This window comes from Rhizobium sp. WYCCWR 11146 (assembly GCF_013591995.1).
GTDB classification, from domain to species: domain Bacteria; phylum Pseudomonadota; class Alphaproteobacteria; order Rhizobiales; family Rhizobiaceae; genus Rhizobium; species Rhizobium indicum.
Map to the genome: position 1 here is coordinate 89652 of NZ_JACCEY010000038.1, position 56119 is coordinate 145770.

The following is a 56119-nucleotide window of genomic DNA, read 5'->3' on the forward strand; positions in this document are numbered from 1 at the left end:
CCGAAAGGGTTTCGACCATGAACTGGGTGAAGGACAGATCCGGCGCGCCGAACAGCAGGAAGATGATGGCGACGGCGAAACCCTGGATGCCGAGCGAGACGATCGCTGTCAGCCGATCGCGGGCGACGAGCACGGCGGCAAGGCCGAAGGCGGCGATCAGGAAGACCGCCCATTCATAGAGCCTGACATCGGCCGGCCAGGCCGGAAGACGCGGCAGTTCGCCATAGACGACGAGCGGGACGATGAGGATGGCGGCGACGCAGAGGAAGGTGCAGGTGACATAGATCTCCAGCCTCCCCGGCTGGAGCACACGCATGAGGCGGCCGGAAAAGCGGACAAGGCCGGATATAGCAACATCAAAACCATGGTCCGGCCCAGGTCCGGCCGCGCGCAGGAAAACGGCCATCAGGAAACGGGCGCGGGCGAGCTGCCAGTAGACGCCGATGCCGAGCAGCACGGTCAGGGCAGAGAGCGCCAAGGGCAGGCCGACATGCGGCGTCAGCGAAATGTCGATTTCGACGGGTGTCTGGCGGATGGCGGATGCGATCGGCGAGGATAGGACGATATGGGTGAAGGTCGAAAAGATCGCCGCGAGCAGGCCGAGGAGGGCGAGAACGGCCGGGCCGAGCCAAAGCAGGACGGGCGCTTCGTGCGGCGGTTTCGGCGTCTCCACCGGTTGGCCGATGAAGGGTTTCAGCGCCACGGCGAAGGCGACGGCAAACATCAGCGCATTGCCGAAGACGGTTATGGCGGTAAAGGTGAGTGCGCGGACATCGCCACTGACGAGCGCCGTATAGATCTCCTCCTTGGCGAGGAAGCCGAAGAAGGGCGGCAGGCCGGCCATCGAGAAGGCCGCCGCAAGGGCGATCATCCAGGTGACCGGCATCGCCCGCATCAGGCCACTGAGCCTGGTAATATCGCGCGTGCCGGTCTCGTGATCGATGATGCCGGCGACCATGAAGAGCGCGCCTTTGAAGAGGGAATGCGCCACCAGATAGAGCGCCGCCGCCTCCACCGCATGGTCCGAGCCGAAGCCGATCAGCATGACGAGCAGGCCGAGCGAGGAGACGGTGGTATAGGCGAGCTGGAGCTTCAGGTCGGTCTGGCGGATGGCAAGCGCTGTGCCGACCACCAGCGTCAGCCCGCCGAAGAAGGGCAGTAGGATCTCCCAGGCAGGGGTCGCCCCCATGACGGGATTGAGCCGCATCAGCAGATAGACGCCTGCCTTCACCATGGTGGCTGAATGCAGATAGGCGGAAACCGGCGTCGGCGCCTCCATGGCATTCGGCAGCCAGAAATGGAAGGGAAATTGCGCCGACTTGGTGAAGGCGCCGCCCAGGACCAGAAGGAGGGCAGCCAGATAGAACGGGCTTTCGCGCACGATATCGCCTGCGCCGATGAGCTGTGACATCTCCGTGACGCCTGAGATGTTCCAGAGCAGCAGCAGACCGGCCAACAGGCAGAGCCCTCCCCCGCCGGTCACAACAAGCGCCTGCAGGGCGGCGCGGCGAGCCGCCTCACGCTCGTGATCGAAACCGATCAGCAGGAAGGAGGTGATCGACGTCAGTTCCCAGAAGACGAAGAGCATCAGGAAACTGTCGGAAACGACGACGCCGAGCATCGCGCCCATGAAGAGGAAGATGAAAGAGAAGAAGCGGCCCTGATCCTTGTGTCCTTTGAGATAGCCGCCGGCATAAAGCACGATCAAGGTGCCGATGCCGGTGATCAGCAGCGCGAAAGCCAGCGACAGGCCATCGAGGAACCAGGAGAAAGAGAGATGATAGCTCGGCACCCAGGAATAGCCGCCGGTAACGACCTCGCCGCGCGCGATCTTGGGAATGAAACGCAGGAAATGCAGGAAGGCGAGCAAGGGAGCGATCGCCAGGAGCCAGGCACCGTTTGCGCCGAAGATGCGGATGACGAAGGGGGCGGCAAGAGCGCCGACGAGCGGCAGACACAGGGCCAGAAATGTCAGAGCCGTGACATCGGCCATGTCCCCTCCTCTACTGCATAATTCAAAATGTTACAGTCCTTTGCACGTCCGACAAGGCGCGCGGCGCTGTAAAGGCAACAGACGAAAACCCGGAGAAAACCGGCCTGTCCTCTGGCTTAGGCGAAACGGGGGAGCGTCTCAAGTGATTTCGGCCGCGAGCCGCACTGCATGGTGATGTTCAAAGCCGATCAGGCCGTCGATCTCGAAAGACGCGTCAGCAGCCGAGCGATGCAACCGTGGAGGATGAAGACCACAAGCGTCAGCGGCCAGAGCAGACAGGCGACGAGCCCGGCGAGACGATGAAGCGTCACGCCGTCATGGTTGGCCCAGCCTTCCAACAGTGTGACCGCCATGGCTGCCACGGCCACGAGGCCGTAGAGCAGGACGATTGCTGTTTCAAACACCAGTGATTCTCCAATGCACGCAACATTAACCCTAACAGAAAACCCCTAACGGATGTAAAAGCAAGCCTCTTCCCCTAATTGGGTATGCGGCCAATCTCATGGCGCGCCAGCGGGAGACTTGATGAACTGAACGCGGCGCACCACATTTCTCGCGAAACGGAACCCGCCCCTCGGCGAAAGGAGCACCTCATGTCCGAAACTGCGACCACCGCCAAGATCCACAAGACCGACGCCGAATGGAAAGAGCAGCTCACTCCCGAGCAGTACCGCATCACGCGCCAGCACGGCACCGAACGCGCCTTCACCGGCCCCTACTGGGATTCCTTCGAGACAGGGCTTTACCGCTGCGTCGGCTGCAACGCGCCGCTTTTCCGCTCCGATACGAAATTCGATGCCGGCTGCGGCTGGCCGAGCTATTTCGAAGCGGTGTCACCCGAAGCGGTGATCGAGCATCGCGACACGACCCACGGCATGGTGCGCACCGAAATCCGCTGCGGCAGCTGCGACGCCCATCTCGGCCACGTCTTTCCCGACGGCCCACCGCCGACCGGCCTGCGCTACTGCATCAACGGCCACTCCATGGTGTTCGAGCCCGGGAAATAAGCGACCGGCCCCGTAATCGATGCGGCTCATCCGGTGCGATGGGTCGCTGACTTTCCCTGTCGTTCACACTATCGATGGATCGATGATCCCGAGAGAAGGCCGATGGCGCGCGATATCCTGACGACGGACCGGCTGACGCTGCGGGAGATCACCCCTGCCGACCTGCCGTTTCTTCACCGCATTTTCGGCGATGCCGAGTCCATGCGTTATTACCCCGGGATAAAGAGCTTCGACGAAACCGCGCGCTGGTTTCAAAGGCTCGCCTTCGACAGTTATGCCAGTCACGGCTTCGGCCTCTGGGCGGTGACGGACCGGCAGAGCGGCGCTTTGCTCGGCGATTGCGGCATCACGCTGCAGGAAACGTCCGCCGGGCTGGAACCAGAGATCGGCTACCATCTTTGGCGCGACCATTGGGGCAAGGGCTATGCGGCCGAGGCGGCGGCCGCCTGCCGGGATCACGCGCTTCACACCCTTGGCCTGGCGCGCATCGTCTCCATCGTCAGGCCAGACAACATTCCTTCGCAGCGCGTTGCGGAGCGGGTGCATCGGCGGCGGGAAACATTCGCCAAGGCCGGCAACCCTGATGGCGGCATGATCGAATTCTACCTCTACATCACGGACCGGACATAGAGCGGCTCAGACCCGCCTGATCACTCGTGCTCGGCGGGACAGGGCCAGGTTGTCGGTGCGGAGAGGCCGGCCGGCAGCTTGGTCGAGGCATCGCCGCAGGCAAGGTCGATCTGCGCCTGTTCGAGCCCGGTTGCGGCCGAGAGGTCAAGGCCTTCGATGCGGGTCAGGAACATGAAGGCGCGGTCGAACATCGGCGTTGTTTCGAAAGTGGCGCCGGAGAGGTCGGCACGGGAGAGATTGGCGAAAGAGAATTTCGCCGCCGTCAGCACCGCCTTGTCGAAATCGGCGCGGCCGAGCTCGGCCTTTTCGAAGCTTGCGCCGGCAAGTCGGGCACCGGCAAAATTGGCGCGCTGCAGCTCGGCGCCGGCAAAGGATGCACCATCGGCGGCGATACTGGCGAAGCTGGAGCGATAGGCCTCGATCTTGGCGAAGTTGGCGCCTTCAGCGTGTGCGCCCTCCAATGAGGCACGCACCAGTGTCGCCTTCTCCAGATTGGCGGATTTGACGTTGGCACCGGCAAGATCGGTCAACGAGAAATCGGTGCCGACGAGATTGGCGCCTTCGAGATCACTGCCTTGCAACATCAGGTTCTTCTTGGTGCAATCCTGCCAGTCGAGCTTCGGCGAGGCCAGGCTGCCGCAATCGGCGGCTCGTGCGGCAACCGGCGGAAATGCCAAAAGGACGAGGGCAAGGAGACCGAGCGACGATCCGTGCATTGCCATTGAACTATTCACCCCCATGACGCTTACATGACGCTTTCAGGCCGCCTTTCGCGAAGCAGCCTTCCATTTTCTTACACAGCTCAGACTACAATAAAAAGATGGCGCGCGCCGTTCACAATGGATTGCGGTCCGGCTTCTCCTGGAAGGCGGTATCTACCTTGCCGGGCAGGCGGATAGTCCGCCTTGCCGGGCACGTGGATCAATCCGCCTTGCCTGGCAGGCGAAGCTCCATGCAGGTGAGGTCCAGCCAGCGGCCAAACTTGGTGCCGACTTCGGAAAATCTGCCGGCGATGCGGAAGCCGAGCTTTTCGTGCAGCCTGATCGAGGCGGTGTTCTCCGCCTCGATGCCAGCAATCATCACATGGATATTGCCGGCCGCAGCACGCGCGATCAGTTCCCGCATCAGCCGCTCGCCGATGCCGCCACCGCGGCAATCCTTGTCGACATAGACGGAATGCTCGACCGTGTGGCGGTAGCCGTCGAAAGGCCGCCAGTCGCCATAGGAGGCGTAGCCTGCGACCTTGCCCGACATTTCGGCGACGATGACGGGAAAGCCCCGCGCCCTGCGCGCCCTGAACCATTCCAGCCGGTTTTCGAGATCGACCAGCGTGTCGTTCCAGATCGCCGTCGTATGCTCGACAGCGTGATTGTAGATATCGCGAATGGCGGAAAGATCGGCTTCGGTGGCGTCGCGGAGGAGGACAGTGTCTGTCATGGTGCTCGGGTTCATATTGTTTGCGAAGGCGGGCATACGCCCCGCCTGCAAAGATGTAAACGGCGGATGCGCACTAGGAACGGCTTCGGGCACATCAGTCGTTCAGAGGCCCGGCGCCGACAGGCTGAAACAGGTGAAGACGGCCGAATAATGCACCGCCGCGGCGGTGACGACGAAGCCGTGCCAGATGGCGTTCTGGAAGCGCAGCTTCTCCCAGACATGGAAGATGACGCCGAGCGAATAGATGACACCGCCGATGACGATCAGCAGCATCGAGGCGGCGGGAATGCGCGAGGCGACGGGCTCGGCCACGAGCACGCCGCTCCAGCCCATGGCGAGATAAAGCAGGATGGCAAGACGGTCGAAACGCCCGGGAAAGGCGCATTTCAGGACAATGCCGACGGCGGCAAACAGCCAGATCGCGACCAGCATGAACAAGAGCAGCGGATCGTCGGCGCCACGTTCGAGGAAGGGCGTATAAGTGGCGGCGATCAAGAGGAAGATCGCCGAATGATCGAAGCGGCGCAGATACCACTTCGTGCGCGAGACCGGCCAGGCGTTGTAGGAAAAGGAAATGGCAAGCGTCAGCACCAGCCCGACGCCATAGATCCAGGCGGCGGCGAGCGCGCCATAGGAACTCCAGACCGTGGCGTAGAAGATCAGCACGGTGGCCCCGATCAGCGCCAGCACGAGACCGACGCCATGGACGATACCGTCGGCGATCAATTCGTATCTATCATAAGCCCAGCGAATGCCGTTGAACTCGCCCATGCACGCCAATCCGTTTCATACCCGATTGCAATCGTCGCATCGAACGGACGGGCGCGCAACTGCGGCAAAGCGCACGGGCGGTAAATCTTCGTGACAGGCAGCAGGGTGAAAAGTCAAACCTTCTGACGGTCAACCAGCACCGAGCATTTGGCATGGCGCACGACCCGATCGGCGGTGGCGCCGATGAAGTAGTTGGAAAAGTCGGGAACGTGCGAGGCGACGATAATCAGGTCGGCGCCGTGGCTTTCGGCGGCCGAGATGATCGCTTTGGCAGGCGGGCCGTTGCCGATCTCGACAGTTGCCGCAACACCGGCTGCGGCAAGCAGTGCTTGCAGCTGCTCGCGGCTGTCCTTCATGACGTCCTCGACCATATTGGCCGGCAACTCGATCGCGACATAACTCGGCACATCTTCGATGACGTTGAGCGCGATGATCTCACCGCCGTCATCGAGCAAGGACGCGGCCTTGCGGAGGATCTTTTCTCCCTTTTCGATGCCGCCAAGCGCGATCGCTACGATGATCTTTCTGTACATGGCTTCCCTCCATGACTGCGATGCATAAGCTTCCTCTAAAGAAGATATGAACGCATTGATCGCAATCAAGTGGGCGCAAGTCATCGTCAACATCTGCTCAACGCTTCATCCTCAAAAACGGGTCTTCTGTGAACAATCGGAATGCGCCATATAGGGATCAAGTACGGCAACCGAGGGGAGATCAGAGGCTAATGAACCGGCGAAACTTCCTCGGGCTTGCCACGGGCGGCATGTTTGCCGCCACCGCCGGTACGCCTTCTATCCTACGGGCCAATTCAGAGGCAGGAGAACAAGCCATGACGACCGAAACTTCCTATGCGCTGACGCGGCCCGCCTATATCGACCAATCGCACCTGGTCGTGACCGACCTCGGTCTGGTTTCCGGCTTCTACCAATCGATGCTCGGCCTGAAGGTGATCGAGAAAACGGCGAGCGGCGAAGTGCTGGGTGTCGGCGACCTGCCTTTGCTGACGCTGACCACCGCAAAGAATGCGACCATCGCGCCGCGCAATGCCGCCGGCCTTTTCCACACCGCCTTCCTGATGCCGGACCGGACGGAGCTCGCGCGCTGGCTGCGCCATGCGGCACAGAATAACGTCGCGCTCGACGGCGCCTCGGACCATCTCGTCAGCGAGGCGATCTATCTTTCCGACCCCGAAGGCAACGGCATCGAGATCTATGCCGACCGGCCGCACGAACAATGGAAATTCCATGAGGACGGCATGGTGGAGATGGCGACGCTGCGCCTCGACCTGCAGGCGCTTTACAACAGCGCGCCTGATGAGCGCTGGGACGGCATGGCTGCGGGGACGGCGATCGGCCACCTGCATCTGCAGGTCGGCGACATCCCGCAGGCAGACGCCTTTTACCGCGACGTCCTCGGCCTCAAGCTGATGGCGCGTTATCCGGGCGCGAGCTTCTTTGCGAGCGGCGGCTACCACCACCATCTCGGCGCCAATATCTGGAACAGCCGTGGCGCCATGGCACGCGCCGGCAATATGACCGGGCTTTCGGACTACAAGGTCCGTTTCAATGACAAGGCGACGCTGGATGCGGCGGTCGCCAAGCTCGACGCGCTGGAGATCAACAGCGAGAAGCGCGACGGCGGCGTGTTCCTGAAAGATCCCTGGGGTATCGGCCTGACGCTTTCGGCGTAACTCCTGCAACAACGGATCAGCCCTATCGGTTGAAGGAATAAGGGCGGAAGTCGGCCTGCTTCGGTTGCACGCCAGACGGCAACGGGCGCCAATGCCGTCCGCCTTCACATGCACCGCGCCACATTGTCACACCCTTGAGGAACCGGAACCGCATCGGCGCGTTTCCGTGAGGAAGCAATGGGGCTTCGGGGACCTCACCGCATGGGCATCGCCAATGGCATCCGCAAACAAGCAAAGAAGATCGCGATCGGCGAACGTCACACCAGCGCCTGGGCACAGTCGCTGAAGGAGGCGGCCGAAGAGTTGCCGCCGCCACCGCTGCACCGGCTGGAAAAGGACGGGCTCGATGTCACCATGGCCTGGGCGATCATCGGCATCTTCGGCATTCTCTTCCTTGCCGCCGTCTATTTCATGTCGCTCATCCTCATCCCGATCACGCTGGCCGTCGTCGTCGGCATGATCCTCGGCATGGCGGCAGAAAAGCTGAGCAAGATGGGCGTGCCGCGGCTTGCCAACGCCTTCATCCTGTCGAGCAGCGTGGCGCTGGTGATCTTCTTGGTGATCAACTCGCTCGCCGACCCGCTAATGACGCTTGCCAATGAGGGCCCGGCCTTCGCCGAGCGAACCATAGACCGCATCATGCCTTATCTGGAGCGCATCAGATGGCTGCATATCACGCCGGCGACATTCGAAAGCGGGTCGATGTCGATTGGTGCGCTGCTCGAAAACACCGGCAACGTGCTGCACGTGGTGACGACTAGCCTGACACCGGCGCTGGTGCAGGGGATGATCTTCTTCGCGGCGCTGCTGTTCTTCCTCGCTGGTCGGGTCAACCTGCGCAAGACGATCATCATGACCTTCCGCACGCGCACGCAGCGCCTGGCGGCAATCCGTGTCATCAATGCCGTCGAGCAGGTGCTCGGCTTCTATTTCGCCACGGCATCGCTGATCTATGTCGGGCTTGGCGTGGTCATGACTGTCATCGCCTATGCCGGCGGGCTGTCGGCCCCGGTGCTCTGGGGCTTTTTCGCCTTCCTGTCGAGCTTCATCCCCTATCTCGGCATCACGCTGATGACGCTTGCCGTCGCGATTGCCGGCATCCTGACCCATGATGGTCTTCTCATCGGCCTGATGCCGGCCGCAGCCTTCTTCACAGTGCATCTCCTCATGGAGAACCTGATCTTCCCGGCGGTGATGGGACGGCGGCTTGAGATCAACCCCTTCGTCGTCTTCCTCGCCATCCTGTTCTGGACATGGATGTGGGGCGCCGTCGGCGCCATGCTGGCGCTGCCGCTTTCGCTGATCGTCATGACTATTATCGACGAACTGCTGATCGAGGAAAAGCAGCAGCCGCAGTTGCCGAAATGATCAACCGGGGAGACGTCAGTGGCATCTGATCTCGATCTTGCCGAATCCGATCACGACCAGATGGTCAGCGGCCGTTCTCTCTGGGGTAAGAGCGGCATACGGCCGGAATGGCGGCCGACCGAGCAGAGCTTTTCCACCGACGTCGCCGTGATCGGCGGCGGCATCACCGGCGCCTTGGTTGCCGAACATCTGACGGCGCGCGGTTTTTCCGTGGCGCTCATCGACCGGGAGGAGCCCGGTTTCGGCAGTACCGCGGCGAGCACGGCGATGCTGCAATGGGAAATCGACAGCACGCTCACCGAACTCGAGGACTATTACGGCTTCGAGCGCGCGGCCGGCATCTACCGCCGCAGCGGTGCCGCGGTCGCCGGCCTTTCCAAGCTGATCGCCGCCAACGGCATCGCCTGCAGCTTCCGGCCGCGCAACACGCTCTATCTGGCCGACGGCCGCGAAGGCGCGCGCGACCTCTTGGAGGAGCGCCAGCTTCGCCGCCGGGCCGGCCTGCCCGGCGTCTATCTCGAACATCCCGATCTCTTCACACAATTCGAGCTCGACCGGGATGGCGCGATCTATTCGCCGGGTTCGGCGGAGTGCGATCCGCTACTTCTGACCTGGGCCCTGATCGAGATGGCAGTGCGGCGCGGCGCACGGCTGGTCAACGCTTCCGTGACCGTGCTTCACAGCGAAGGGGATCACGTCACGGCAGAGACCGATGGAGGCCATGTCATCGAGGCGCGGCATGTCGTGCTTGCGACTGGCTATTCGATGCCGGGTCTCGACATGCCGAAGCTGCACCGCTCGAGTTCAAGCTGGGCGCTCGCCACCGTGCCGCAGGACCCGGCAAATTTCTGGCGCGACAGGGCGCTGATCTGGGAAGACAGCCACCCCTATCTCTACATGCGGACGACGGCGGACAATCGCATCGTCGCCGGCGGCGAGGATGACGAGACGATCGATGCGAAGGCGCGCGACCGCAAGCTGCCGGCAAAGATCATAGCGATCCAGGAGAAGATGAAGCGGCTGTGGCCGAAAGCCGATACGCGGGTGGAACACGCCTGGTGCGGCACTTTCGGCGAGACGGTCGACGGTCTGCCGCTGATCGGCCCGGTGCCTGAGACGCCGCACGTGTTCGCAGCTTATGGCTACGGCGGCAACGGCATCACCTTTTCCTATCTCGCTGCGCAGATGATCGGCGCCATGCTGGCCGGCATGCAACGGGATTGGTTCGATGATTTTGCGCTCGACAGGGATGGGCCGGGTTTGCGCCGTTTTGGAGACGATGTGGGGCAGGCCCGGAAGGAGCTGAGGTAAACCTTAGATTGACTGTCGTGGCGTGCCCCCTCACGGCACGCCTTCAATCACTCGGTCGTCTTGTCGTCGCCGGTATCCTCGACATCCTGGAGACGGACGAATTGCGTTCCCTTGGCCTTGAGATCGACCAGCGCCTTCGCCACCCCCTCGCCGGCGGCATGGGTCGGCTGGTTGACGTGGGAAATGACAACATCGCCGTCCTTGGCCGAGGCGATGCGCTTTTCGGTGATAACAGCACCCAGCAGCGAACCGCCGTCGCCGTTCACCGAATAACCGGCAATGCGATAGCCCATGGCGCGAATCTCACCGATGGCGGAAAGATCATATTTGGCGGTCGAGCCGCGGAACCAGTGCGGCGCCGGGATGCCGGCAGCGACCATCGCAGCAGCGCCGCCTTCGACTTCCTGCCGCACCGCCTGCGGCGAGCCGGCAGACGCGATGCCATAGATCAGCGTCGGTGTGTCGACGGCCGGAATATGGTTCTGGCCGTGGTTTTCGAGTTCGAAGAGATCGGGGTTTTGCAAGAACACGGCGAGTGCTGCCGGATTGCGCTTCAGCCAGCGGGCGGTGACGAAGATCGTTGCCGGGATGCGTTCACGCACCAGCGTCGAAAGGATGCGCTCGTCCGCCTGGCCCATGCAGGCATCGAAGGTGAGCGCAATGCGAGCGTGGTCGGCGACGTTGGAACGGGCGATATGCAGATGCGGCTCGACGAGTTTTGGCGCCGGCGCCTTCGGGGTCGGACTGACTGCCGGAGCGGGCAGCGTTGACGGAATTCCGTCCGCGAATGCAGCGGAGATGCTGACCAGAAGAAACGCCGAAGCGAGTAGGATGCGGTTCATACGATGGATTTCTATGATTCGAGCTGCCGATTTTAGCGGCGGCTCTCCCCCGGCGCCATGCGGCCGGATGTCACCGCAGCCGCTTGGACGAACAGGGCAGCATCAATCATAGAGATAATACTTGTTCCACTTCTCGCGCGGCACCTTCTCTCCGATTTCGTAGTTGAGTTCGCGCACGTTGATATGCTGCGGACCGGTGATGCAATTGTAGGAGAGATGGTACCAGTCGCCCTTGCTGCGGAAGACAGCACCCGGCGCGTCCAGCGAATTGTCGCCGGGGATCGGGTCCTTGAAGGTGTAAGCAATCACCTTGTCGGGCTTGAAGCCGGTGCTGTCCTTGTTGATGCGGCTCATCGCCTCGGTGTCGCAGCTCTGTTCCAGGCGGGTCGAGGGGTCGAGTTTTTCCAGCTGCTTCTTGATGGCGGGATCGACGGCAAAGGCGGGGGCAGCAAGGCTTGCGAGGGATACAAACAGGAGCAGACGTTTCGGCATCGTGGAGAAAATCCCTTACTGTTGTCCATTCTTCACCCTGCCACAGGCGGCTTGCCGGCGGCTTGGCGCGTGCAAATTTCGCGCGACGAGAGCGGACTTTCTTAAATATTGTGGTGACATCAAGGCAGTGCCTGGAAAGCGTCCTCCTTGTCTGTGGAAGGGCACCTCTACCCTTGGCGCAGCCTTGCCGCTTGATCCGGGACCAGTGCGCCTCTATCTCTTGCCAACCCGACATTCCCACCGGAGCCATTCCTTGTCCGTTTTCAAAAGCCTGCCGACACCGCCTGCCGCACCGAAGAAGCCGATCTCCGATACGCGCCACGGCATCACCCGCACGGACGACTATGCCTGGCTGCGCGCCGATAACTGGCAGGCGATGTTCAAGGATCCGTCGATCCTCGACCCTGAGATCCGCCGCTATCTCGAAGCCGAAAACGCCTATATGAACGCGGCGATGGAGGACACCAAGCCGCTGCAGAAGGCGCTGTTTGCCGAAATGCGCGGCCGCATCAAGGAAGACGACAGCTCGGTGCCGATGAAGGATGGCGCCTATGCCTACGGCACCTTCTATGTGACAGGCGGCGAACAGCCGCGTTATTTCCGCATCGCCCGCGATGGCAATGTCGCCGACGAAACGATCCGCGCGGTGCTGCTCGACGGCGACAAGGAGGCTGCCGGCAAGGCCTATTTCCGCCTCGCCGGCCTCGACCATACGAGCGACCACAGCCGCGGCATCTGGGGCTATGACGACAAGGGCTCGGAATTCTTCACGCTGCAGGTGCGCGACCTCCAGTCCGGGCAAGACCTGGCCGACCGGATCGAAAATACCGGCGGCGGCGGTGTCTGGGCGCCTGACGGCAAGAGCTTCTTCTATTCGGCGCTCGACGAGAACCACCGGCCGTCAAAGGTATTCCACCATATTCTCGGTCAGCCGCAGTCGGAAGACCGGCTGGTCTATGAGGAAGCCGATGCCGGCTTCTTCATGGGCGTCGGCGGCTCGCTGCTCGACGACTTCATCTATATCGACATCCACGACCACGAGACCAGCGAATACCGGCTGCTGTCCACCAAGGACCTGACAGCCGAGCCGAAGCTGGTGGCGGCGCGCGAGGAAGGCATCGAATATTCGCTGACCGAGGGCGGCGAGGTCTTCTACATTCTCACCAATGACGACGGCGCCAAGGATTTCAAGATCATGGAAGCGCCGGTCGACAATCCGGTGAAAGAAAACTGGCGCGAAGTGGTCGCCCACAAGCCCGGCACGCTTGTTATCAGCCATATGGCCTATGCCCGCCACCTTCTGTGGCTGGAACGCAAGGACGGGCTGCCGCAGATCATGATCCGCGACCGGGCGACCGGCGAGGAACATGCGATCGCCTTTGCCGAGGAAGCCTATTCGCTGGGGCTGCAGGGTGCAGCGGAATACGACACGGATATCATCCGCTTCTCCTATTCGTCGATGACGACACCGTCGCAGCTCTACGACTACAACATGGTGACGCGCGAGCGCACGCTGTTGAAGACTCAGGAGGTGCCGTCCGGCCACAATCCCGACGACTACGTCACGCGCCGCGTCTTTGCCCCGGCATGGGACGGCGAGAAGGTGCCGGTCACCCTGCTCTATCGCAAGGATACCCCACTCGACGGCAGCGCGCCATGCCTGCTCTACGGCTATGGCGCCTACGGCATCACCATTCCAGCCGGCTTCAACACCAACTGCCTGTCGCTCGCCGACCGCGGCTTCGTCTATGCGATTGCCCATATCCGCGGCGGCAAGGACAAGGGATTTTCCTGGTACGAAGACGGCAAGATGGACAAGAAGACGAATACCTTCAAGGACTTCGTCGCCGCGGCCGACTATCTGAATCAAGAGAAGTTCACGTCTTACGCGAAGATCATCGCCGAGGGCGGATCGGCCGGCGGCATGCTGATGGGCGCGGTTGCCAACATGGCGCCGGAGAAGTTCGCCGGTCTCATTGCCGCCGTTCCCTTCGTCGACGTGCTCAACACCATGCTCGACGACACTTTGCCGCTCACCCCGCCGGAATGGCCGGAATGGGGCAACCCGATCGACAGCAAGGAAGAATACGAGCAGATCGCATCCTACTCGCCCTATGACAATGTCGACGCAAAAGCCTACCCGCCGATCCTGGCGCTCGGCGGCCTGACCGACCCGCGCGTCACCTATTGGGAGCCGGCCAAGTGGGTGGCGAAGCTGCGCGACAAGACGACGGGGAACGCGCCGATCCTGCTCAAGACCAACATGGACGCCGGCCATGGCGGCGCTTCGGGCCGCTTCCAGCGGCTGGAAGAGATCGCCTTTGAGTATGCGTTTGCGATCAAGGTGGCGGAGAAGATGTAAGGGATTCGGAGGAACCGATGACGGTCTTTGTTGCATTGCTTCGCGCCGTCAATGTCGGCGGCACCAGCTCTTTGCCGATGGCCGAGCTGAAGGCGATCTGCGAAGGCCTCGGCTTTTCCGATGTGAAGACCTACATCCAGAGCGGCAACGTGCTTTTCCGTTCTGACGAAGCGGAAAAGACGGTGGAAGAGCGGCTCGACGAGGCGCTCGGCAAGAAGATGGGCAAGCGGCCAGGCGTGATGGTGCGCAGCCGCAAGGAACTCGATGGCATCGTCGACGACGCACCCTTTCCCAAGGCCAAGCCAAACTTCCTGCTCGTCTATTTCCTGCCCGAAAAGGCGCCCGGTGATACGCTGGAAAAGATGGTGGCCCCCGACGGCGAGGAGGCGAAACTCGCCGGCCGGGAAATCTATGTGCATTATCCCAATGGATCCGGCCGCTCGAAGCTGAAGCTGCCGGGGCTGAAGCCTGGAACATCGCGCAACCTCAACACCGTGCGCAAGCTCGCCGAAATGGCGGCGGCGTTGGAGGACCGGAACTGAGGACGTTAGTGCAATTCCGGACGCAAAACCGCTTCGCACTTTTGCTGGAATTGCTTTAGGCCCTCGGCATCTCCGCCACCGGCAGGAAGAGCATCTTCACGAAGGTGCGGAGCATCAGCACCTGTTCGGCCAGCGTGTTCGGTTCCTTCAGCGTCTTCGACAAAACGATCCCGCCTTCCAGTACGGAGGACACCATGTCGGCGAGTTGGTCGACGTCGACGGGTTCGCGCGGCGGATAGACCTCCACGATCTCCCGGAGCATGCGGCCGAAACGCCGCCGCCAGGCAAGCACCGCATTCCGGTTGGTCTCCTGTATCTCCCGGTCGAACAGCCGCTCGTAATAGCAGACCGTCGCCACGAGGCAGCCGGGATGGCCGTTCGGCAGGTCGGAGAGCAGTTCGGACAGCAGCTTCAGGCCGAGCAGGAAGGATTGCAGCGGATCGCCGGTCAGCTCGCGCGCGCGGCTGAAGATCTCATCGTAAATGCGCTCGTCATTTTCGATGTAGCGGTTGAGCAGTGCCTTGGCGAGCTCGTTCTTGTCCCTGAAATGATAGAAGAAGCCGCTCTTGGTGATACCGGTCTCGGTGATCAGTTCCTCGATGGAGGTGCCGCCAAAACCCTTCTGCAAGACTGCCGCTTCGGCCACATCAAGGATGCGGGTCCGCGTTTCCTCGCCCTTTCGCATGTCCCCTCCTGTACCGGCGGTACAGTTTTCAGTGTTGCACGGTCGGACCTGCCGTCGCCCCGGGCAGGATCGGTTGAAGCAAGCGATTGATATCAATCCGCAAAAACCAAAACCGCCTGGAGTATACCGCAAGTCGCCTAGTTTGGCAGCCGATTAAGCGCCAGAACATCATTCATCGACGGCAGCCAATCGGGTGCCGCGACGGAGAGGCTTCAACAATGGCAAAGTACAGAAGCGGTTTGCCGCAGCTCAAAGGCGGCACCTTCATTACCGATGGCGGCATGGAAACGACGATGATCTTCCAGGAAGGGATCGAGCTTCCGCATTTCGCCGCCTTCATATTGCTGTCTTCCGAAGAGGGGCGGCAGCGCATGCGGAATTACTATCGCCGTTATCTCGATATCGCACGGCGGCACGGCACGGGCTTCGTGCTCGACACCGCCACATGGCGGGCCAATCCGGACTGGGGGCAGAAGCTCGGCTATACCAGCGAAGCCCTGAAGGCGGTCAACGAGGAGGCCGTCGACCTGCTCGTCGGCTTGCGCAGCGCCTATGAGCGGCCGGAGCAGCCGATCGTCATCAGCGGCGCGATCGGCCCGCGCGGCGACGGCTACAAGGCAGGCTTCATGGATGCGGCCGAGGCGGAAGATTACCACGCCTTCCAGATCGGGGCTTTCGCCGGCACGGAAGCCGACATGGTGAGCGCCTTCACGCTGACCAATATCGACGAGGCGATCGGCGTGGCGCGGGCGGCACAGTCGCTCGGCATGCCCTCGGCCATCTCCTTCACGCTGGAGACGGATGGCCGGCTGGTGACGGGCCGGAGCATTCAGGACGCCATCGAGACGACGGATGCGGCGACCGGTGGAGCGCCGGCCTATTACATGATCAACTGTGCCCATCCGACGCATTTCGAAACAGCACTCGATCCTGGAAGCGCCTGGGTGAAGCGCATTTCCGGCCTCCGCGCCAATGCTTCGACCATGAGCCATGAGCAGTTGGACAATAGCGAAACGCTGGATGCGGGCGATCCCGAAGATCTCGGCCGCCGCTACCGCAAGCTCATCGACCGGATGCCTGCGGTGCGCGTGCTTGGCGGCTGCTGCGGCACCGACCACCGCCATGTCGCGGCGATATGCGAGGCATGCCTGCCGCAGGCGGCATGACGACCTAGAGGGAGGAAAAGACATTGTCGATGATGGGGACGATGATGCGTGAGCACGGCTGGTACGATCTGTGGCTTGCGGTCACAGGACGGCAGAGGCGCACTGAGCCTGAGGCGGCCGTGGAGGTGGCGCTACGGGATAGCGATCTTGCCTTCGGGGGCTTGCCCGGCCCGATGACCTACGGGCTCGAGGCGGACCGGCGCGAGGGCCGGCCCTTGCGACGCAGGCGGCTACGGGAGCCGGTCGGCTTCTGACGAAGGGAAAGGCGGCGTCAGCCTTCGGCGACGGCGCCTTTCGTCTCGTACCCGGCCGGCTAGGGCGTGCCGTGTGTGCCCCCCTCTGCCCTGCCGGGCATCTCCCCCACAGGTGGGGAGATTGGCTGGGGGCATCGGCTTCCCCAAACAATCGGCGTCCAGCACGGCGAAACGGTAGAGGGGCACGAAGTTCAAGCTACTTGTGATCTCCCCACCTGTGGGGGAGATGCCCGGCAGGGCAGAGGGGCGCTGGCACGGCGCAACAGAAATGGCGGCGGCGATGGACGGGCAACGTCAACCTTCGGCGGCGGCGCCTTTCCTCTGTTTCGCCTTGTAGCCAGTGATCTCCTCGCCGGCGGTCGGCGAGAAGCGCAGGTTCCAGAAGGTGGCGGTGATCGAGATGATCGTGACGACGATGAAGGCGGCCGAGAAATCGCCAAGGGCCGGCGTTTCGGCACCTGACAAGGCCATGGAGCCGTGCAGAGCCAAAGCGCCGATGCAGATGCCGAGCGACAGCATCAGCTGCTGGAAGGTGGTGTAGAAGCTGGTGGCAGAGCTCATCCGCTCCTTGCTGATCTCGTCATAGGCAATGGTGTTATAGGCGGTGAACTGGAACGACAGGAAGAAGGCGCTGAGCACCAGGACGACGAAGATCAGCGGCATCGGCCAGTCCGGCCGGAAGGCGGCACAGAGGCCATAGCCGATCGTACCGAGGATGCCGTTGAGGATGAGGCTTCTGCGGAAGCCCAGCCGGCGGAAGACAAACTTTGCCATCGGCTTCATGGCGAGAGCGCCAAGCGCGGTCGCGATGATGATCTGGCCGGCCGCGGCGGCAGACAGGCCGAAGCCGATCTGGAAGAGCAGCGGCAGGAGGAAGGGCTGCGCCCCTTGCGTGATGCGGGTCAGCGAACCGGCGATGACCGACGTGCCGAAGCTCGGCACCTTCATCAGCGAGAAATCCATGATCGGCGACGGATGCTTGCGGGCATGCTTGAGATAGGCGATGCCGAAGAGCAGGCCGAGTGCGATCAGGAAGATCGAGAAGGCGCCCTCGCCTTCATGGCTCGACATTTCGAAGCCGAAGAGCAGTGAGCCGAGCGAGATCCCCGAGAGGATGAAGCCGATCGTATCGAAGGGACCGCTTGCCTTGCCCTTGACCTCGTCGATGTAGATCGAGACGAAGATCATGCCGATGATGCCGATCGGCACGTTGATATAAAAGATCCAGCGCCAGTCGAGATAGGTGACGATGAAGCCGCCGAGCGGCGGGCCGACGATCGGGCCGATCAGCGCCGGCACGAGCAGCCAGGACATGGCGCTGACCATATCCTTGCGGTCGACGCTGCGCATCAGCACCAGGCGCCCGACCGGCATCATCATCGCGCCGCCGATGCCCTGCAGCAGCCGCGCCAGCACCAGGAAGGACAGTGTCGGCGCGAGCGCACAGAGGATGGAGCCGACGACGAAGACGGCGATGGCCGAGCGGAAAACGGTGCGGGAGCCGAAACTGTCGGCCATCCGGCCGCTTGCCGGAATGAAGATCGCAAGGCTCAGGAGATAGGAGGTCAGGGCGATCGACATGGCCGGGGCGCCGACGCCGAAATCGCGCGCCATGGTGGGCAGCGCGGTCGCAAGCACGGTCGCATCGATGTTTTCCATCAGCATCGCACTCGCGACAATCATCGCGATCACCCGGAAATTGGGCGTGGCGCGCCGAACCATCGGCGCCTGGTAGATCTGATCCGACATCGTCCGGGATCACTCGCGGTGGCGCGGCGGAGCACACAAGGCAGCAAGGCCGCGGGGGATGACATGGCGCAAAGCCAAGGGGAGACGATTTGCTATACGCCCGCGATCATGGCGGCGCTATGTCGTTTATGGCAAAGCTGCTTTGACGAGAGGTAAAGGCAGGTCACGATTCCTTGCATCGGCTCGATCTTCGTGAAGGTCCGGCTTGCGCCTGGGGCACCCCGGCCCTACCTATGAACCATGACCTCCGCCCTGCAGAAAAACCGGCCCGGTGCGGCCTTTCCGTTCGACAACAGCTATGTCGGTTTGCCACCGCACTTCTTTGCGGCGCAAGCGCCGACCGCGGTGGCGGAGCCCTGGCTGATCAAGCTCAACGAGCCGCTCGCCGCCGAACTCGGGCTCGACGTCGAGGCTTTGCGCCGCGATGGCGCGGCGATCTTTTCCGGCAATCTCGTTCCCGAAGGGGCCGAGCCGCTGGCGATGGCCTATGCCGGTCACCAGTTCGGCGGCTTCTCGCCGCAGCTCGGTGACGGGCGGGCGATCCTGCTCGGCGAAGTGGTCGACCGCAGCGGCAAGCGCTACGACATCCAGCTGAAGGGCGCCGGACCAACGCCTTTTTCGCGCCGCGGCGATGGGCGGGCGGCAATCGGGCCGGTCTTGCGCGAATATATCATCAGCGAGGCGATGTTTGCGCTCGGCATTCCGGCCACGCGGGCGCTGGCGGCGGTGACGACAGGCGAGCCGGTCTACCGCGAAGAGGTGCTGCCGGGTGCGGTCTTCACCCGCGTCGCGGCCAGCCATATCCGCGTCGGCACCTTCCAGTATTTCGCGGCCAGGGGCGACACCGACGGCGTGCGGGCACTGGCCGATTATGTGATCGACCGGCATTATCCCGCGCTGAAAGAGGCCGAGAACCCGTATCTCGCACTGTTCGAAGCGGTCTGCGAACCCCAGGCGGCGCTGATTGCCCGCTGGCTGCATGTCGGCTTCATCCATGGCGTGATGAACACGGACAATATGACCGTCTCCGGCGAGACGATCGACTTCGGCCCCTGCGCCTTCATGGATACCTATGATCCGGCGACCGTCTTTTCGTCGATCGACCAGCACGGCCGTTACGCCTATGCCAACCAGCCCGGCATCGGCCAATGGAACCTCGCAAGGCTCGGCGAAACGCTGCTGCCGCTGATCGACGCCGAACCCGACAGCGCGGTCGACAAGGCCAATGTCGTTATAAAGAGTTACGGCGAACGGTTTCAGGCGCATTGGCTGGCCGGCATGCTCGAAAAGATCGGCCTTGCCGGCGAAGAGGACGGCGATCTCGATCTGGTGCAGGCGCTGCTGTCGCTGATGCAGGCGCAGGGTGCCGATTTCACCCTGACCTTCCGGCGGCTGTCGGATCTTGCCGGCGATGGCGCCGCAGAGCCTGAATTTGCGGCGAGTTTCCGCGAGCCGGAAGCCTGCGGCGCGTGGCTTACGCAGTGGCGCGAGCGGCTCTCACGCGATCCGCAGACGGCCAGTGAGCGCGCCATTGCCATGCGCCGCGTCAATCCGGCCTTCATTCCGCGCAATCACCGCGTCGAACAGGCGATCGAGGCCGCCGTCGAGAATGGCGATTTCTCGCTGTTCGAGGCGCTGCTGAGCGTGCTTTCGAAACCCTATGACGACCAGCCGGGCTTTGCCGCCTATAGGGAACCGCCGAAGCCCAGCGAACGGGTGCTTGCGACCTTCTGCGGAACGTGACAGGCGCTTTGAGCGTTTTCGCTGCGGCAGTTGCGCCACAGCGATCCGCTTCCATCCGCCCTGCGGCGAATAGGGCTGTCCTTGCAGGATCGCCGCCGCTACAGCGTTCTTGACGAGGAGCGGCGCCTCCTTCTGCATTTCCCGTGGGGCCGTCCATGCTGCTCAGATTCTTTCGCTACTACACTCCCTACAAGCAATTGTTCTTTCTCGATTTCGGCTGCGCGGTCGTTGCCGGGCTGCTCGAGCTCGGCTTTCCCATCGCCGTCAAGCTCTTCGTCGACACCCTGCTGCCGCAGAGGGACTGGTGGCTGATTGCGGCGACGGCCGGGCTGCTGCTGGTCATCTACCTGTTCAACACGGCGCTGATGGCGGTGGTCAATTATTGGGGCCATGCGCTCGGAATCGGCATCGAGACCGATATGCGCCGGCAAGCATTCGACCATATCCAGAAGCTGTCCTTCCGCTATTTCGACAACAACAAGACCGGCCACCTGATCACCCATGTGACCAAGGATCTCGAAGAAGTCGGCGAAGTCGCCCATCACGGTCCCGAAGACCTTTTCATCGCGATCATGACCTTCATCGGCGCCTTCATCCTGATGTTTACCGTGCACTGGAAGCTGGCGCTGCTGACAACGGCCATCGTGCCGTTCATGACCTGGCTGGTCAGCCGCTATGGCGCCAAGATGACGCTCAACTGGCGAGACCTGTTCCGGCAGGTCGGCGAGTTCAATACACGCGTGCATGAGAGCGTCGGCGGCATCCGCGTCGTCAAGGCTTTCGCCAACGAGGATCATGAGCGGGATCTGTTCGCCCGCAACAACGAGGGCTACAGGGCGACCAAACTCAACGCCTATGCCTATATGACCGCCAGCATCACGCTCAGCTATTTCAGCACGCGCTTCGTGCAGCTGGTGGTGATGATATCGGGAACCTGGTTCGTGATATCGGGCGAACTCAGCTATGGCGGCTTCGTCGGCTTCCTGCTGCTCGTCAACGTGTTCTTCCGGCCGATCGACAAGATCACCTCGGTGCTGGAGAGTTATCCGAAGGGCATCGCCGGCTTCAAGCGTTTCACGCAGCTGATCGACACCGCTCCTGATATCGCCGACCGGCCGAATGCGATCAGCGTCGATCACCTCGCCGGCAACATCGTCTACAGGAATGTGAGCTTCGGCTATACCGGCGACGGCAAGGTGCTCGACGGGCTCGATCTTTCGATCGCGGCCGGCGAGACGATCGCCTTCGTCGGCCCGTCCGGCGCCGGCAAGACGACGATCTGCTCGCTGCTGCCGCGCTTTTACGAGGTGGATTCCGGCTCGATCCTGATCGACGGCATCGACATCCGCGACATGACGCAAAAGTCGCTGCGTTCGCAGATCGGCATCGTCGCTCAGGACGTATTCCTGTTCGGCGGCACCATCCGCGACAATATCGCCTATGGCCGGCTCGGCGCCGACGACGAGGCGATTATCGACGCATTGCGGCGCGCCGCCCTCGATGAATACGTGCTGTCCCTGCCGAACGGGCTCGACACCGTCGTCGGCGAACGCGGCGTCAAGCTTTCCGGCGGGCAGAAGCAGCGCCTGGCGATCGCCCGCATCTTCCTGAAAAACCCGCCGATTCTCATCCTCGACGAAGCCACGTCGGCGCTTGATTCGGCGACCGAATATGCCATCCAGCAGTCGCTGTCGGCACTGTCCAAGGGACGCACCACGCTGGTCGTCGCCCATCGGCTCGCCACCATCCGCAATGCCGACCGCATCGTCGTGGTGGGAACATCGGGCATCGTCGAACAGGGCACGCACAGCCAGCTGCTGGCGCGCGAAGGCGGCTATGCCAGGCTACATCAAGCCCAGTTCGGTGCATCCTGACCGACTGCATAATTCCCTAAATCGGAATCGATTTAAGGATGAAATTATGCAGCATTCAAAGTGTTACAGCGTCCTTTGCGCGTCTGAAAAGACGCGCGGCGCTGTAACCCCTGCGGCAATTGTGGCCGTTGAAAGGCATCTCCTTCGCGCTATCTGGCTGATCGGCGGGGCTTTTCCGCCGATCCTTCACCCCGGCTAACCTCAGCGGGAGACAGCCTTATGGCGATCATCGTCACCTCCATCTTCTTCATCATCGTCGGGTTCACACTCGGCGGCGGCGGGCTCTGGCTCGTTACGCTCGGCGGCAGCGTCTTCTATCTGTTCGCCGGGCTGATGTTCCTGATTACCGCCGGGCTGCTGCTGATGCGCAAGGCGGTGGCGCTCTGGGTCTATGCGGTGCTGGTCGTCGCAGCACTTGCCTGGGCGATCTGGGAGGTCGGCTTCGACTGGTGGCAGCTCGGCCCGCGCGGCGGCATGATCATCCTGCTCGGGCTCTGGCTGCTGACGCCATGGATCCGCCGGCCGCTCGGCCTGCGCAGCCCGACGGGCATCACCTACGCCGCGAACCCCTGGCCGCTCGCCGTGCCTGTCATCCTCGCCATCCTCGTCGCCCTTTATTCGATGACGACTGACCCGCATGATCTTGCCGGCGAGCTGCCTAAGGATGCGGTCGCCGCCAATCCCGCCTTTGGCGGCAGCGTGCCGAATGGCGAATGGCATCAGTATGGCCGCACGCCCTTCGGCCAGCGCTATTCGCCACTCGACCAGATCACCGCCGAGAACGTCTCCACCCTCAAGGAAGCGTGGCGATACCAGACCGGCGACGTCAAGCGGCCGGACGATGTCGGCGAGACGACCTATCAGGTGACGCCGCTCAAGGTGAAGGACACGCTCTATCTCTGCACGCCGCATAACTGGGCGATCGCGCTCGACGCCAAGACCGGCAAGGAGAAATGGAAATACGACGCCAACTCCGGCATGAACCCCGACCGGCAGCATCAGACCTGCCGCGGCGTCACCTATTATGCCGATCCTGCCGTTGCCGCCGGCCAGCCCTGCGCCGAGCGCGTCTACCTGCCGACCTCCGACGCCCGGCTGATCGCGCTCGATGCTGCGGACGGGAAGGTCTGCACCAGCTTTGCCGACCAGGGCGTGCTGCATCTCGAAGCCGGCATGCGCTATAATCCGGCCGGCTATTATTATTCCACTTCGCCGCCGGTCGCGGTGGCGGGCAAGATCATCGTCGGCGGGGCGGTGAACGACAATTATTCGACTGAGGAACAATCCGGCGTCATCCGCGCCTTCGACATCAACACCGGCGCGCTGGTCTGGAACTGGGATTCCGGCAATCCCGACGTGACGACGCCGATCTCCGAGGGCCAGACCTATACGACCAACTCGCCGAACAGCTGGTCGGTCTTCAGCGTCGACGAGGCGCTCGGCATGGTCTACATCCCGCTGGGCAATCAGGTGCCCGACCAGCTCGGCATCGGCCGCAGCGACAATGTCGAGAAATTCTCCTCTTCGATCGTCGCGCTCGATATCGCCACCGGCCAGCTGCGCTGGGTGCGCCAGACGGTGCATCACGATCTCTGGGACATGGACGTGCCGGCCCAGCCGGCGCTGATCGACCTGACGAAGCAGGACGGCAGCGTGGTTCCGGCCCTGGTCGGCCCGACCAAGCAGGGCGATATCTATGTGCTCGACCGGCGCAGCGGCGAGCCGATCATACCGGTCAAGGAAATCCCGGCGCCGGGTGGAGCAGTCTCCGGCGATCATACTTCGCCGACGCAGCCGATCTCGGACCTCACCTTCTCGCCCGAGCCTCTCCAGGAAAAGGACATGTGGGGCGTGTCGCTGTTCGATCAGATGGCCTGCCGCATCGATTTCCACCGCTACCACTATGAGGGCCGCTATACGCCGCCTTCGCTCAAAGGGACGATCGTCTATCCCGGCAATTTCGGCACCTTCAACTGGGGCTCGGTGGCGGTGGATCCGGAGCGGCAGATCATGTTCGGCATGCCGACCTATCTCGCCTTCACCTCGCGTCTGGTGCCGGCCGCCGATATTCCGCCGAGAGGCCAGGACGAGAAGGGCAGCGAACAGGGGCTGAACCGCAATGACGGCGCGCCCTACGGTGTCTTCATGGGTCCCTTCCTCGGGCTGCTCCAAATCCCCTGCCAGGCGCCGCCATGGGGTTATGTCGCCGGCGTCGACCTGCGCACCGGCAAGATCGCCTATATGCACAAGAACGGCACCGTGCGCGACATGACGCCGTTGCCCCTGTCCTTCAAGGTGGGCGTACCCGGCATCGGCGGGCCGATGCTGACCAAGGGCGGCGTTGCCTTCCTGGGGGCCGCGGTCGACAACTACCTGCGCGCCTATGACGTGACGAACGGCCGAGAGCTCTGGCAGGCGCGGCTTCCCGCCGGCGGCCAGGCGACGCCGATGACCTATATGGCTGACGACAACAAGCAATATGTCGTCATGGTCGCCGGCGGCCACGGCTCGGTCGGCACCAAGCCCGGTGATTATGTGATCGCCTATACGTTGCCGTGACGCGAAGCTTCCCGCAAGCTCTGCGCAGGTTTATCGCTTCATTCTCTCCCCGGTTTTCGGGGAGAGTTTTTATGGAAATCTCTAGCAATATTCGCAACTATTACGGCATCGGCGGCCTTTTCGATCAGCCGGCCAAATCCAAGAATCAGCAGACGGCGGACTTCACCAAAACGGCGCCCGGTGCCGCGCCCGGTCTCGAACCCAGCAGCACGCCGCCTTCGATCGCCAATACGATCTGGGCTCTTCAAAGCACCGAAGGCCCTTATATCAACCCGCCCTCCGACGAAGAAGCGGCGGCAAGTGCTGCGCATGACTCCCTAGTCGACGAATTCTCCAAATGGGGCAATATGACGCCGGCGGAATATATCCGGGCCCGCTACCTCGAGCAGCACGATCTGACCGAGGCCGATCTGGCCGCCATGCCGGCCGACCAACGCGCCGCGATCGAGAAGGAAATCGCCGAGCAGATCAAGCGCGAGATGGCCGGCATCGAGGATGACGGCACCAAGACGGCGGACGATATCACCGCCGCCTGAGCCACCGGAAGATCGACAGCGTGCGGCGGAAGAGCCTTCTCCGCCGCATTTTTCGTGGTTCACACCATCTCGACGATCATGCGGCCGACTTCGGCAAAGACCGGGTTGAGCTCCTTTACCGGCACGGTCGTCTCGCTGATATAGACGGCGGCAACGATCGGGCCGCGATCCGGCGGCCAGATCACCGCGATATCACCGAGAGAGCCATTCGGGCCGGTGCCGGTCTTGTCGCCGACCTTCCAATCCGCCGGCAGGCCGGCCCTGAGCCGCTCCTTGCCTGTCGTGCTTGCCACCAGCCAGGCGATCAGCCTGTCTGAGGACGCCTCGGCCAGGACCGAGCCGAGCGTCAGGTTGCCGAGCGTGTCGAGCATCGCATCCGGTGTCGTCGTATCGCGCGGATCGCCCTTCCTGCCCTCGTTCAACGTCGGCTCGGTGCGGTCGAGACGCGTCGTGCCGTCGCCGATCGAGCGCAGCCAATCGGTCAGCCCCGCCGGACCGCCGAAACTTTCGAGCAGCAGGTTGCCGGCGGTGTTGTCGCTGACGGTCACCGCCGCCTCGCAGAGTTCGGCAACGGTCATGCCATCGGTTCCGGCGTGTTTTTCACTGATCGGCGAATAATCGACGAGCTTGTCCTTGCCGTAGCTCACCCGCCGGTCGAGGTTCTCCTCGCCCTTGTCGGTCCGGGCAAGCACGAAAGCGGCGGCCAGCGCCTTGAAAGTGCTGCACATCGGAAAGGCCTCGCTGCCGCGATAGCCAAAGGAGATGCTCGTCTCGGTGTCGAGCACCGAGACGCCGAGGCGGCCGCCGGTGCGTTTTTCCAAAGCGGCAAGGCGATGTTCGATATTGTCCTCGCCCTCGCCAACACTCTCCTTGGCACTCTCCTCGGTCCCCTCCTCAGCATTGGCTCGAAACGTCAGCACGGGTAGGCACAATGCCGTGCCTATCAGCATGCGGCGGGTCAGACTGAGATCCATGAAATCCTCCGGCGAATCAGGAGGACAGAGCTAAGCAGCGATTGCGGCGACTTATCGTCCCCACGGCAATGTCAATCGTCCGTCGAGCGATCTTGTCGTCCGCCGAGCGTCTCCGCCCACCCCGATCATGCGGCGCGGGTGACCTCGACCGTCACATGCGACAGTTCTTCCAGCGCCGAAAGCCTGCCCTTGTAGAAAGCCGGGTCGCGCGGCTGCGAGGTGAGGACGGCGACGATCGCGGCATGATGGCCGGGGCCGACCTGCCAGACATGCAGATCGGTGATCCGGTCGTCCTCCGTCTCGATGGCGCCGCGGATTTCGGCCGGCAGCGTCTCGCCTTCGGGGACGACATCGAGAAGGACGCCGCCCGAAGATTTCATCAGGCTCCAGGACCAGTTGGCGATGACCAACCCGCCGACGATGCCCATGAGGGGATCAAGCCAGAGCCAGCCGTAAAGACTGCCGAGCGTCAGCGCCGCGATGGCAAGCACGGAGGTCAGGGCATCGGCGATGACATGCAGATAGGCGGCGCGGATATTGTTGTCGCCGGTCTTTGCGTGATGGGCATGGTCGCCATGTCCATGATGCGCATGACCGTGATGGGCGTGGGCATGATTGCCATGCCCGTGATGATGATGGCCATGGTGATGGTGCGCATGATCGCCATGCGCGACATGGCCGCCGCCGGCAAGCAGCCAGGCGCTCACCAGATTGACGGCAAGGCCGATGACCGCCACGGCGATCGCCTGGGTAAAGCCGATCGGCACTGGATTGGAAAGGCGCAGCAGGCTTTCCCAGGCCATCAGCAGGGCGATCAGCGCGAGGACGATGGCGCTGGCGAAACCGGCGAGATCGCCGAGCTTGCCGGTGCCGAAGGTGAAACGCGGATTGCGCGCCTGCCGGCGGGCAAAGAGATAGGCGAGTGCGGAAATCAGCAGAGCGCTGGCATGAGTCGACATGTGCCAGCCATCGGCGACGAGCGCCATCGAGCCATAGACGGTGCCGGCGGCGATTTCCGCCACCATCATCACTGCCGTTAGCGCGATCACCAGCCAGATGCGCCGCTCGTTGCGCGCATGGTCAGTGCCGAGGAAGATATGGTCGTGTTCCAGGGCATCCATTCCAGGCTTGTCGATTTCGGCCTTGTCGATTCCGGCACGCATTACAGGCTCCTTCGTCACGCCACTCAGCGAATATAGGTTCTCAGCACTTCCGATATTTCCTCGACCGCTTCTGCCCTCGCGGCGTCGTCATCGGCATTCAGCACATGTTCGCGGAGATGATCGTCCAGCACCTCACCGGTCAGCCCGGTCAGGGCGCCGCGGACGGAGGCGAGCAGTTGCAGGATTTCGCCGCAGGGCCGCTCGGCCTCGAGCGCCCGCTCGACCGCCTCCATCTGCCCCTTCAAACGGCTGACGCGGGCGATGAGCTTCTTTTTCTGCAAGGTGGTATGGGACATGGTGGGCTTTTATATAACATAGGGGGGTATAGTATCAAGGGAGTGAAAACTGGGCTCAAAAGATGGCCGAAGCCAGCCCCTGCATGTTCAATTCGCGCTGATTGTTGGATGATCGGTGCGCACTCCGGCGGATGGCCATCCGCTGGAGTGCGGACGGCCGGGACCGCAGGCCCCTTGGCTTGAACCGGGGATGAGATTGGTCCGGCCGTCCTCGCGTTTGTCCTGAACAGATGATGGGGAGCAAGTCCCGCATGCAAGGCAAGGTTTCGTTCCAAGAAGACGCGATGCCGGTAGTTCATGCCGGTCTGGACGTGAGTAAAGTGTGGCTCGATGCTCATCTGCATCCGCGGGGCGAAAGCCGGCGGTTTAGCAATGAGAAGGCCGGCATCCGCCAGCTGAAACGGCTGCTGGCCAAGCATCGGCCCAAAAGCATCGGGATGGAGGCAACCGGCAAGCTCCATCGCCCCGCCCATCGCTCGCTTTGGCTCGATGGCTTTGCCGTCGCCGTGGTCGATCCGCTGCGCGCCCGCATGTTTGCCCGCGCCTGCGGCTATCTCGATAGTTATCCTTTCAAGGATCGGACTTCGGTGATTGATCGGCGGGAGAAATGCAGCATTTTTCGTAAATCGGCCGGTGCCGGTCACTCGTAGTTTTTTTCGCGTCCGCTACAACCCTATCCAAGAATCGAAGCATGACCATACAGTCCGAGTATTTTCCGTCCCTGCCCGAGATAGGAATCTGTAACTCTTTGCCCCCGTCAGTCAAGATGACTACTTCAACGCTATCTTGTCCCTCTAAAATGGACACCAACTTTACCTCGGAGTAGAGGAATGACTTTCCCTCTCCACCGTCTCCCCACAATATGCCGTTATCCAATATAATTATTTTAGCGCTACTGGGACCTGGATTAGAATACATCCCTATCAAGAAGCCAAATTCCTCTCTTTGATGCCACATCGGCGATGGCATCGCTTCATATCGCCTCAGATCCTTTAATATTCTTCTTGCCCGAATTCTCGCGTTCATTGGCGTGTCACCTTAGAGGTACCGTAAATGAGTCCGTCCCTTTGCCAACCTCCGCCGCCAGGCCCCATCTCATTGAATCGCGCCCGAATATTCAGGACGGGGATACGATTGGTATCAGCGAGACGCACAAAATCCCAGTGACAATCGAGCGCTCTTTCTTCTATCCCTCTCAGGTCTATAGCCTCCGCTTCAATAAGTTCGAAGCTCCTTATGAATCACACTCGCACCCCTCCCGGCCACAACGAAACGCAAAGCTGAAGCGATTGCCCTGGATACACGCGCGATCCACCATTGACAAATCCGGCATTTCCGACGATTGATGCGGCATGATCAAAAACGCGCACCAGAGCCGCTCGTATTTTTGGCTGTACCTGTAAAGGGCGGCCGGACAAGATCATATTGTCAACAAGCCGCCGTCAGGCGGCTTTGTTGTATCGGCAGCGTCCTGACGGCAGACTATCAAAGGACGCGAAGACCATGACCGAAATCGAAGACAGCGAAATTTCACTGATGCGCCCATCGGTGGTGACGATCCGCGCCGCCAAGCCGCGCGACCTGCCCGAACTCGGCGAGATGATCGCCCTGCTTGCCGCCCATCACGGCGATGCGGCTGCCACAACGCCGGAGCAGCTGGAGCGCGACCTCTTCGGGGCCCTGCCCTGGATCAATGCGCTCGTCGCCGAGACCAGCGAAGGGCTGATCGGCTACGCCATTCTCGTGCCGCTCTACAGGGCGCAGGAAGGCAAGCGCGGCATGGACCTGCACCACCTCTTCGTGCGTGACGGCCATCGCGGCCACGGCACCGGCCAGCTGCTCGTCGACCGGGCGCGCGAGACCGCCCGCAATGCCGGCTGCGGCTACCTCTCCGTCAGCGCCGCCACCGGAAACGTGCTGGCGCACCGCTTCTACGAACAGCTGGATTTCACCCCGCGTCCGGTGACCGGCATGCGCTACATGCAGTCGATCGGTTAGGGTGGCCGGCTCGAAGGTTCGGCTTTCGCAAGAGCCGAAGCCTCGACGCATCAAAACGGCTGCACAGGTTTGCGCGACATGCTTTATCGAATTGCATAAGGAGCTTTCATGCCTGATTTCAAACTCCATTGTTTTGCTCTCTCGGGGAATTCTTACAAGGTCGCGCTGTTCTTTGCGCTTGCCGGCATCGAGTGGGAAAGCATTTTCGTTGATTATCTAGGCGGCGAAACGCGAACCGAACAATGGCGAAAAACCATAAACGAACAAGGCGAGGCGCCTGTGCTCGAACATGGGCAAACGAAGATCAGCCAATCGGGGATCATCCTGGACTACTTGTCAGAGATGACAGGCCACTTTGGGGCGCAGACAGCCGAAGAACGGCGTGACATCATGCGTTGGATTCTTTTCGACAACCATAAATTCACGAGCTACTACGCGACGCTGAGGTTCATGTATGGCCTCCAGAAGAGCGGCGAGACGCCCGTCGTCGAGTTTTTGAGACTGAGGGCCAAAGCTGCCTATGCCATTGTTGACGAACATCTGGCGCGCCGGGTCTTCGTGGTCGGCGACCGGCTGACGATCGCAGACCTCTCTCTGGCGGGCTACGTCTTCATGCCGGAGGAAACCGGGATAGATCACAGCGCCTTCCCGGCTATCGCAGCCTGGAAAGATCGTATCAGCAAGATGCCCGGCTGGCGCCATCCCTATGATCTGATGCCGGGTCCCACCTCCCTATAAGCAGCCGAGGGACCTTGCGAAGGCGCCAAGCACAACCGCACGTTAAAGCGCGTCGCATCAAACTTGATTCATGCGACGCGCTTCGGATGTTTGTTTTTACGCATGTCGTTGCTCGCAACATGCTTTAGCGTCCCGGCACGGCCTTCAGATAGGCGGCGATCGCCTCGCGGTCGGAGGCCGGCAGATGGGCGATGTTCTGCTGCACATCAACCATCGAGCCGCCGACGGAATCGAAATCGGGGGTGAATCCAGTTTCCAGGTAGCTGGCGATATCGGCCTCGCTCCAGCCGCCGATGCTCTCCGAGGCCGGGGTGATATTGGGTATGCGGCCCTTGCCTTCGGGATTGGGCGCGCCGGCAAGCCACTGATCTGCCTTGAAGCCGCCGAGTGCATCACGCGGCGTATGGCATTCACCGCAATGGCCGGGGCCTTCGACGAGATATTGCCCGCGTTTGATCTTGTCGTCGCTCTTTGCCAGGGCGACGCGCGGCTGGTCGTTGAGATAGAGGAATTTCCAGCCGCCGAGCGCCAGCCGGATGTTGAAGGGGAACGGCAGTTCATGCGGCGGCGCGACGTTTGCACTCTTCGGCAGGGTTTTCAGAAAGGCATAGAGATCGTTGACGTCCTTGTCGCTCATGCGGGAATAAGAGCCATAGGGAAAGGACGGATAGAGATGCTGCCCGCCCGGGCCGACGCCGCGCTTCATCGCGTTGCCGAACTCAGCAAGTGTCCAGCCGCCGATGCCGGCCTTTTCATCGGGTGAGATGTTCGGCACGTGAAAGGTCCCGAAAGGGCTCTTCAGCGCCAGGCCGCCTGCAAGCGTCAGCTTTGCATCGCCTTCGGAACCGGGTGCGGCATGACAGCTGACGCAGCCGCCTGCCCAGAAAACCATCTGACCATTTGCCGGATCCGCAGCACCGAGACCCGCCCAATGGCTCTCCGGCAGAGGATCGGGCGCGGTGACGAGATAGAAGGCGCCCCCGCCGAGGACGGCGATGCCGATCAGACAGAGCAGTAACCGGATGAACCTGCGGACCATGCGCCGCCTCCCCTGTTGTCAACATTTCCTTGCGATGGATCCCGCGACCGGTCCGCGCAGGCGGAGAATAAGGCGATCCGCGCCGGCGGCAAGGCCGGCGCGGATCCAGTACTCTCTTTTGCTTTACGCAATTCCGGACGCAAAACCGCTGCACACTTTGCTGGAATTGCTCCAGACGAAATGGCCTATCGCTCACTTGCTGAGGCGATAGGCCTTGTGACAGCCGGCGCAATTGGCGCCGAGCGTGTTCATCGTGGCACCGACGGCCGCAGGATCGGCCGGAAGTTGGGCCAGCGCGGTTTCGGCGTCAGTGGAGAGCTTGGCGGCGCGGGCTTTGAAGTCGTCCATGTTTTCCCAGATCTTCGGGCTCGCGCCCTCGTCGCCCGTCTCCGTGCCCGGCTTGAACTGGTCGGGGAAGACCTTGGCCGTTGTGGCGATCGTCGTCAGCGCCGCCTTCACCGCTTCGGCGTCATAGGGTTTGGTGCCCTTGGCGATGGCTGCCAAGGCCCCGGCCGAACCGCCGACCTGCTTCATCAACGCAACGCGCGAATCATGGGTGCCGTCGGCGGCGGTCACCGAGCCGAAGGCTATGCCGGCCATGGCAACGGCCGCAGCTGCTGCTTTCCAATTCATATTGCTCTCCCTTTTTCCTCGGCCAAGATGGCCGATCGCCAATCTGCACCGGCAGCATGACAAAATCCATGCATCGGGTCAGTCACGTTTTGCCGGATCATCATAAAAACAATGTGATAGGCAGTTCTCTGCTTTTATGCATGTCGTTATCCCGGAACCGCCGCGCACTTCCGGGCGACATGCAGTGGCGCTCAAGCGCTTTTCCACCCCTGCCAAAGGCTGAAGGCGGAGACCGCAACCAGCAACACTCCGGCGAAGCGGCCGACAAAGGCCGTAACATCAGGGTTGGCAACGAGCAGGTCGCGGCTGCGGCCGGCCGTCATCGCCAGCGTGCCGTAAATGGCGAACTGGGTGACGACGGTCATGGCGCCCATGATCAGCCCCTGCATCCAGATCGGACCATATTCCGGTCTCAGAAACTGCGGGTAGACGGCAAACATGAAGATATAGGCCTTCGGGTTGACGAGACAGGTGACGGCGCCCTGGCGGAAGGCGCGCCAGCCGGAGCGCGCCGTTCCCGGCCCGACCGCCTCGACGGTAATCGAACTGCGGATTAGCGAAATGCCGATCCAGATCATGTAGGCAACGCCGGCAAAGAGCAGCACGTTGAAAAGCTGCGGCAGCATGGTGACGAGCACGCCGACGCCGGCCGCGCCATAGGCCGAATGCACGGCGCCCCCAGCCATGATGCCGCCGGTCGCCGCCAGCCCACGCTTGACGCCGCCGGTCAGCGAATTGGCGAGCACGAAGAGCATGTCCATGCCCGGCACGATGATGATGCCGAAGAGAAGGGTGAAGAAGAGCCAGAGGTTTTCGTTGTAGTTCATGTCAGTTACCGCCTTGGGTTCTGCGGGCCGTTTTCAAAGACCCTGTTTGATTTCAATCTGATAGGCAGCTCTATACGGGAACCCAACTGACAGTGTATTGTCAGGAGCGTGGCGGATGGGAGAGGTTAAATGCGCAAGGCCTCGCGGCTTTTCGAGATCATTCAGATCCTCAGGCTGGCAAGAAAGCCGATGACGGCAGCGACGATGGCCGAGACGCTCGAGGTGACGGTACGCTCGATCTATCGCGACATCGCGGCACTTCAGGCGATGCGGGTGCCGATCGAAGGCGGGCGCGGCATCGGCTACATCATGCGGCCGGGCTTCGACCTGCCGCCGCTGATGTTCTCGATCGAGGAGATGGAGGCAATCGTACTGTCGCTGGCGCTGCTCGAACGCACCGCAGACGAGGAGCTGAAACAGGCCGCGCGCCGGGTCAACCGGAAGATATCAGGCGCCGTGCCGGCGCCGCTGCGCCAGGCGATGGACAACAAGGCGCTTTACGCCTGGGGCTCGATTGCGCAGCCGGCCGGCTTCGACCTGGCGATCGTGCGCCGCGCGATCCGCGACGAACGCAAGCTGATGCTCGGCTACCGCGACGAGCTTGGCCGCGCCAGCGAACGGACGATCCGGCCGGTCGCGCTGATCTATTATTCGCAGACCGCCAATATCGTCGCCTGGTGCGAGCTGCGCCAGGCAATCCGCAATTTCCGCAGCGACCGGGTGGAGCGGTGTGCGACGAGCGAAGATTTCTTCAAGGGCGACGGCGATAGGCTGCGGGAATTGTGGACCAGTGGGTGGACGGAGAAGGCTGTGCCCGCCTAGTGCGTGGCGTTTGAGGTACGAGCAGGGCGTCAATGTCACCTAACATTCCGGCCATGAGGTTGGCGAGACCAGCCCCTCATCCGCCTGCCGGCACCTTCTCCCCGCAGGCGGGGCGAAGGGGATATGCCGCAAACCTCTCGGTTCCCCGCTCACCTCTCGCTGGGCACGTCCCCTCTCCCCGTTTTTTACGGGGAGAGGGTTAGGGTGAGGGGCAGTCATTCGCGCGAACCCAACAGTAGTGGGACAAGCCCCGATCATCACGAAAGAATAGTTGGCTGGCGAGCAGCCTATCGCAACCTAATAAGGCAACGTGCGGCTCACCTCGCGACCGAAGCCGCGGATTTCGATGCGGTCGGGATGGACCTCGACGATGGCGAAAGCGTTTTCCGTCTCGGTGTCGACCACGCCCCTGAAATTGACGAAGTGGCAGGCGCCGGCCATGCCGTAATTGCCGACGTGGTCGTGGCCGTTGAGATAGGCGACGACATTGCGCTCAGAGGCGAGCAGCGCGACGATGCGGTCGCTGTCCCACATGCCGTGCTCACTGGGCGGATGCACCGGATAGTGATTCATGACGATCACCTTCTCGCCGGCCTCGTCGGCTTTTGCGATTTCATCGCCAAGCCAGGCGAATTGTTCGTCGCTCAACGCGGCATTCCAGCGGTGGGCATTCCTCGCGCCCTTGGCCTGCAGCTCGGCCAGCATCTCAGCGGCAAGCGCGCGATGATGATGGCCTTCTGGCGGCGCGAAGATGCTGACCTCGTTGCCGTCGAGCACGATAAAGCGCCAGCCGTGGCGGACGAAGCTGTAATAGGGCGACGGCATGCCGAGACGCGCGGCGACTTCGGACAGGTGTCCTGCAGAAACCGAGAAATCGTGGTTGCCGAGCAGGAAGAGCGCCTCGTGCCGGAGCTTCTGATAGACCGGCAGGATATCGTCGAAGCTTGAAAAACTGCGGTCGATAACATCGCCGAGCGTCATGACGAAGCTCAGCTCCTCGCCGTTGAAGACCTCGATCGCCTCGGCGACCTTGGCGAGGCTGTTGGCGTAATAACGATCCATGGCCACATGCGGCGCGATCGCCGCATATTGCGGGTCGGCGATGATGCCGAAGCGGAACAGGGGAGAAGCAGAAGAAGACATGGGGCGTGATTAGGAGCGGCCGATGACAGGCATGTGACGGCCTCGTGTGAAAATGAAACACCCGGCGTTTTGGGCGCCGGGTGCTGAATCTAAGAGGCTGAGGCACATCGCCGCCATGGCGGCGAGCCTGGTAGCGCTTACTTCGTGGCTTCTTCGTAGCGTTCCAGGACGTAGTCCCAGTTGATCAGGCTATCGACGAAGGCCTCGAGATATTTCGGGCGGGCGTTGCGATAGTCGATGTAATAGGAGTGTTCCCAGACGTCGACGCCGAGGATCGGGGTGGCGCCGTGAACCAGCGGGTTTTCGCCGTTCGGGGTCTTGGAGATTTCGAGCTTGCCGTTCTTGACGGAAACCCAGGCCCAGCCGGAGCCGAACTGGGTGGCGCCGGCATTGGCGAAATCGGCCTTGAACTTGTCGTAGCCGCCGAGATCGGAGGTAAAGGCCGCTTCGAGCTTGCCCGGCAGCTTGTTGCCGCCGCCGCCCTTCTTCATCCACTTCCAGAAATGGATGTGGTTGTAGTGCTGGGCCGCGTTATTGAAGAGGCCGGCATTGGTGCCGAAGGACTTCTTGACGACGTCTTCGAGCGAGAGGTCCGAAAGACCGGCTTCGGCGGCGAGCTTGTTGCCGTTGTCGACATAGGCCTTGTGGTGCTTGTCGTGGTGGAACTCCAGCGTTTCCTTCGACATGAAGGGAGCAAGCGCTTCGTAGTCATAGGGAAGTTCAGGCAATTCGAAAGCCATGTCAGATCTCCTCTTGGCAATAGATTGCGTCTCGGCAGGTGAGGCGGAACATAGGAGGGGAAAGGGGGAGAGGCAACCGGCGAATTATCAAAAAACGACCGGCCGGAGGAAAATTTGCCTCAGTTGCAGGGTTGGAGTCGCGCGTAGAAATCGCTTGGGCAAATCAATGGGAATACTCGCCCCGAAAACCACTTTGCCCGTTATGGAGATGAACGGAGACCCGATATGAACAGGAATATAATCCAGCCTCTCGCTGCCGCCGCACTGCTTTCGCTCTCAGCTGCGGCGCATGCCTCCTCCGATGACGCCTGGAAGCAGCTCGCCTTCGACGTCGCGGCCAAATGCAAGAAGGCGGCGGTCACGATCGAGAAGCCCAGCGCCACCGTCGATCCCTTCGGCAGCTCGCATTATGGGCTTGCCCTGGTGACCGGCAAGCCGAAGGGCGCCAAGGGGCGGATCGCCCAGATCTGCGTCTACGACAAGCAAAAGAAGACCGTCGAGATCGGCAGCGAACTGGACGCCAAGACGCTCGGTCTCTCGCCGGCCAAATAGGCGGCCGGGGTTGCACCCAGGTGCCCCAAAGTGATCGCAGGTGAGAATCTGTGCCTTGCGTCACATTTCGTGGGGAACCGGAGCCTACCCTTAGGAGTTGAGAGGCTGGGCTTTAGGGTGGTTCGGCTTTTTCATGGAAGCGCAGAACCGCTCAAATCTTTTGTTTTATGCAATTCCTGGAAAACCCCTTTTCCTGGAATTATGCAGCAATTCAAAGTGTTCGCGTCCTTTGGGCGTCTGAAAGGCGCGTGGCGCTGTGGGAGGTGCCGGCATGTCAGAGCTTCGCAGCAGGGCGGAAGATCAGCAAAAAATCTATCAGCACTGGGCACCGGTCTATGACCGGGTCTATCGCGGCATCCTGCGCGATGGCCACCGCAAACTCGCTGCCCTCGCCGCCGCGGCCGGCACCGACATTCTGGAGATCGGCGTCGGCACCGGCCTGACGCTCGGGCATTACCCGCGCCACTGCCGGGTGACCGGCATCGACATCTCCAAACACATGATTGAGCGGGCGCGTGAAAAGGCGAAACGCGAAAACCTTGAGCATGTGCAGGCGCTGGAGGTGATGGATGCGCATGCGCTCACCTTTGCCGACCGGTCTTTCGATGCGGTCTGCCTGCCCTTCGTCATCACGCTCATCCCCGAACCCGAACGGGCGCTGGACGAATGCGCCAGGGTGCTGAGGCCGGGCGGCGAGATCATCCTCGCCAGCAAGCTTGGCGACGGCGCCGGTCTGCAGGGCGCGATCGAGACGGCGGTGGCGCCGCTGGTGCGTCACATCGGCTGGTCCTCCGCCTTCCGCATTCACCGCATCGTCGCCTGGGCCGAGCGCCGCGGCGATTTTGCCGCTGCCGATATCCTGCCGGTCTTTCCGAACGGCTTCTTCAAGATCATCCGGCTGAAGCAGCGTGGACTTGCCGGTTAAGAGCGGAAATTTTTTCCCGCGTCGCTTATTCTGATGCTACCGTTCGTCTGAGGGGACTGCATGACATCGGATTTCTTCTTTTTCATCGTCGTGGGTTTCTGCGCGCAGATCGTCGACGGTGCGCTCGGCATGGCCTTCGGCGTGCTGTCGACGACGAGCCTTCTCGCCTTCGGGGTGCCGGTCGCCAATGCCAGCGCCATGACGCATGTGGCGGAAATGTTCACCACCGCCGCGTCGGGCCTCTCGCATGCCTATCATCGCAACGTCGACTGGCGCCTGGTGGCGCGGCTCGCACCGGCCGGCATGATCGGTGGCGCGATCGGCGCCTATCTGCTGGCCAATATCGACGGCAAGGTGATCGCGCCCTTCGTGTCGGCCTATCTGATCGCGATCGGACTGGTGATCCTCTACAAGGCCTTTCGGCCACCGCCGAAGCGGGATGTCCGCGACTGGATCGTGCCGCCGGTCGGGTTTTGCGGCGGCGTGCTCGATGCCATCGGCGGCGGCGGATGGGGGCCGATCGTCACCAGTTCGCTGGTCAGCCGCGGCCATGACCTGAAACGGGTGATCGGCTCGACCAATTTCACCGAATTCGCCGTGACGCTGACGATTTCCCTGACCTTCATGCTGACGCTCGGCTGGTCGGAACTCAATTCGGCGATCGGCCTGATCATCGGCGGCGTCATCGCTGCCCCCTTCGGCGCGATCCTCGTCAAACGGCTGCCGGTGCGGCCGCTGATGGTGGCGGTGTCGATGATCATCATCGGCACGTCGGCGATACGGCTCCTGTAAAGACCGCCTCGCTAGCGCATAGTGCTGCAGCGTCCTTTGCGCGTCTGAAAAGACGCGCGGCGCTGTAGGGTTACAGATTCCGGCCGAAATAAACATCCACGGAGGCGATCTTGTCGCCGCGGAAGCGAAAGCTCTCTATGTTGCGGAAGCTGCCGCCGTCCCTTTTTTCGGCACGGTAACGAATGACCGCCTCGTCACCGTCGATCGCCAGGAATTCGATGTCAAAGCCGCGGAAGACCGGTTCCTTCGGCCAGCAGCGCTCGAAATAAGTCGCTCGGTCGATGTGGTCGTCGCGCGGACTGGAAAAGGTGAAATCCTCCGTCAACATGGCGCCGACGATATCCTTGCGGTCGTCGAGATAGGCGGCATAGAGATGACGGATGGTCTGCTCTCGGGATGTGCGCATGTCGCTCATGGCAATGTCCTTGGCTTAACTGATTGCATCATGCAATCAGTCATGTTTCTAGCACTTTTGCCCGAGAGGGTCCAGATTTGCGGCTCTCATTTACAAAGATAGGTCACCGATGCGAAAGCGCCGTCTTGAAGGATGGGCCATAGCGCGGTTATATCCGTGCGTGCCCGCCCTGGAACGGCGAGTGCATGCACCGCTACGGCCTATGCGCTCGACCTCGAAAAGCTCGATCTCAGGACAGCTTCACCCGCGCCGATTTCTTCGCCGCGGCAATGGGTACATCGTTCCATCAGGGCGGCGACACCGCGCCGCACCATCAATGCCGAGGCCGAGAGAATGACCGATACGCAGTGGGACGCCAGCGCCAGGCCGGGCTCGATCTACTGGAAGCGCAATCTCACCATCTCGTTGATCGGCTCCTTCACCACGATCGTGGCGATGACGCTGCTGCTTCCCTTCCTGCCGCTTTATGTCGAGGAACTCGGCGTCAGCGACCATGCTGACATCGTGCAATGGTCGGGCATCGCCTATGGCGCCACCTTTTTCGCCGCGGCTCTCGTCGCGCCGCTCTGGGGCCGGCTTGGCGATATTTACGGCCGCAAGCTGATGCTGGTGCGTGCCAGCCTCGGCATGACGCTGGCGATCTCGCTGATGGGCATGGCCGGCGATGTCTGGCAGCTGGTGGCGCTGCGCCTCTTCGTCGGGCTTGCCGGCGGTTATGCCTCCGGCTCGATGGTGCTGGTGGCGACGCAGACGCCGAAGGATCGTTCGGCCTGGGCGCTCGGCGTGCTTTCCTCCGGCATCATGGCCGGCAATCTCGTCGGGCCTCTGATCGGCGGCGCGCTGCCGCCCATCATCGGCATCCGCGGCACATTCCTCGCCGCCGGCGGCATGATCTTCCTCGCCTTCCTCGCCACAGCCTTCCTGATCAAGGAGGAGAAATCGCCGGCCCGCAAAAAAGCGGCCAAGGCAAGCGGTGGCTGGAAATCCATTGCCGACAAGCGGCCCGTCATCGCCATGCTGGCGACCGGCATGCTCTTGATGTTTGCCAATATGTCGATCGAGCCGATCATCACCGTCTATGTCGCGCAGCTCGTGCCCGTCGAATCCCAGGTGACGATGGTATCGGGCGTCGTCATGTCGGCGGCCGCCCTCGGCAGCATTCTGTCAGCCTCATGGCTCGGCAAGCTCGCCGACAGGATCGGCCACTGGCCGGTGATTGCAGGCGCACTCGCCGTCGCCGGACTGTTGCTGATCCCGCAGGCCTTCGTCACCAGTTCCTGGCAGCTGATCATCCTGCGTTTCCTGATGGGCGCAGCACTCGGCGGGCTGCTGCCCTGCATCGCCGCGGTCATCCGCCACAGCGTACCTGATAGTGCGGCCGGCAGCATTCTCGGGCTTTCGATTTCCTCGCAATATGTCGGTCAGGTGGCCGGCCCCATCCTTGGCGGTTTTGTCGGCGGGCATATCGGCATGCGGGCGGTTTTCCTCGGCACCTCCGTGCTGCTTCTCGCCGGTGCGGCCTATGCCTGGATAGTGCGGCCGAAGGATGGGGAGACATCGAGCTAAGGGGCGCTCCCGCAGATCAGCTCGACGCCCGACCGGGCGATCGCTTCCAGCGTCTCGCGGCTGTCGCCGGCGCGGGCGCGGACGGCGAGCGAATGCATGACGGCGGAGGCGAGCCTGGCAAGCATCTGCGGATCGGCGCTTCGGGGAAGCTCGCCCCTTTCCACGCCAAGGCGCATGCGCTTTTCGATCTCGTCGTCGAAATCGTTGAGGCTGCGGCCGAGCACCTCGCGGACCCGCTCATGCTGGACCGCCTCGGCCGATGCCGTGCCGATCAGCAGACAGCCGCGAGCGGCGGTTTCACCATGCAGATAGATCGCCAGCGCACCGGCATAGACGCGGGCGATATTGTCGCGAAGCGGCAGTGACGGATCGAGCGCCTCAGTCAGCACGTCCATGCCGTCCTGCCGATACCCCTCCAGCGTATCGAGATAGAGATCCTCCTTGTCGCCGAAGGCGCCGTAGAGGCTCGGGCGGTTGAGGTTGGTCGCCGCGCTCAGATTGTCGAGCGAGGCGGCGGCAAACCCCCTGTCCCAGAAGACATCCCGCGCCTTGCCGAGCGCCGCCATGGCGTCGAAGGCCCTCGGGCGGCCGCGCTTCTTCTCGTCCTTCATATTCTGTACCGTTTCGCATTAAATTCTTGACGAGAGTTATTTTATGCGAAACAGTACAAATGTTCAACGCTATCGGCGGCGGCATCGACCGCCTTCACAAGGAGAGGAAACCGCAATGAAACTCTACATGCACGCCGCGGCCTGTTCGCTTTCGCCGCACATCATCTGCCGGGAGCTCGGGCTCGATATCGAGCTCGTCCAGGTCGACCGGCAAACCCACAGGACGAGCAGCGGCGAGGATTACCTCGCCATCAACGGCAACGGCTATGTGCCGGCACTGATGCTCGACGATGGCAAGGTGCTGACCGAGGGGCCGGCGATCGTCCAGTTCCTCGCCGACAGCGTGCCGGAAGGCGCAGCCCTATTGCCTGAGGTCGGCAACATCCGCCGCAACGAGGTGCAGTCCTATCTGAACTTCATCACCGCCGAGCTGCACAAGCCGATGGTGTTGCTCTTCAATCCGATTTATTCCAGCGTTCATGGCGAGGTCCGCGCGCTGATCTCGAAGCGGCTCGCCTGGCTGAACGGCCGTCTTGCCGGACCCTATCTCACCGGCGATGTCTTTACGGTGGCGGATGCCTATCTCTTCGTCTGCCTGAACTGGTCGCCCTGGACCGACATCGATCTCAAGCAATGGCCGGCACTGCACGGCTTCATGGCCCGGGTGGCGGCCCGACCGAAGGTACGCGAGGCGCTGCAGGCCGAAGACCTCGAGGCCTTCGATGCCGACGGCGTCTATTTTGCGCCGCACGCCTATCTCGCCTCCTCAGGACGGACCGGCTCGCCGGTCAGGCCGTAAACGCGAGGTCTGCCACACCGCGACACGGATGGCATCAGAGCGCGCTGACCGCCACCGGCAAAGCGCGCTTGTGAGCAGTCGCCCGATAGGCGGCGAGGATGCGGCGGCGGGCGATCTCGCCGACCGGCTTGCCTTCGAGGAAATCGTCGATCTCGTCATAGCTGACGCCATAGGCTTCTTCGTCGGGGCGCAATGGGCGCTGGTCCTCGAGATCGGCTGTGGGCACCTTGAACACCAGCTCGTCCGGGGCGCCGAGCCGCTTTGCCAGCAGGCGGACCCGGCGCTTGTTGAGGCCGGCGAGCGGCAGGATATCGGCGGCGCCATCGCCGAATTTGGTGAAGAAGCCCATGACCGCCTCGGCCGCATGGTCGGTGCCGATGACAAGGCCGCCAAGGGCGCCGGCCAGGGCGAACTGGGCGATCATCCGCTGACGGGCCTTGATGTTACCGAGGATGAAATCCTGCCGGCCGGCATCGGCAAAGGCGAGGCCGCCGTTTAGCGCGGCGGCAAGCATCGCATCCGCCGGCGCCTTGATGTTGACCACCATCGAGCGGTCGGCGCCGATCGTTTCCAGCGCCCTCACTGCATCGGCCTCATCCGCCTGGACACCATAGGGAAGGCGCACGGCAATGAATTCGGCCGCATGGCCGCTGTCACGCAGCTCGCGCACCGCCTTCTGAGCCAGCAGCGCCGCCGTCAGCGAATCGACGCCGCCGCTGATGCCAAGGACGTAGCCGCGCATGCCCGAGGCGACGAGATAATCCTTGAGGAAAGCGGTTCGCCGTTCGATCTCCCGCTCAGGGTCGATGTCGGCGGCGACACCCAGTTCGCGGATGATCTCGCCTTGTTCGTCGAACAGCACAGTCATAAGCCTCTTCCTCCCCGCTTACGGAATTTCGGCGCCACTATGGCGAAAAGATGGGGGAAGACGAAGCCGTTTCCGGCAGACCTGCCATGCATTTTATGCAAGTGGGCGGTTTGGTATCTCGGTGGGTGCAGCACCCCCTCTGGCCTGCCGGCCATCTCCCCCACAGGTGGGGAGATCGGCAAGAAGCCATGCCTCGCCCTCAATTTGCGATTCACGTGACGGTCAGTTGTTTGGGGAAGCCATCGCGCCCATCCAATCTCCCTCCTTGTGGGGGAGATGCCCGGCAGAGGGGGTGGCGTCGCGCACCTACCGCACGATCGTGAACAGCTCCACCGGATCAGCAAAACCCTTCAGCCTGTGCGCCCCGACCGACACCACATCCCCTGCCCCGGCCTCGTCGCGAAACGGCGCCGACATCAGCACGGCCTCTCCGAGTTCGCTGCAGGCGGTCTGGATGCGGCTGACCAGATTGACGTCGCCGCCGATCAGGGTGAAATCGAGGCGGCGGCCGGAGCCGACATTGCCGTAGCTGACCTCGCCGTAATGCAGGGCGATGCCAGCCTTCACGCCGATACCCTCATATTGGAAATGGTCGATCTCCTCGAGGATGGCGCGGGCCGATGCCAGTGCGGCGCCGCAGGAATGGGCGGCATCATAACCCGGGAAGAAGGCAAGCACGGCGTCGCCCATGAATTTCAGCACTTCGCCGCCCTCGCGGGTAATGGCCGGCACGATCCTGTCAAAATAGGCGTTCAGCAGCCCGAGCACGGTGCTGCCAGGCAGCCGGTTCGACAGCTCGGTAAAGCCGCGCAGATCGCAGAGCAGGAGTGCCGCCTCCATCGATTCGATCTCGTCGCGGCGGATGCGGCCGGCCAGGATGCGGCTTGCCGTCAGCGGGCCGATATAGGTATCGAGCAGGCTGAGCTCGACTTGGCGAAGGATGCGCAGTTCGCTGGTGTTGCGCAGCGCCGGCAGGATGCGCTCGATCACCTCACGCTCGGAGGCGGTGAAGCCGCCCGGTCGCCGTGTGCCGAAGACGGCGGCGCTGACCGGGCCGTCGACATTGCAGAGCGGCGCGATGACGAGCTGCATCAAGCCGCGATCGGCAAAGACATCGATATGCTGCCAGCGGCCATGTACGCTTTCTCTGGTATCGACGACCAGCGGTTCGCGGGTCTCCATGACCTTGCGCAGTGGCGTATTGGCGATGGCGACCCGCGCGCCGTGTTCCCGGTCGTGGATCTCGACCGGTTCGCCCGGCGCCCAGGCGATGGTGCGGCCGATGAATTCTGGATGCAGCGTCATCAGATGCAGCGTCAACCGGTCGACCGGCAGGCCAAGCGCCTGAAGCCTGCGGCCGAGGCCGGAGACCAGGCCCGCTTCGTCGAGCGCGTGGCATTCATCGCCGGAGAGCCACTCGATGATCGAGAGTAGTGCGCCGACGCTGACGGCATGGCCGGCGGCCCTGGGCTGGAACCTGTCGGCATCGGGAGCATAGATCGCTGACGTCATGGCTTTCTCCTCCTTGAGGGCCGCACGGCGCTAGTGGGCGCCGCCGCCGGAGAGTTGACCGGGTTTTTTCAGAAGCAGGGTTGCAACCAGGGCGACGACCAGAGCGACGCCGAGCAGGAAGAAGGTATCGCTGAAGGCCATGATATTGGCCTGCTTGCGTATTTTGAGCGCGATGGCGACGACGGCCTTGTGGCTCGCGAGCGCCTGATCGCTGACACCGTGGCTCATGAAGTAGCCGGTGAGCCTGGCGATGCGATCGCGGGTAGCCTCCTCGAAGACCGAGACTGAATTGGTCAGGATGTTCGAGTGGAACTGTTCTCGCTTCGACAGGAAGGTCTGCAGCGAGGCGATGCCGACGGCGCCGCCGAGATTGCGCATCATGTTGAAGAGTGCGGAAGCGGAACCGGCATTCTCCCGCTCGATGCCTGCGGTGGCGATCGCCGAGAGGGGCGTGAAGACGAGCGCCTGGCCGATGGCACGGACGATATTCGGCCAGAACAGCTGGTCGCTGGCATAATCGCCGGTCATGTGCACGTTCATAAAGTTCGAAGCGGCGAAGAGGGCAAAGCCGACGACGATCAGCAAGCGGACGTCGAAATGCTTCATCAGCCGCGGCACCAGCGGGATCAGCAGCAGCTGCGGGATGCCGGTCCAGGCGAGAACCATGCCGATCTGCTCGGAATTATAGCCCTGGATGCGGGTGAGATAGATCGGCAGCACGAAGACGGAGCCGTAAAGCGCAATGCCGAGCAGGAAGTTCGCGACGATGCCGAAGCCGAAGTTGCGGCGCACCAGCAGGCGCAGGTTCAGCAGCGGATTGGCAGTCTTCAGCTCGATGATCAGGAACAGCGTCAGCGAGACGGCGGCGATGACAGACAGGCGGAGGATGAAGTCGGAGCCGAACCAGTCTTCCTTGTTGCCCTCTTCCAGCACGGTCTGCAGGGCTGCCAGGCCGATCGCCATGGTGATGATGCCCGGCCAGTCACCCTTGGCGAGCAGCTTCAGGTTCATCGGCGCGCGGTCGAGCGAGGCCCAGAGCAGACCGACCATCAGCGCGCCGGGCACCAGGTTGACATAGAAGATATGTTCCCAGCCCCAGTTCTCGGTGAGATAACCGCCGATCGTCGGGCCGATCGCCGGTGCGAAGGTGGCAGACAGGGCAAAGAGGGCCAGGCCGATCGGCTGCTTGGCCTTGGGCAGCAGTGTGATGATGATGGTGAAGGCCATCGGGATCAGCACGCCGCCGGAAAAACCCTGAATGGCGCGCAGGATGATCATCTGCTGCAGATTGGCAGCGAAGGCGCAGGCAACAGAAAAGATCAGGAAGAGGATGGCGTTGGTGAGCAGGTAGTTGCGGAGCGAGAAGACGCGCGCCAGCCAGGCGCTCAAGGGGATGACGACGATCTCGGCGATCAGATAGGAGGTCGAAATCCAGCCGCCGTCATCCGTGCCGGCGCCGATCGCGCCCTGGATATCGGCAAGCGAGGCATTGACGATCTGGATGTTGAGGACGGCCATGAAGGCGCCCAGCGTCGAGCCGACAACGGCTGCCCACATGCGAAGCGGGCTCATGGCGGCAGGTGTCGCGGGCGCTGCAGCGGCGGGGGGCGCCAGCGCATTGCTGTTGGCGGCGATCTGAAGAGTGGCCATGACCTATCTCCTTCCGGCTCTTGCGGAAAATTCTCTCATGACGGGGTCCGGGTGATCATTCAGGGAATGATCGGGATCATTCGGGAAAAAGGGAAAGGATCATCCAGCAGGGTTGGATGATCCCTCCTTAGCTGCCGCGGAGGTCTGGGCAGCCTTGGTATCGATTTCGGGCTCGACCGACATGCCCGAGCGCAGCAGGCCGCTCAGAGCCTCGTCGTCGATGACGATCTTGACCGGGATACGCTGGACGATCTTGGTGAAATTGCCGGTGGCATTGTCCGGCGGCAGCAGTGAGAATTCCAACCCGCTTGCCGGCGAAACGCTGTCGACATGACCCTTGATCGAGATATCGGGAAAGCTGTCGACCTTGATCTCGACCGACTGGCCGGGGCTGATATAGGTCAGCTGCGTTTCCTTGAAATTGGCGACGACATAGACCGCATGCAGCGGCACGACCGCCATCAGCTGCGTGCCCGAGGTGACATACTGTCCGACCCGGATCGACCGGGCGCCGACCGTGCCGTCGACGGCGGCGACGATATCCGTATAGGAGAGGTTGAGCTCTGCCTGCTGGGCGGCGGCGGCCGCACGGTCGTGCTGGGCAACCGTCTGTTCGCGCTGGGTTTGAAGCACCGGCACCTTATTCTGAGCCGTGACGAGGGCTGCCCGGTCGCGCTCGACGGCGGCAGCGGCCTGGTCGCGGGCCGACTGGGTCTGCTCGGCGCGAGACTGGGTGCCGGCACCGTTGGTGATCAGGCGGGCCGAGCGGGCGGCATCGGACACGGCAAAATCCAGCGATGCCTGCGAGGCATCGATCGTCGCCCTCGCCTGCTCGATCACCGATTGCTGCAGGGCGATCTGGGCGTCGATATTGGTGATGGCAGCCTCGGCCGCCTTCACATCGGCCTTCGCCTGCGACAATGCGGCCTGGAAGTCGCGGTCGTCGATACGGGCGAGAACCTGGCCGGCCTTGACCGCGTCATTGTCGTTGACGAGCACTGCCTTGATATAGCCAGCGACCTTCGGGGCGACGGTGGTGTAATCGGCCTTCACATAGGCATCGTCAGTGGATTCGATGAAGCGGCCGACCGTCCAGTAGCGGTAGCCGAAATCGCCTGCAAACGCGACGCAGGCAAGCAGCGCGGCGGCAATGACGGCGCGCTTGACGATGCGACGGCCGGTCTTTTTGGGAGTATCCGCGACCGGTGCGTCCGCGACCGGTGCTTCGGAGACAGGCATGGGGGGCGCCTCGGCGGCCGGCGCCCTTGCGGCTTCCTCGGCCAAGATCTGCTCGGCTTGCCTGGCAGTTTCGAAAGCTTGCCTGTGGGGTAACTCGACCATCGCAATTCTCCTTCACCGTTGGCCTCCTCTGCGAGAGGCCCTGTTCGATGCGAAGGAAAATGCACCCTGACATTTATTTTGATAATCTGCTTAAATCGGGAAGGATCATCAACTCTCAGCGGATAATCCGAGGGCAATATGGATCGGCTGACAAGCCTCATGGTGTTTGGCCGCGTGGTGGAATGCGGCGGTTTTTCCGCCGCCGCGCGCCGGCTCAACATGTCCGTCACGATGGTCGGCAATCACGTGCAATCGCTGGAGGACCGGCTCGGCGTGCGGCTGCTCAACCGCACGACGCGCAAGGTCAGCCTGACGGAAACCGGCAAATATTATTATGAGCGCTCGTCGCAGATCCTGGCTGAACTCGATGAGGCGGACCGGACGGCCGGCGCGCTGAGCACGACGCCGCGCGGCACGCTGAAGGTCTATACCAGCAGTGCCATCGTGCGTTTCCTGCTGCCCGTCGTCAGCGAGTTTATGGAGTTTTATCCGTCGATCTCACTCGATTTCAGCGTCGGCGAGCGGATGGTCGACATGATCGAGGATGGCTACGACCTGGTGATGCGCACCGTACCGCCGCCGGATTCGTCGCTCGTCGCGCGCAAGCTGACGCCATGGCGCCATATGCTCGTCTGCTCACCGGCCTATTTCGAGAGCCATCCGATGCCGAAGACGCCGACCGACGTCGCCGATCACAATTGCCTGCAATATGCCTATTACCCCTATGGCGACGACTGGCGCTTCGAGGATGGCGAAGGCAACAAGGAGAGCGTCAAGATCAGCGGCAATGTCGTCTCAAACAGTGCCGAGATGCTGCGCTTCCTGACGCTGACCGGGCGGGGCATCTTCCTGGCGCCGAGTTTCGTCGTGTTCGACGATATCGCCGAAGGGCGGCTGGTGAAGATCATGCCCGACTACCGGCCGATCGAGTTCAACATCAACGCCGTCTATCCCAACCGCAGCCATCTGCCGACGAAGGTGCGGCTGTTCATCGATCTCTTGGCGGAGAGATTTGCGGAACATCGGAAGTGGATGACATGAGGGGGAATTTTACATTGGAGGTCACCCTTCACTGCAACACGGCGGAATTCGGCAGCAATGCCGTTCGGCCCCAAAAATGCCTCGACTTCGCTGGACACCATTCGACTATGAAAAACAACAGGATGGTGTGTCGGCTGTGCCCATAGACATTTGGAATGTTCGGCGAATGCTCATCGCCGCTTTTCTTGGCACCGCGTGTGCAGCTTACCATCGCGCCTTGGATTTTTGGCCGCTTGATTCGGCCAATGGGCTACGAGGACTCTTCGATCTATTGGGTGGGCCGCTGCTCTTTCTCTCGGTCGCGGGCATAGTGTTCGTTTGGTTTATCGGCGCATTAGTCGCGTTATTTCGTCGTCGTATCCGTAGAATGGTGAGTCGTCTTATTGCTATCATCATTGTTCCGGTGTGTTTTGGGACGATGATCACCGTGCCTTTGTTCGATCCTTGGCTATGGTACGTCATTTTCAATAAATCGCGTTTCGAAGCGGCGGCAGCCGCGAGTGGCTCTGCACAGAACGGTACGATCATTGAGGGGCGCGACGTTTCGACAGGGATCGCCGGCGCGGGTTACAATCATTTTGTCGCTCTCATCTTTAGCGAAAGCGATCCGCCCAAACTGGTTTATGGCGACAGCGATGAAGAAAAATTGGCAGCCAATTCTGTGCTGACGCACCTCTACGGCAATTTCTACAGGCGAGATGAGTACTTTTGACGACCCTTGCGGGAACTGAGAGGCTGCGGCTATCCCCCTTCGCCCCGCAAGCGGGGAGAAGGTGCCGGCAGGCGGATGAGGGGCGGGCTGGGCTCTGATCCGCCGAACCGCTGCAGCCCTGCGCTTGCGCTTCGGGCGTTCGTCGTTGCAATCGATTCACTGGATCGATTGCTCCCGCTTCGCGGGACCTCTCCTCACTCTTCGCTCTCACTCCTGCCGTGGGCCCAGTCCATGTAGAGTTCCAGCGCCTTGCGGGTGACCGGGCCTTCCTGCAGGTCGCGGTCGTCGAGGCGGATGACGCCGACGACCTTGGAGTAGTTGCCGGTGGTGAAGATCTCGTCGGCTCCGAGGAAGTCTTCGACCGAGAGCGTTGCTTCGTGCACGTCGAAACCGGCCTGGCGCAGCAGGCCGATGACGCGGGCGCGGGTGATGCCGGCGAGGAAGGTACGGTTGGCGGCGGGCGTCATCACCACGCCGTCCTTGACCATGAAGACGTTCGAGGAGGCGGTCTCGACGACGTTGCCGTTCAGGTCACGCACCAGCGCATTGTCGAAACCGCGGCTGCGCGCTTCGGCGATCATGCGGCCGCTGTTTGGATAGAGCGAGCCGGTCTTCGCCTCGGTCATCGCCGTTTCCGGCGACGGGCGGCGATAGGGCGAGACGGTGAGGCTGGTGCCGCCATGGCCGCCCATCGGCGCCTCGAACAGGCAAAGCGCGAAGCGGGTCGAGTCCCCATCGACCGAGACGACGCTGCCCGGCGAACCGTGTTCGCCCCAATACATCGGCTTGATGTAGATCGGTGTCGCGCCATCGAATTTCGCGACGCCTTCCCAGGCAAGTGCGGCAATCTCCTCGGCTGATTTCACCGGCTTCAGGCCCATGGCGAGCGCCGAGCGATTGATGCGCTGGCAGTGCAGGTCGAGATCCGGCGCGATGCCGTCGAACCAGCGGGCGCCGTCGAAGACGGTGGAGCCGAGCCACATGGCATGCGAGGTCGGCCCGATCAGCGGCGGATTGCCGGGGAGCCATTCTCCATCGACATGAGTCCAGGTGGTTGAACGGGGTGATGTATCGACGGCCATGATGGTTTCCTCCTGAAGCCGGAGAAGGAAAAACCGCCGCGGCAAGCCGGGTCAAGGACAAATCCCGAACGGAAACACGGAAGCAAGAAAATGCCGGGGAATGCCGCCAGGCCGCAATATTCGTGCGCAGCGACAGCGGCTTCAGCGATGGGTGCATCAGCAAAAATGATGGAATGGAATGTTGGAATGGCTGGCTGCAGCATGCGATGATGGGTGGAACCGCCGCTTAAGAGCGTCCATCGACTTTGATCCATGCGACGCTCTTAAGCTCTTTGTTTTATGCATGCCGTTATCCCGGAACCGCTGCACACTTCCGGGCGCCATGCATTCGGCAGCAAGGAAAACGCCGATGAAAGCCATGTTCTACGAAGCCTTCGAACAGGCGCCCGAAATCCGCACCGTTGCCGATCCGACACCGACAGAGGACGGTGTCGTCATAGCGGTCGGCGCCAGCGGGCTCTGCCGCAGCGACTGGCACGGCTGGATGGGCCACGACCCGGATATCCGCCTGCCGCATGTGCCGGGACACGAGCTTGCCGGGCGGATCGTCGCCACCGGCCGCGGCGTGATGCGTTTCAAGGTGGGCGACCGGGTGACGGTGCCCTTCGTTTCCGGCTGCGGCCATTGCAGCGAATGCCATTCCGGCAACCAGCAGGTCTGCCCGAACCAGTTCCAGCCGGGCTTCACCCATTGGGGATCGTTTGCCGAATATGTGGCGATTGATTATGCCGATACCAATCTGGTGCACCTGCCCGATACGATCGACGATGCGACGGCGGCAAGCCTCGGCTGCCGCTTCGCTACCTCGTTTCGCGCCGTCGCCGACCAGGCGCGCACCGGGCCTGGCGAATGGATCGCCGTGCATGGCTGCGGCGGCGTCGGTCTGTCGGCGATCATGATCGCCACCGCGCTCGGGGCGAATGCGATCGGCATCGATATATCCGAGGAGAAGCTCGCCTTTGCGCAGGAGTGCGGGGCGGTGGCGACGGTCAATGCGTCAGGCGTTGCCGACGTGGCGGAGGCAGTGCGCGAAATCACCAAGGGCGGCGCGCATGTCTCGATCGACGCGCTCGGCCATCCCGTCACCTGCTTCAACTCGATCAAGAATCTGCGCCGGCGCGGACGGCATGTGCAGGTGGGGCTGATGCTCGGTGAACACGCGACGCCGCAGATTCCAATGGCGCAGGTGATCGGCCACGAGCTGGAAATCTACGGCAGCCACGGCATGCAGGCCTGGCGCTACGACGCCATGCTGTCGATGCTTTCGGCCGGCAAGATCGCGCCGCAGAAGCTGATCGGACGCCGCGTCAGCCTCGAGGAGGCCGTGCCAGCGCTGATGGCGCTCGACAAGGCTGAGGCCACGGGCATCAGCGTCATTACCCGGTTTTCATGAAGCATAATTCCACCCTCCCCTCCCGTGGCGAGCACGGGAATGAGGGAGAGCGGGAAGAGCAACAAGACCCTATTGAGCTACGCCGATCGAAGCGAGAAAGGCTGATGAAGCCGGGATCTTGGACTTATCCTTGATCTCGATGATGAGGCGCGGATTGCTTTCGAGCTTGGCAAGGGCCGCGAAGACGGCATGCCAGCGGATCGTGCCTTCGCCGAGGCTCCAGTGGCGGTCGGCATATCCGTCGGCATCCTGCAGGTGGACATGCTGGAGGCGATTGCCGGCGGCCTTGACGTAATAATCGACCGGCGGAGCACCGGTATAGCCGTGGGCATAATGGGCGTGGCCGGTATCGATCGAGACGGCGACGGCGGGCGAGTTGAAGCTTTCGGCAAGCGCCACGCGAATATGCGGATCCTTGTCCTCGATGTTCTCGATGACCATGGTGCAGCCGATATCCTCGGCGCGCCGGACGGCGTCGCGGAGCGTCATGTGCGTGCGCTCGGCCAGGGCTTCGCGGGCGCCGGCATTGTCGTCGAGATTGTTGTAGGACCAGGACGTATAAGGGCTGTGGATGACCATATGGGTCGCGCCGATGACGGCGCAGACGTCGAGCCCCTGCAGCAGGCGCCTAGTGACGATGGCGCGGATATCGGGATCTTCCGAGGCGATGGTGAAGCCCCAGAACGGGCCGTGAATGCCGAGGCGGCCGCCATGACCGTCGAGAAGCCGCCTGGTGCGGGCGGCAAGCGGCGCCCAGTCGCCGTTCAGAATCTCGGCATCGATAAAGCTCTGCAATTCGAGATCGCGGGACTTTTCGAAGAGCCAATCACGGTGAAGTTCAACTTCATCGAGCGTCATGGCGGCGCCGACGACGGGAAGAGAGGACATGGATGCGCTCCATCAATGTGAATGATCAAAGTGAATGCCGGGACGGCGTGGAAGGACGGCTCCAAGAACGGCCGCCGCGTTCTATGCGCCCCTTCTGTGTCGGCGGTATTACAGGCGCCGAGCCTTTCGAACTCTCCGGCCTCAGTCATTTCCGCATAGCTGATGCGGCATTGGCGGACCTTGCGGAAACGCCCCGAAGTACCGATATCGGCCTCGACAGTCTCGTGACGCAGTGGCGCGCGAGCGGCGTTGAACCCCTGGCAACGGAGCCGTTTGTTCAGCGCTTCGGCCGATGTAGCGCGCTTCTTTGAAAGCCTTCGGCGATGTTACCCCCGACAACAGGGCGGGTTGTCAAAGGCGGCGCAAAGGTCTAACGGCTGCGCCCGCAAGAAAAAGCCGATCAGAAGAAGCCCTGTAAGAAAAAGAAAGAGACATGATGTCCAACTCATTTGTGAAAATGCATACAAGCGACGAGGCCAAGCGGTTTTTCGTCCTCGGCGACCGGGTCGAGCGTCGGCTTAGAATCAGCGGAACCTGGCTCAATCTCTTCGACGTCACCGTGCCATCAGGCAGCCGGACGCCGAAACATGCGCATGCGAGCCCGGAAGTGTTCCGCATCATCGAGGGAAAGCTGACGATCTGGCGCCTGGGCGACAGCGGCCCCGAAGAGATCGAAGCGAGCGCCGGCGACATCGTCACCATCCCGCCCTTCATGGTGCACGGCTATTCCAACCGTGGAACCATCCCCGTGGTCTTTTCCGCGGTCGTCGATCGGGACATGGCCGAATTCATCGAAGCGGAAGGCACAACCGAGCCTCCGAAGGCCAGCCCTTCGGCCGAAACCATCGCCCGCATGACCGCGGCCGCCAATGCTTACGGGATCACCATCCTCGCGGCGTGACGGCGCGAGTGCCTGATGCCGCTTTTCGGACGACATCAGGCTCTCCTTCGTCAGCAATGCTACGGTTTTGGCGGCAGCGATTTCAATCGGCTCACCAGTTCATCCAAAACGGCGTCGACCGTTTTCAAAGCCGTGTCGATGACGATTGCATCGGGCCATTCGTCATAGGCTCTTTCGGAAATCTCTTGCCATGTCGGCTTCACCAGACCCTCGACGTCGGTGAGGCGCGTTTCAGCACGCTTGCGGTGCTCGGCTTTATCCGAGCAAACGACCTCGACCTCCGCCGCTGTCACCCCGGTAGCCTGCGCGACCGAACGCCATGCTGACCTAGTTATCCGGAGCGGGTTGACGGAGTCGGCGATAACGGTCCTGCCGAGGGTCAGATTATCTCCGGCGATACCGTAAGCGACGATATAGCCTGCAGGTCCGGCATCATCGGCTATTCCGGAGGCACGGATTGCTTGCTCGATGGTATCGACGCGCACATGGACCGCATTCAACCGCTCAGCCAAGGCGCGGGCAATCGTCGTCTTTCCACTGCCAGGCAGACCGCCAAAGATAATGAGCATCGTGACCTCGGCATTTGGTTGGAGAAGCTCCACGAGAACGTCAGAGCAGCTCGCGGTCAGCGCAATACTTCACCATTAAGGCCCGGTTCGCAATTCCTTAGTCAGAACCGGGGTTTCACCGCCGGCCTCGATGACGGTCCATCCGAGCGCTTCGTAAAACCCCACGGCGTCTCGCGCCGCATTCACAAGCAGTCTCTTGACCTCGTGTTGTGACGCGAATTTTTCGAGGCCGGCCATGAGCATCCGGCCGTAGCCCTTTCCTTGGCACTCCGCCCTGATCGCGACGGTTCGCACGCATGCTGTCTGCTCCGTCAGATCCAGGCGAGCCGCACCGACCGGCGTATTTTCGAGCAGAAGCAGCAAAGGGAAATGCCCATCCCTTCGATCATCGGGATGGTTCGCCTCATAGCCAATCAACCCGCGGGCCTCGAAAAGGACAGCGCGGCGGATGTCGTGGTAGGCGTTCCAGTGTTCATCCGAAGACACCTGGACGACCATCCAGGCGTCTTCGCCCTCGTCATTCGGAAATCTGGGTTCGTTCATCGATGACCTCGTCGATGCTCATGGACAACCGGCCGGCAAAATCGGTGACGGCCTCACGGCTCGATAACAGGAACTTCGGACGAGAAAAGACCGAGAACAATCGCGCGTGCGTCTCGAAGGAATTCCAGTTGTTCGTTCTACTCCTGTATTCGGCCACCCAGTTCAAAAGGCCTTCGAACTGCGTTCCTGTCTCACCGCTCTGAATACCTCGCTCCTTAATGTTGGCGATGCATTCCTCCTCCGGCAGATCAATCCAGATCAGGATCGTCGTGCGGTTGAGGACCATGTTCACCAGTTGCCCGTAAACGCCCTCCATGACCCAGGCGTCGCCCTCGGCCGCCGCCTCGACCATCTCGTCCCGCAACGCTCTGTCGCGATCGATGCCGTAGCGCCCCGGCTCCCAATGCATGTCATCAAGGTGGATAACCGGATGGTGAAGCTGCTCACCGATACGACAGGCGAGCCATGTTTTACCCGCGCCGCCGTTGCCCATGATGATCATGCGGTCAAAGGCGGCTGAGGGATTGGGAAACGTCATCGGCAACTCGAGGACTTTGCGCTGATGCTGGTTTGTGTGACCTTAGCGCGAGATATTGAATGTTTTCAAATCAAAATTGAGCGCGCGCCATCCTGCACTCTGTCCGCTTGAGGAAAAATGTCTGCCGCCTTCGAGGACGCGTGTGGAGTGTCTAGAACTCTTCCCAGTTGCCCTCGGTAGAAGCCGGTGCGGCTGAGGTGCCGAAGGCGGCTGCGAGCTTGCCGCCGAGTGCACGGGCCGGTGACGGAGCGGGCCTGGCATGATCGGTGGCCGAGGCGGGAACCGTTCTGCGCGCCGCAAGCGTCGCCGCGGCCGGGCGCGCCAGCGACTTGGCAGTCGTCCGGGCGGCAGGGGCCGCGTTGGCCGCCTGGCCGAGATTGAACTGTGCCAGACGCTCCGAAAGGGCAGACACCTCCGTCACCAGCGTGTGCGAGGCGGCATTCGATTCCTCGACCATTGCGGCATTCTTCTGGGTCGACTGGTCCATCTGGTTGACTGCCGTGTTGATCTCCAGGAGACCCGTCGACTGTTCACGGGCGGCCTGAACGACCGCCTGGACATTGCTGTTGATCTGCTGGACTTCGGCAACGATCGCCTGCAGCGCTTTGCCGGTCTGGCCGACGAGATCGACGCCGCGCTTGACCTGGTCGCCGGACGAGGTGATCAGCGCCTTGATCTCCTTGGCGGCGGTGGCCGAGCGCTGCGCCAGTTCACGCACTTCCTGTGCGACGACGGCAAAGCCCTTACCGGCCTCCCCTGCACGTGCTGCCTCAACGCCTGCATTGAGGGCCAACAGGTTGGTCTGGAAGGCAATATCGTCGATCACGCCAATGATGTTGGAGATCGACTGCGAGGATTGCTCGATGCCGGTCATGGCGTCAACGGCTTTGCGAACGACCTCTCCGGATTTTTCCGCACCATCCTTGGTGCGGCTGACGAGCGCGCCTGCTTCTTCGGCGCGAAGGGTGGAGTCCTTGACCGAGGTGGTGATCTGCTCGAGCGCAGCGGCGGTCTCCTCGACGGAAGCGGCCTGCTGTTCGGTGCGGCGGGCGAGATCGTCGGCACCGGAGCGGATTTCTTCCGAACCGGCCTGGATGACGGCAGCGTTTTCGGAGAAGGAAATGAGGGCTGCCTGCAGCTTTTCGACAGACGCGTTGAAATCGACGCGGATTTCGTCAAGGGAGTCGGTAAACGGCTTTTCCAGCCGGACGGTCATATCTCCGTTGGAAAGGCTGGCCAGTCCGTTGCCGAGTTCGCTGACCGCGAACTTGATCGAATCCTCACGGGCAGCATGGAGGACCGAACGTTCCTGTCGTTCGATCTCTTCGCGGGACCGGGAGTTTTCTGCATCCGTTTCCAGCTTGATCTTCTGGCGATTGCTTTCCAGCAGGATGGCGAGGGAACGCGAGAGGTCACCGATTTCGTCCTTGGCATTCTTGTCGTTCAATTGCACGTCGAGCTGGCCATGGGCGATGCGATCGGTCTCGGCGATCACGCCCTCTATGCGGCGGATGAATTTGGCTGCGATGAGCCAGCCTGAAAGACCGAGCAGAAGAGCAGCGATGGCGGTGATCGCAACGGCGCTCCAGGCCATGTTGTTGAGCTGGGCAAAGACGGTGGATTTGGGCACCGAGACGACGGCGTACCAGTTCAGGTCATTCGTGAGCTTTACCGGATAGGCGACCGAGAAGTAGGTCTGGCCGTCCCGGCCTGCGATCTCCTGCGCGACGCCGGGCTTGGCGATCAACTGATCCCAGCCGGCAGTCAGATCACCGCCGTCCTTGATATTCTTGCCTGCGAGCTCGGCGGAAGGATGGCTGATGATGCTGCCGGCGCCCGTCACGAGGCTGAGATAGCCGGTCTCCATCGGGTGGACTGCCGAGATCGCCTTGTTGGCGTCGTCGAGCGAAATATCCATACCGGCGACGCCGAGCGCCTTGCCGCCGACCATGATCGGCTTGGCGACCGAGGTCATCAGCACGTCCTTGCCGTCGACCGCATAGACATAAGGTTCGATGACGACAGTCTTTTTCTGAG

Annotated in this window: 56 protein-coding genes (1 of these 56 running past the window's edge); 26 read left to right on the top strand and 30 right to left on the bottom strand. The window is 62.1% G+C overall.

What is annotated here, in order from left to right; translation table 11 throughout:
• Both HX899_RS29730 and HX899_RS29735 read right to left on the bottom strand, forming a co-directional pair.
• Positions 1 to 1993: putative monovalent cation/H+ antiporter subunit A (locus tag HX899_RS29730; protein ID WP_246697202.1), on the bottom strand; the 1993-nt coding region annotated here is incomplete at its 3' end.
• A 188-nt stretch (positions 1994 to 2181) separates the two neighbouring features.
• On the bottom strand, positions 2182 to 2397 hold the full coding sequence (locus HX899_RS29735; RefSeq protein WP_130667720.1) for a hypothetical protein: 216 nt from the start codon (positions 2395 to 2397) through the stop codon (positions 2182 to 2184).
• A 189-nt stretch (positions 2398 to 2586) separates the two neighbouring features.
• Here HX899_RS29735 and msrB point away from each other — a divergent pair, with 189 nt between their 5' ends.
• Positions 2587 to 3000, top strand: a complete 414-nt coding sequence (gene msrB, locus HX899_RS29740; RefSeq protein WP_017959622.1) for a peptide-methionine (R)-S-oxide reductase MsrB — start codon at positions 2587 to 2589, stop codon at positions 2998 to 3000.
• 102 nt (positions 3001 to 3102) lie between these two features.
• The gene (locus HX899_RS29745; protein ID WP_180195761.1) at positions 3103 to 3630 is read left to right on the top strand and encodes a GNAT family N-acetyltransferase; all 528 of its coding nucleotides are present in this window, start codon (positions 3103 to 3105) and stop codon (positions 3628 to 3630) included.
• Between the two features lie 20 nt (positions 3631 to 3650).
• Here the strand turns inward: HX899_RS29745 and HX899_RS29750 are convergent, their stop codons facing one another.
• The 4 genes from HX899_RS29750 to HX899_RS29765 all read right to left on the bottom strand — a co-directional run bounded on the left by HX899_RS29750 (position 3651) and on the right by HX899_RS29765 (position 6371).
• Positions 3651 to 4352 (bottom strand): pentapeptide repeat-containing protein, encoded by a 702-nt coding sequence (locus HX899_RS29750; protein WP_138387730.1) that lies wholly within the window; start codon positions 4350 to 4352, stop codon positions 3651 to 3653.
• Positions 4353 to 4551: 199 nt separating this feature from the next.
• Positions 4552 to 5103, bottom strand: a complete 552-nt coding sequence (locus HX899_RS29755) for a GNAT family N-acetyltransferase (protein ID WP_138387731.1) — start codon at positions 5101 to 5103, stop codon at positions 4552 to 4554.
• A 66-nt stretch (positions 5104 to 5169) separates the two neighbouring features.
• Complete coding sequence (locus HX899_RS29760) at positions 5170 to 5838, bottom strand: hemolysin III family protein (protein WP_029875311.1); 669 nt, start codon at positions 5836 to 5838, stop codon at positions 5170 to 5172.
• 113 nt (positions 5839 to 5951) lie between these two features.
• Positions 5952 to 6371 (bottom strand): universal stress protein, encoded by a 420-nt coding sequence (locus HX899_RS29765; protein WP_003546608.1) that lies wholly within the window; start codon positions 6369 to 6371, stop codon positions 5952 to 5954.
• Between the two features lie 191 nt (positions 6372 to 6562).
• Here HX899_RS29765 and HX899_RS29770 point away from each other — a divergent pair, with 191 nt between their 5' ends.
• The 3 genes from HX899_RS29770 (at position 6563) to HX899_RS29780 (ending at position 10207) form a co-directional block, all read left to right on the top strand.
• The gene (locus tag HX899_RS29770) at positions 6563 to 7528 is read left to right on the top strand and encodes a VOC family protein (protein WP_171599346.1); all 966 of its coding nucleotides are present in this window, start codon (positions 6563 to 6565) and stop codon (positions 7526 to 7528) included.
• A gap of 201 nt (positions 7529 to 7729) precedes the next feature.
• Positions 7730 to 8896: an AI-2E family transporter gene (locus HX899_RS29775; protein WP_138328519.1), complete on the top strand. Its 1167-nt coding sequence runs from the start codon at positions 7730 to 7732 to the stop codon at positions 8894 to 8896.
• A gap of 18 nt (positions 8897 to 8914) precedes the next feature.
• Complete coding sequence (locus HX899_RS29780) at positions 8915 to 10207, top strand: FAD-dependent oxidoreductase (protein WP_181294050.1); 1293 nt, start codon at positions 8915 to 8917, stop codon at positions 10205 to 10207.
• A 47-nt stretch (positions 10208 to 10254) separates the two neighbouring features.
• Here the strand turns inward: HX899_RS29780 and HX899_RS29785 are convergent, their stop codons facing one another.
• Entirely contained in the window at positions 10255 to 11049 is a 795-nt protein-coding gene (locus HX899_RS29785; protein ID WP_181294051.1) for a polysaccharide deacetylase family protein, read from the bottom strand.
• Positions 11050 to 11151: 102 nt separating this feature from the next.
• Positions 11152 to 11541, bottom strand: coding sequence for a DUF930 domain-containing protein (locus tag HX899_RS29790; protein ID WP_138328522.1), 390 nt, complete (start codon positions 11539 to 11541; stop codon positions 11152 to 11154).
• Between the two features lie 253 nt (positions 11542 to 11794).
• On the opposite strand from HX899_RS29790, the gene HX899_RS29795 reads away from it, so the two are divergent.
• Together HX899_RS29795 and HX899_RS29800 are read left to right on the top strand one after the other, a co-directional pair.
• Entirely contained in the window at positions 11795 to 13903 is a 2109-nt protein-coding gene (locus HX899_RS29795; protein ID WP_181294052.1) for a S9 family peptidase, read from the top strand.
• A 17-nt stretch (positions 13904 to 13920) separates the two neighbouring features.
• Positions 13921 to 14445 (top strand): DUF1697 domain-containing protein, encoded by a 525-nt coding sequence (locus HX899_RS29800; RefSeq protein WP_181294053.1) that lies wholly within the window; start codon positions 13921 to 13923, stop codon positions 14443 to 14445.
• A gap of 55 nt (positions 14446 to 14500) precedes the next feature.
• On the opposite strand, the gene HX899_RS29805 is transcribed toward HX899_RS29800, so the two are convergent.
• Positions 14501 to 15130: a TetR/AcrR family transcriptional regulator gene (locus HX899_RS29805; RefSeq protein WP_181294054.1), complete on the bottom strand. Its 630-nt coding sequence runs from the start codon at positions 15128 to 15130 to the stop codon at positions 14501 to 14503.
• A 218-nt stretch (positions 15131 to 15348) separates the two neighbouring features.
• On the opposite strand from HX899_RS29805, the gene HX899_RS29810 reads away from it, so the two are divergent.
• Entirely contained in the window at positions 15349 to 16296 is a 948-nt protein-coding gene (locus tag HX899_RS29810; protein ID WP_181294055.1) for a homocysteine S-methyltransferase family protein, read from the top strand.
• A gap of 548 nt (positions 16297 to 16844) precedes the next feature.
• On the opposite strand, the gene HX899_RS29815 is transcribed toward HX899_RS29810, so the two are convergent.
• On the bottom strand, positions 16845 to 18299 hold the full coding sequence (locus HX899_RS29815) for an MFS transporter (RefSeq protein WP_181294056.1): 1455 nt from the start codon (positions 18297 to 18299) through the stop codon (positions 16845 to 16847).
• A 240-nt stretch (positions 18300 to 18539) separates the two neighbouring features.
• Here HX899_RS29815 and HX899_RS29820 point away from each other — a divergent pair, with 240 nt between their 5' ends.
• The 4 genes from HX899_RS29820 to HX899_RS29835 all read left to right on the top strand — a co-directional run bounded on the left by HX899_RS29820 (position 18540) and on the right by HX899_RS29835 (position 25011).
• Positions 18540 to 20042, top strand: a complete 1503-nt coding sequence (locus tag HX899_RS29820) for a YdiU family protein (RefSeq protein WP_138387739.1) — start codon at positions 18540 to 18542, stop codon at positions 20040 to 20042.
• Between the two features lie 155 nt (positions 20043 to 20197).
• Entirely contained in the window at positions 20198 to 21916 is a 1719-nt protein-coding gene (locus HX899_RS29825; RefSeq protein WP_171599336.1) for an ABC transporter ATP-binding protein, read from the top strand.
• A gap of 219 nt (positions 21917 to 22135) precedes the next feature.
• Positions 22136 to 24475: a glucose/quinate/shikimate family membrane-bound PQQ-dependent dehydrogenase gene (locus tag HX899_RS29830; RefSeq protein ID WP_181294057.1), complete on the top strand. Its 2340-nt coding sequence runs from the start codon at positions 22136 to 22138 to the stop codon at positions 24473 to 24475.
• 71 nt (positions 24476 to 24546) lie between these two features.
• A complete protein-coding gene (locus tag HX899_RS29835) occupies positions 24547 to 25011 on the top strand; it encodes a hypothetical protein (protein ID WP_181294058.1) in 465 nt (154 codons plus the stop codon).
• Between the two features lie 59 nt (positions 25012 to 25070).
• On the opposite strand, the gene bla is transcribed toward HX899_RS29835, so the two are convergent.
• The 3 genes from bla to dmeR form a co-directional block, all read right to left on the bottom strand.
• Positions 25071 to 25985, bottom strand: coding sequence for a class A beta-lactamase (gene bla / locus HX899_RS29840; protein ID WP_138328533.1), 915 nt, complete (start codon positions 25983 to 25985; stop codon positions 25071 to 25073).
• A 125-nt stretch (positions 25986 to 26110) separates the two neighbouring features.
• Positions 26111 to 27148 carry a CDF family Co(II)/Ni(II) efflux transporter DmeF gene (gene dmeF, locus HX899_RS29845; protein WP_138328534.1) on the bottom strand — a complete coding sequence of 346 codons (1038 nt, stop codon included), beginning with the start codon at positions 27146 to 27148 and terminating at the stop codon, positions 26111 to 26113.
• 23 nt (positions 27149 to 27171) lie between these two features.
• Positions 27172 to 27444 carry a Ni(II)/Co(II)-sensing transcriptional repressor DmeR gene (dmeR, locus tag HX899_RS29850; protein WP_049734460.1) on the bottom strand — a complete coding sequence of 91 codons (273 nt, stop codon included), beginning with the start codon at positions 27442 to 27444 and terminating at the stop codon, positions 27172 to 27174.
• Positions 27445 to 27695: 251 nt separating this feature from the next.
• Between dmeR and HX899_RS29855 the strand changes: the two genes are divergently transcribed.
• The 3 genes from HX899_RS29855 to HX899_RS29865 all read left to right on the top strand — a co-directional run bounded on the left by HX899_RS29855 (position 27696) and on the right by HX899_RS29865 (position 30180).
• Positions 27696 to 28094, top strand: a complete 399-nt coding sequence (locus HX899_RS29855) for a transposase (protein ID WP_246697203.1) — start codon at positions 27696 to 27698, stop codon at positions 28092 to 28094.
• A gap of 853 nt (positions 28095 to 28947) precedes the next feature.
• Positions 28948 to 29442: a GNAT family N-acetyltransferase gene (locus tag HX899_RS29860; protein ID WP_138328535.1), complete on the top strand. Its 495-nt coding sequence runs from the start codon at positions 28948 to 28950 to the stop codon at positions 29440 to 29442.
• A 108-nt stretch (positions 29443 to 29550) separates the two neighbouring features.
• A complete protein-coding gene (locus HX899_RS29865; protein ID WP_138328536.1) occupies positions 29551 to 30180 on the top strand; it encodes a glutathione S-transferase family protein in 630 nt (209 codons plus the stop codon).
• Positions 30181 to 30304: 124 nt separating this feature from the next.
• Here the strand turns inward: HX899_RS29865 and HX899_RS29870 are convergent, their stop codons facing one another.
• The 3 genes from HX899_RS29870 to HX899_RS29880 all read right to left on the bottom strand — a co-directional run bounded on the left by HX899_RS29870 (position 30305) and on the right by HX899_RS29880 (position 32679).
• Complete coding sequence (locus HX899_RS29870) at positions 30305 to 31219, bottom strand: cytochrome c (protein ID WP_138328537.1); 915 nt, start codon at positions 31217 to 31219, stop codon at positions 30305 to 30307.
• Between the two features lie 192 nt (positions 31220 to 31411).
• Positions 31412 to 31852 (bottom strand): cytochrome c, encoded by a 441-nt coding sequence (locus HX899_RS29875; RefSeq protein ID WP_138328538.1) that lies wholly within the window; start codon positions 31850 to 31852, stop codon positions 31412 to 31414.
• Positions 31853 to 32043: 191 nt separating this feature from the next.
• A complete protein-coding gene (locus HX899_RS29880) occupies positions 32044 to 32679 on the bottom strand; it encodes a LysE family translocator (RefSeq protein WP_138328539.1) in 636 nt (211 codons plus the stop codon).
• A gap of 129 nt (positions 32680 to 32808) precedes the next feature.
• On the opposite strand from HX899_RS29880, the gene HX899_RS29885 reads away from it, so the two are divergent.
• A complete protein-coding gene (locus tag HX899_RS29885) occupies positions 32809 to 33501 on the top strand; it encodes a YafY family protein (RefSeq protein WP_047619643.1) in 693 nt (230 codons plus the stop codon).
• Between the two features lie 297 nt (positions 33502 to 33798).
• Here the strand turns inward: HX899_RS29885 and HX899_RS29890 are convergent, their stop codons facing one another.
• Both HX899_RS29890 and HX899_RS29895 read right to left on the bottom strand, forming a co-directional pair.
• Positions 33799 to 34644: a metallophosphoesterase gene (locus tag HX899_RS29890; protein WP_181294059.1), complete on the bottom strand. Its 846-nt coding sequence runs from the start codon at positions 34642 to 34644 to the stop codon at positions 33799 to 33801.
• A gap of 137 nt (positions 34645 to 34781) precedes the next feature.
• Positions 34782 to 35384: a superoxide dismutase gene (locus HX899_RS29895; RefSeq protein ID WP_008528928.1), complete on the bottom strand. Its 603-nt coding sequence runs from the start codon at positions 35382 to 35384 to the stop codon at positions 34782 to 34784.
• A gap of 225 nt (positions 35385 to 35609) precedes the next feature.
• Here HX899_RS29895 and HX899_RS29900 point away from each other — a divergent pair, with 225 nt between their 5' ends.
• From HX899_RS29900 to HX899_RS29910, 3 genes are all read left to right on the top strand, one after another.
• Entirely contained in the window at positions 35610 to 35936 is a 327-nt protein-coding gene (locus HX899_RS29900) for a hypothetical protein (protein ID WP_181294060.1), read from the top strand.
• A 271-nt stretch (positions 35937 to 36207) separates the two neighbouring features.
• Positions 36208 to 36861, top strand: a complete 654-nt coding sequence (locus HX899_RS29905; protein WP_138387753.1) for a class I SAM-dependent methyltransferase — start codon at positions 36208 to 36210, stop codon at positions 36859 to 36861.
• Between the two features lie 60 nt (positions 36862 to 36921).
• A complete protein-coding gene (locus HX899_RS29910; RefSeq protein ID WP_138328544.1) occupies positions 36922 to 37653 on the top strand; it encodes a sulfite exporter TauE/SafE family protein in 732 nt (243 codons plus the stop codon).
• 70 nt (positions 37654 to 37723) lie between these two features.
• On the opposite strand, the gene HX899_RS29915 is transcribed toward HX899_RS29910, so the two are convergent.
• Positions 37724 to 38068 (bottom strand): nuclear transport factor 2 family protein, encoded by a 345-nt coding sequence (locus HX899_RS29915; protein ID WP_180195739.1) that lies wholly within the window; start codon positions 38066 to 38068, stop codon positions 37724 to 37726.
• Between the two features lie 333 nt (positions 38069 to 38401).
• Here HX899_RS29915 and HX899_RS29920 point away from each other — a divergent pair, with 333 nt between their 5' ends.
• Positions 38402 to 39634, top strand: coding sequence for a multidrug efflux MFS transporter (locus HX899_RS29920; protein ID WP_181294360.1), 1233 nt, complete (start codon positions 38402 to 38404; stop codon positions 39632 to 39634).
• Here HX899_RS29920 and HX899_RS29925 read toward each other — a convergent pair.
• The gene (locus HX899_RS29925; RefSeq protein WP_180195738.1) at positions 39631 to 40245 is read right to left on the bottom strand and encodes a TetR/AcrR family transcriptional regulator; all 615 of its coding nucleotides are present in this window, start codon (positions 40243 to 40245) and stop codon (positions 39631 to 39633) included. The genes HX899_RS29920 and HX899_RS29925 overlap by 4 nt on opposite strands.
• A gap of 115 nt (positions 40246 to 40360) precedes the next feature.
• On the opposite strand from HX899_RS29925, the gene gstA reads away from it, so the two are divergent.
• Positions 40361 to 41044, top strand: coding sequence for a glutathione transferase GstA (gene gstA, locus HX899_RS29930; RefSeq protein WP_138328548.1), 684 nt, complete (start codon positions 40361 to 40363; stop codon positions 41042 to 41044).
• Between the two features lie 34 nt (positions 41045 to 41078).
• Here gstA and nadE read toward each other — a convergent pair whose 3' ends face one another.
• From nadE to HX899_RS29950, 4 genes are all read right to left on the bottom strand, one after another.
• Positions 41079 to 41912, bottom strand: a complete 834-nt coding sequence (nadE, locus tag HX899_RS29935) for an ammonia-dependent NAD(+) synthetase (RefSeq protein ID WP_181294061.1) — start codon at positions 41910 to 41912, stop codon at positions 41079 to 41081.
• 306 nt (positions 41913 to 42218) lie between these two features.
• Positions 42219 to 43424, bottom strand: a complete 1206-nt coding sequence (locus HX899_RS29940) for an adenylate/guanylate cyclase domain-containing protein (protein ID WP_181294062.1) — start codon at positions 43422 to 43424, stop codon at positions 42219 to 42221.
• A gap of 30 nt (positions 43425 to 43454) precedes the next feature.
• Positions 43455 to 45074, bottom strand: a complete 1620-nt coding sequence (locus tag HX899_RS29945) for an MDR family MFS transporter (protein ID WP_181294063.1) — start codon at positions 45072 to 45074, stop codon at positions 43455 to 43457.
• A gap of 99 nt (positions 45075 to 45173) precedes the next feature.
• Positions 45174 to 46415 (bottom strand): HlyD family secretion protein, encoded by a 1242-nt coding sequence (locus HX899_RS29950; protein ID WP_181294064.1) that lies wholly within the window; start codon positions 46413 to 46415, stop codon positions 45174 to 45176.
• Between the two features lie 138 nt (positions 46416 to 46553).
• On the opposite strand from HX899_RS29950, the gene HX899_RS29955 reads away from it, so the two are divergent.
• Both HX899_RS29955 and HX899_RS29960 read left to right on the top strand, forming a co-directional pair.
• On the top strand, positions 46554 to 47456 hold the full coding sequence (locus HX899_RS29955; protein ID WP_181294065.1) for a LysR family transcriptional regulator: 903 nt from the start codon (positions 46554 to 46556) through the stop codon (positions 47454 to 47456).
• Between the two features lie 166 nt (positions 47457 to 47622).
• Positions 47623 to 48168 (top strand): hypothetical protein, encoded by a 546-nt coding sequence (locus HX899_RS29960; protein WP_181294066.1) that lies wholly within the window; start codon positions 47623 to 47625, stop codon positions 48166 to 48168.
• A gap of 194 nt (positions 48169 to 48362) precedes the next feature.
• On the opposite strand, the gene HX899_RS29965 is transcribed toward HX899_RS29960, so the two are convergent.
• Positions 48363 to 49250 carry a branched-chain amino acid aminotransferase gene (locus HX899_RS29965; RefSeq protein WP_181294067.1) on the bottom strand — a complete coding sequence of 296 codons (888 nt, stop codon included), beginning with the start codon at positions 49248 to 49250 and terminating at the stop codon, positions 48363 to 48365.
• Between the two features lie 349 nt (positions 49251 to 49599).
• Between HX899_RS29965 and HX899_RS29970 the strand changes: the two genes are divergently transcribed.
• Complete coding sequence (locus tag HX899_RS29970) at positions 49600 to 50643, top strand: zinc-dependent alcohol dehydrogenase family protein (protein WP_181294068.1); 1044 nt, start codon at positions 49600 to 49602, stop codon at positions 50641 to 50643.
• A 69-nt stretch (positions 50644 to 50712) separates the two neighbouring features.
• Here the strand turns inward: HX899_RS29970 and HX899_RS29975 are convergent, their stop codons facing one another.
• Positions 50713 to 51531 (bottom strand): sugar phosphate isomerase/epimerase, encoded by an 819-nt coding sequence (locus HX899_RS29975; RefSeq protein WP_180195730.1) that lies wholly within the window; start codon positions 51529 to 51531, stop codon positions 50713 to 50715.
• Between the two features lie 2 nt (positions 51532 to 51533).
• Here HX899_RS29975 and HX899_RS29980 point away from each other — a divergent pair, with 2 nt between their 5' ends.
• Positions 51534 to 51842 carry a hypothetical protein gene (locus tag HX899_RS29980; RefSeq protein ID WP_181294383.1) on the top strand — a complete coding sequence of 103 codons (309 nt, stop codon included), beginning with the start codon at positions 51534 to 51536 and terminating at the stop codon, positions 51840 to 51842.
• A gap of 122 nt (positions 51843 to 51964) precedes the next feature.
• Complete coding sequence (locus tag HX899_RS29985; protein ID WP_138328557.1) at positions 51965 to 52432, top strand: cupin domain-containing protein; 468 nt, start codon at positions 51965 to 51967, stop codon at positions 52430 to 52432.
• Positions 52433 to 52491: 59 nt separating this feature from the next.
• On the opposite strand, the gene HX899_RS29990 is transcribed toward HX899_RS29985, so the two are convergent.
• The 4 genes from HX899_RS29990 to HX899_RS30005 form a co-directional block, all read right to left on the bottom strand.
• Complete coding sequence (locus HX899_RS29990) at positions 52492 to 53001, bottom strand: AAA family ATPase (protein WP_181294361.1); 510 nt, start codon at positions 52999 to 53001, stop codon at positions 52492 to 52494.
• A 75-nt stretch (positions 53002 to 53076) separates the two neighbouring features.
• Positions 53077 to 53544 (bottom strand): GNAT family N-acetyltransferase, encoded by a 468-nt coding sequence (locus HX899_RS29995; RefSeq protein ID WP_181294069.1) that lies wholly within the window; start codon positions 53542 to 53544, stop codon positions 53077 to 53079.
• Complete coding sequence (locus HX899_RS30000) at positions 53519 to 54082, bottom strand: AAA family ATPase (RefSeq protein WP_181294070.1); 564 nt, start codon at positions 54080 to 54082, stop codon at positions 53519 to 53521. The genes HX899_RS29995 and HX899_RS30000 overlap by 26 nt, the downstream gene beginning before the upstream one ends.
• A gap of 151 nt (positions 54083 to 54233) precedes the next feature.
• Positions 54234 to 56119, bottom strand: partial view of a methyl-accepting chemotaxis protein gene (locus tag HX899_RS30005; RefSeq protein WP_181294071.1) — the 3' portion only. 496 nt of this gene lie beyond the right edge of the window; the window shows 1886 of its 2382 coding nt (coding positions 497–2382); its start codon lies beyond the right edge, outside the window; the stop codon is at positions 54234 to 54236.

Coding starts and splice junctions, on each gene's coding strand:
- HX899_RS29975 (WP_180195730.1), bottom strand. CDS start 51,531: ATGTCCTCTCTTCCCGTCGTCGGCGCCGCCATGACGCTCGATGAAGTT.
- HX899_RS29965 (WP_181294067.1), bottom strand. CDS start 49,250: ATGGCCGTCGATACATCACCCCGTTCAACCACCTGGACTCATGTCGAT.
- HX899_RS29890 (WP_181294059.1), bottom strand. CDS start 34,644: ATGTCTTCTTCTGCTTCTCCCCTGTTCCGCTTCGGCATCATCGCCGAC.
- nadE (WP_181294061.1), bottom strand. CDS start 41,912: ATGACTGTGCTGTTCGACGAACAAGGCGAGATCATCCGCGAACTGGGT.
- HX899_RS29820 (WP_138387739.1), top strand. CDS start 18,540: ATGACCTCCGCCCTGCAGAAAAACCGGCCCGGTGCGGCCTTTCCGTTC.
- HX899_RS29900 (WP_181294060.1), top strand. CDS start 35,610: ATGAACAGGAATATAATCCAGCCTCTCGCTGCCGCCGCACTGCTTTCG.
- HX899_RS29920 (WP_181294360.1), top strand. CDS start 38,402: ATGACCGATACGCAGTGGGACGCCAGCGCCAGGCCGGGCTCGATCTAC.
- gstA (WP_138328548.1), top strand. CDS start 40,361: ATGAAACTCTACATGCACGCCGCGGCCTGTTCGCTTTCGCCGCACATC.
- HX899_RS29865 (WP_138328536.1), top strand. CDS start 29,551: ATGCCTGATTTCAAACTCCATTGTTTTGCTCTCTCGGGGAATTCTTAC.
- bla (WP_138328533.1), bottom strand. CDS start 25,985: ATGGATCTCAGTCTGACCCGCCGCATGCTGATAGGCACGGCATTGTGC.
- HX899_RS29815 (WP_181294056.1), bottom strand. CDS start 18,299: ATGTCGGATCAGATCTACCAGGCGCCGATGGTTCGGCGCGCCACGCCC.
- HX899_RS29990 (WP_181294361.1), bottom strand. CDS start 53,001: ATGCTCATTATCTTTGGCGGTCTGCCTGGCAGTGGAAAGACGACGATT.
- HX899_RS29810 (WP_181294055.1), top strand. CDS start 15,349: ATGGCAAAGTACAGAAGCGGTTTGCCGCAGCTCAAAGGCGGCACCTTC.
- HX899_RS29905 (WP_138387753.1), top strand. CDS start 36,208: ATGTCAGAGCTTCGCAGCAGGGCGGAAGATCAGCAAAAAATCTATCAG.
- HX899_RS29805 (WP_181294054.1), bottom strand. CDS start 15,130: ATGCGAAAGGGCGAGGAAACGCGGACCCGCATCCTTGATGTGGCCGAA.
- HX899_RS29915 (WP_180195739.1), bottom strand. CDS start 38,068: ATGAGCGACATGCGCACATCCCGAGAGCAGACCATCCGTCATCTCTAT.
- HX899_RS29950 (WP_181294064.1), bottom strand. CDS start 46,415: ATGGTCGAGTTACCCCACAGGCAAGCTTTCGAAACTGCCAGGCAAGCC.
- HX899_RS29790 (WP_138328522.1), bottom strand. CDS start 11,541: ATGCCGAAACGTCTGCTCCTGTTTGTATCCCTCGCAAGCCTTGCTGCC.
- HX899_RS29745 (WP_180195761.1), top strand. CDS start 3,103: ATGGCGCGCGATATCCTGACGACGGACCGGCTGACGCTGCGGGAGATC.
- msrB (WP_017959622.1), top strand. CDS start 2,587: ATGTCCGAAACTGCGACCACCGCCAAGATCCACAAGACCGACGCCGAA.
- HX899_RS29910 (WP_138328544.1), top strand. CDS start 36,922: ATGACATCGGATTTCTTCTTTTTCATCGTCGTGGGTTTCTGCGCGCAG.
- HX899_RS29835 (WP_181294058.1), top strand. CDS start 24,547: ATGGAAATCTCTAGCAATATTCGCAACTATTACGGCATCGGCGGCCTT.
- HX899_RS29870 (WP_138328537.1), bottom strand. CDS start 31,219: ATGGTCCGCAGGTTCATCCGGTTACTGCTCTGTCTGATCGGCATCGCC.
- HX899_RS29775 (WP_138328519.1), top strand. CDS start 7,730: ATGGGCATCGCCAATGGCATCCGCAAACAAGCAAAGAAGATCGCGATC.
- HX899_RS29885 (WP_047619643.1), top strand. CDS start 32,809: ATGCGCAAGGCCTCGCGGCTTTTCGAGATCATTCAGATCCTCAGGCTG.
- HX899_RS29750 (WP_138387730.1), bottom strand. CDS start 4,352: ATGGCAATGCACGGATCGTCGCTCGGTCTCCTTGCCCTCGTCCTTTTG.
- HX899_RS29755 (WP_138387731.1), bottom strand. CDS start 5,103: ATGCCCGCCTTCGCAAACAATATGAACCCGAGCACCATGACAGACACT.
- HX899_RS29995 (WP_181294069.1), bottom strand. CDS start 53,544: ATGAACGAACCCAGATTTCCGAATGACGAGGGCGAAGACGCCTGGATG.
- dmeR (WP_049734460.1), bottom strand. CDS start 27,444: ATGTCCCATACCACCTTGCAGAAAAAGAAGCTCATCGCCCGCGTCAGC.
- HX899_RS29985 (WP_138328557.1), top strand. CDS start 51,965: ATGATGTCCAACTCATTTGTGAAAATGCATACAAGCGACGAGGCCAAG.
- HX899_RS29960 (WP_181294066.1), top strand. CDS start 47,623: ATGCTCATCGCCGCTTTTCTTGGCACCGCGTGTGCAGCTTACCATCGC.
- HX899_RS29765 (WP_003546608.1), bottom strand. CDS start 6,371: ATGTACAGAAAGATCATCGTAGCGATCGCGCTTGGCGGCATCGAAAAG.
- HX899_RS29825 (WP_171599336.1), top strand. CDS start 20,198: ATGCTGCTCAGATTCTTTCGCTACTACACTCCCTACAAGCAATTGTTC.
- HX899_RS29945 (WP_181294063.1), bottom strand. CDS start 45,074: ATGGCCACTCTTCAGATCGCCGCCAACAGCAATGCGCTGGCGCCCCCC.
- HX899_RS29770 (WP_171599346.1), top strand. CDS start 6,563: ATGAACCGGCGAAACTTCCTCGGGCTTGCCACGGGCGGCATGTTTGCC.
- dmeF (WP_138328534.1), bottom strand. CDS start 27,148: ATGCGTGCCGGAATCGACAAGGCCGAAATCGACAAGCCTGGAATGGAT.
- HX899_RS29860 (WP_138328535.1), top strand. CDS start 28,948: ATGACCGAAATCGAAGACAGCGAAATTTCACTGATGCGCCCATCGGTG.
- HX899_RS29800 (WP_181294053.1), top strand. CDS start 13,921: ATGACGGTCTTTGTTGCATTGCTTCGCGCCGTCAATGTCGGCGGCACC.
- HX899_RS29760 (WP_029875311.1), bottom strand. CDS start 5,838: ATGGGCGAGTTCAACGGCATTCGCTGGGCTTATGATAGATACGAATTG.
- HX899_RS29875 (WP_138328538.1), bottom strand. CDS start 31,852: ATGAATTGGAAAGCAGCAGCTGCGGCCGTTGCCATGGCCGGCATAGCC.
- HX899_RS29880 (WP_138328539.1), bottom strand. CDS start 32,679: ATGAACTACAACGAAAACCTCTGGCTCTTCTTCACCCTTCTCTTCGGC.
- HX899_RS30000 (WP_181294070.1), bottom strand. CDS start 54,082: ATGACGTTTCCCAATCCCTCAGCCGCCTTTGACCGCATGATCATCATG.
- HX899_RS29925 (WP_180195738.1), bottom strand. CDS start 40,245: ATGAAGGACGAGAAGAAGCGCGGCCGCCCGAGGGCCTTCGACGCCATG.
- HX899_RS29980 (WP_181294383.1), top strand. CDS start 51,534: ATGCGCTCCATCAATGTGAATGATCAAAGTGAATGCCGGGACGGCGTG.
- HX899_RS29785 (WP_181294051.1), bottom strand. CDS start 11,049: ATGAACCGCATCCTACTCGCTTCGGCGTTTCTTCTGGTCAGCATCTCC.
- HX899_RS29830 (WP_181294057.1), top strand. CDS start 22,136: ATGGCGATCATCGTCACCTCCATCTTCTTCATCATCGTCGGGTTCACA.
- HX899_RS29895 (WP_008528928.1), bottom strand. CDS start 35,384: ATGGCTTTCGAATTGCCTGAACTTCCCTATGACTACGAAGCGCTTGCT.
- HX899_RS29955 (WP_181294065.1), top strand. CDS start 46,554: ATGGATCGGCTGACAAGCCTCATGGTGTTTGGCCGCGTGGTGGAATGC.
- HX899_RS29855 (WP_246697203.1), top strand. CDS start 27,696: ATGCAAGGCAAGGTTTCGTTCCAAGAAGACGCGATGCCGGTAGTTCAT.
- HX899_RS29970 (WP_181294068.1), top strand. CDS start 49,600: ATGAAAGCCATGTTCTACGAAGCCTTCGAACAGGCGCCCGAAATCCGC.
- HX899_RS29940 (WP_181294062.1), bottom strand. CDS start 43,424: ATGACGTCAGCGATCTATGCTCCCGATGCCGACAGGTTCCAGCCCAGG.